This window comes from Nonomuraea rhodomycinica, assembly GCF_013363995.1.
Lineage (GTDB): Bacteria > Actinomycetota > Actinomycetes > Streptosporangiales > Streptosporangiaceae > Nonomuraea > Nonomuraea rhodomycinica.
This window is the reverse complement of record NZ_JABWGO010000001.1, coordinates 222,863-278,309: the sequence shown is the minus strand read 5'-3', so window position 1 is coordinate 278,309 and position 55,447 is coordinate 222,863. Positions and strand designations below refer to the sequence as shown.

Here is a 55,447-nt window from a genome sequence, read left to right as displayed (position 1 = left end):
GATCTACCCGGCCATGCGCGCCGCCCGCCTGTCCCCGACGGTCGCCCTGGCCACCACCTGACGACAGGCCCGCCCTCCTCTGCCCCGCGACGGCTGGTTCCCCCTGCTGAGCGCCGCTCCGGCGGACCTGCCGGGTGGGCTCCCGCTCGGGCCCGGTCGCCTGCGGTCTCCCGTCGTGGCGGCCGGGCCCCGGTCCGCCGGGCGGCCTCCCGCTCCGGCGGGTCCGGCGTCGGCTGTGGCCCGGCCGCACCTCGGGGCGCTGCCCGCGCGGGCGGGCGCCGCCGGGAGGCCCGCGGGGCCCCGGAGACGGCTCTGCGGCGAGGGAGCGCCTAGGGGCGCTTCGCGGGCGGTCTCCCGTCGAGGAAGGCCGCCCGCCGGTGTCGCGTGCCGGTCCAGGCCGGTCAGATGCTGATGCGGCCGGCCCCCGCCCCGCCGGTCACGATGGACTTGACGCTGGAGGCCGCGTCGAGCGGGTAGGAGTACGGGATCCCGGCGACGCTGCCGCCCGCGTCGCCGGTGCCGGAGTTGACGAACTGGTTGTTGCGGGCCACCAGGTTGCCGGCGGGCGAGCTGCCCTCGCCGCGGTGGTAGGGGTCCTTGGTGTTCTCGAAGGAGTTGCCCTCGACGAGCACGCCCGCCTCCTTCGTGGACGCCACGCCGTAGCTGCCGATGCCGGCGTAGTAGTTGTTGTAGACGTGCACGGGGTTGCCGAAGCGCACGCGCGGGTGCCGCTGGTTGGTGCCGTTGAACCAGTTGTGGTGGTACGTCACCCGAAGGTGCCCGCGGTCCTCGGAGCCGTTGTCGTCGCTGTGGCCGAGCAGCATGGTCTTGTCGTGGCTGGAGAACTTGTTCCAGGAGACGGTGACGTAGTCGCTGGCGCGCTTGATGTCCACCGCCCCGTCGTAGCCGTTGCTGAAGGAGTTGTGGTCGATCCACACCCGGGTCGAGTACTGCACGTTGATGCCGTCGTCGTCCCAGTCGCGGAACGAGAGGTTGCGGATGATCACGTTGGAGGCGCTGGCGACGTTGAACCCGCAGCCGGCGATCGTCGCCCCGGAGTTGCCGATGACGGTCTTGTTCGACGTCACCTTGAGCATGCCGGAGCAGGAGATCGTGCCGGAGACCCGGATCACGGCGGCCGAGCCGGACGACAGGGCGGTCTTGAGCGCGGAGGCGGAGTTCACGGTCGTCGGGGACGTGCCGCCGCCGCCGGTGGTGCCGCCGCCCTGGCTGGCCCAGCCGACGGGGGAGGTCTCGGCCGCCGGCGCGGCGGCCGGCGGCTCGTCCGCCCGCTGCACGGCGGAGGCGGGCGCGGCGAGCGCGGTGGCGAGTGCGGTGGCGAGCGCGGTGGCGGCGGCCGCCGCGACGGCCAGGCCGCCGATCAGGGTGCCCGTGGTCGGGGTGCCCGTGGTCAGGCTGCCCGTGGTGCGGCTGCCCGTGGTGGTGCCGGCAGTGCGTCCTCGTGTGCCCATCGCTGTGCTCCTCTGGGATGACCTTCGCGGTCACGGGAAAGCGGTTACCGACACCGTAGGAAAGCGCTTTCCTAGGGTCAAAGGCAGCGATGGGCCGACACCTGTCACGCCGGGCATAGGAGCTGGCCAGGGCGGGTCACGCTGAGCCGGCGGTCGAGAAACTTTCACACGCGCCCTCCTCGGGGGCCCCCGAGGAGCCCTCGCCGGGCCCCTCCAGCTCCGGCGGCAGGGGCCGGGCGTGGACGACGTCCAGCCGGGAGACCGCGCGCGTCAGCGCCACGTACAGCCGGTTGAGCCCCCGCTCCTCCGCCTCGGCGATCGCGGCCGGCTCGGCCAGCACCACGTGGTCGTACTCCAGTCCCTTGACCAGCGTCACCGGCACCACGCTCAGCCGCCCGCCCACGTCGAGGCCCGCGTCCCACAGCGCGGCCTTCAGCCTCTCGGCGTCCGCGTCGGCGGCGATCACGCCGACCGACCCCTCCAGCTCCAGCGCCCCGCGCGCCGCGGCCACCACCCCCTGCTCGACGCCCGGCACCCGGGTGACGCGCAGCAGCCCGTCCGAACGGTACGAGCGGGTCGCCGGCACCCCGGCGTCCAGGGCGGACAGCAGCCGGTTGGCCAGCTCCACCACGGCCGCCGGCACCCGGTAGCCGGTCGTCAGCTCCACCACCCGGGCCTCCGGCCGGCCCAGGGCCGCCATCAGCTCCGGCCACGACCGGGCCGCCCACGGCGTGGTGCCCTGCGCCAGGTCGCCGAGCACGGTGAGGGAGCCGTGCTCGGCCCGCCGCGCCACGGCCCTGCACTGCATGGGCGACAGGTCCTGCGCCTCGTCCACGATGACGTGGCCGTAGCCGCGCGGGCGCTCCAGCATCCCGGCGACCTCGTCGATCAGCACCAGGTCGGCCGCCGACCACTTCACGCTCTTGTACGTGCGCGCGGGCCGCTCCCAGACGACGTCCGCCCACTCGGCGTCGCTCAGCACGCTCTTCCCCCCGGCGGCGGTCCATCGGCCGGACAGCACCTCGTGCACCACCTGCTCGGCCCGTACCGCCGGCCAGATCCCGTCCAGCCACGGCCCGAGGGCGCGGCCGGTGCGGCGCTCCCAGGCGGCGTTCGTGCTGTGGCCGCGCGCCTCGGCCTGGCGCCGCATCAGCGCCACCACCCGGGCCCGCACCCGCTCCCGCCCGATCCCGTACGGCAGGGCGTCGCGCCGCGTGTCGTCCACGATCCGGCGCAGCTCGTCCTCGTCCACCCGCCACCGGTACGACCCCTCGGCCACGGTGACCGGCTCGGCCGGCTTGGCGATCCGCCCGTACAGGGCCCGGCGCAGCACCCCGGCCATCCGGGCGTCGTGCTTGACGGCCGCCGCCCGCTCGCCGTCCTCCGCCCGGACCGGCACCGAGGCGATGAGCCCGTCCAGGGTCGTCTGCTCGACGTCCACCTCGCCGAGCGCGGGCAGGACGGCCGCGATGTAGCCGAGGAAGGCCCGGTTGGGGCCGAGCACGAGGACGCCGCCGCGCTGGAGCCGCTGCCGGTGCGCGTACAGCAGGTACGCCGCCCGGTGCAGGCCCACGGCGGTCTTGCCGGTGCCGGGCGCCCCCTGGACGGCGATCGAGTCGTCCAGGCCGGCGCGGACGAGGTCGTCCTGCTCGGGCTGGATCGTGGCGACGATGTCGCGCATCGGGCCGACGCGGGGCCGCTCGATCTCGGCCGCGAGCAGGCGGCTGCGCCGCTCCTCGCCGCGTCCCAGCCGCTCGTCCTCGTACGACGTCAGCGTGGTGCCCGCCCAGCCGAACCGGCGGCGCACCGCCACGCCCTGGGGGTCGCGCGCGCCCGCCCGGTAGAAGGAGCGGGCCACGGGCGCCCGCCAGTCGATGACGACGGGCGCCCCGCCGTGCTCGCCGGGGATGTGCCGCCGGCCGATGTAGTAGGTGCGCCCCGCGTGCTCGGCGGAGGCGGCGGCGCTCCCGGCGGGGCCGAAGGTGAGGCGGCCGAAGAACGGCGGGCCCTCCGGCTCCTCGCTCAACTCCTTGGCCAGGCTCTTGAGGTGGCGGCCGAGGCGTTCGGCGCTGTAGCGGTCGCCGGCGACGGTCTCGCCGACGATCACGTTGTGGCGCGCGGCGTCGAGCATGCGGTTCAGCCCGGCGCGGCACCGCTCGACGTGACGCAGCTCCTCGGTCAGGCCGCCCAGCTCCTGTCCGTCCATGAACATCCCTCCCGCAAAGCATTAACTCGGTTAAGACTTTAACCAGGTTAACACTTTCTTGCTAGAGTGGACGCATGACAGGACTCAGGCAGCAGCACCGGCAGCGGATCCACGAGGCGATCTCCGAGGCGGCCATCTCGCTCTTCATGGAGCGGGGCTTCGACGAGGTGCCGGTCGCCGAGGTGGCGGCCGCGGCGCGGGTCTCCAAGCCCACGCTGTTCAAGTACTTCCCGACCAAGGAGGACCTCGTCCTGCATCGCATCGCCGACCACCAGGGCGAGGCCGCCCGCGTGGTGCGCGAGCGGGCGCCGGGCGAGAGCCCGCTCGGGGCGCTCCGCCGCCACTTCCTGGAGGGCCTGGCCCGCCACGAGCCGACGACCGGGCTGAACGACCATCCGCAGGTGGTGGCGTACTACCGGCTCGTCTTCTCCACGCCCGGGCTGGCGGCGCGGGTGTTCCAGTACATGGCCGCGGACGAGGCCGCGCTGGCCGACGCGCTCGCCGAGACCACCGACCGGCTGACGGCCGAGCTGCTGGCCGGGCAGGTGCTCTCCGCGCAGCGCGTGCTCGCCCGCCGCTCCTGGGCGGCGCTGGTCGCCGGACGTCCCCTCGAGGAGGTCGAACGGGAGGCGGTGAGCGCGGCCGAGCACGCCTTCGCGCTACTCGGCGCCTGACCGCCCCAGGAGGGTCTCGTGCAGGCGCAGCCAGCTCAGGCGGTCGGCGGGGCCGCGTTCGAACACGACCGTCGAGCGCCGGCCCCGGCCCTGCTGCCACTCCTCGTACGCGGCCACCACCAGGGACCCGGCGGCGGCGACCACGGTGACGTGGCGGATCTCGATCCGGGCTCCCGGCACGCGCCCGTGCGCCGCCTCCACCTCGGCCAGGACCTCGGCCCGCGACAGCAGCCGCCCGTCCGGGGCCACGAGGGCGAAACCGGGGGCGTGGGCGCCGGCGAACTCCCCGAACGCCTCACGCGGCGCCGTCCCCGCCAGCCAGCGCCCGATGACCTCGTGATGCCGCACCACCTCGGCCCGCACCAGCCCCTCCAGCGCCGTGCCCGCCCGCGCCGTCTCGACCAGGGCCGCGTCCGCCCGCGCCGTCTCGACCAGGGCCGCCTCCGCCTGTGCCGTCTCGACCAGGGCCGCCTCCGCCTGTGCCGTCTCGGCCAGGGCCGCGTTCCCCTGCGTCGTCACGGCCCGCGCCGCGGCCGGGGCGTCGATGCCGTCCGTGCCGTGCCGCGTCATCGGGCGGCCCACGGCTGGGCGGCGAGCCACTCTCGCGGCGACGTCACCCGGATCGCGCCGCCCGCCCCCTCGGCGTACAGATCGCGGCCGTGCGCGGCGATCCAGCGGTAGGTGTCCGCGACCCCGGCCGCGGCCCCCGCCCCCAGCGCCGCCGCCAGCCCCGCCTCGAACGCCGCCACGTCCAGCTCCTCGTACCGCGCCCCGAGGGCGGCGGCCAGCTCCACCCCCGTGACCGGCGGTCCCCCGAGCGCGACCGTGGTCCCGACGCGGTCCTCGCCCAGCAGGGCGGCCGATGTGGCGGCGGCCAGGTCGGCGTGGCCCAGCCAGGACACCGGCACGTCACCCGGCAGCGGATGACGCAGCACGCCCGCCTCCAGCACCCCCGGCGCCGCCAGGTTCTCCAGGTACAGCGGCGGGCTGAGCGCCACCGACGGCACCCCGGACGCCAGCGCCGCCGCGGCCGCCGCCCTGCGCGTGTCGAACGCCGCCACTCCCGTGTCCCGCCCGGGCAGCCGGTTGCCGGTGTTGAGCACCAGCCGCCGCACCTGCGCCCCCGACGCCGCGTCCAGAATGTTGCGGACGTACGACTCGACCAGCTCCGCCTCGAACACCAGCGGCAACGTCACCGACACGTGCGTCACCCCGGCGAACGCCGCCGCGACCCGCGCCGCGTCGCCCAGGTCGGCCGCGAACGGCTCCACCCCCTCCGGCGCCGAGCCCGTGCGCGACAGCCCGCGCACCGCGTACCCCTCGGCGGCCAGGCGCCGCGCCACGGCGCCGCCCTGCGCGCCCCCCGCTCCGATGACCAGAATCCTCATGCCGCCCAGCCTCCACCCACGCCGCCGGTACGATCCATAAAGGCGAATCCCGTGGAGGTTAAGGATCGTCCGTGGACGGTGATCTGCTGAGCGAGCTGCTCGCGCCGCTGCGGCTGCGCGGCGTCTTCCACAGCCGCTGGTCGGCGCGGGCCCCGTGGGGCGTGGCGGGGGAGCGGGAGAGCTGCGCCCTCGTCCACTACGTGCAGGCGGGCGCGTGCACGGTCGAGCTGCCGGGCCACGAGCCGGTGCGGCTGCGGACCGGTGACCTGGCGGTGTTCCCGCACGGCAGCGCCCACCGGCTCGCCGACACGCCCGGCCGGGCCACCGTGCCGCTGGAGAGCGTGCTGCCCGCGCGCCGGCCCGGCGCGACCCGTACGGTGCGGATCGACGGGCCGGGCGTCGAGACCGTCATGTTGTGCGGCGGCCTGCACTACGACGCCGCGGCCGCCTCCCCGCTGTACCGCGCGCTGCCGGCCGTGCTCGTGCTCGACCGGGCGACGCTGGCCGGGCAGCCGCTGCTCGGCGGCACCCTCGACGGCCTCGCGGGGGAGTGGGACCAGGACGAGCCGGGGCAGGCCCTGGTGGCGCTGCGCGCGTTCGAGCTGGTCTTCGTGCTGGCGCTGCGGGCCGCGCTCGGCGACGGCGGGACGTCCGCCGGGCGGCCCGTGCTGCGGGCGCTGCGGCACCCGGCCGTCGGGGCGGCGCTGCTGGCCGTGCAGACCAGGTTCGGCGAGCCGTGGACGGTCGAGACGCTGGCCGCCGAGGCGGGCATGTCGCGCTCGGCGTTCGCCGCCACGTTCCGGCGGCTGGTGGGTGAGGCGCCGATGCGGCACCTCACGGCGCGCCGGATGCAGGAGGCGGCGCGGCTGCTGGAGGAGACCGCGCTGCCGCACGACGCCATCGCGCGGCGCGTCGGCTACGGATCGGTGGTGGGCTTCCACCTGGCGTTCCGGCAGTGGTACGGCACCACGCCCGGCGGCCACCGCCGCCGCGCCCCCGAGCCCGGGCGGCCCGCCGCCGCTCACCCATGGTGAGGAAGAGCGTGGGGGTGCCCTTCCCGTCGTCCTCGCCGACGTTCGCGACGACCGTGCAGCCGGTCCGGTCGCCGAATAGGCGTCGCCGTAGTCCTGGGACCGGTCGGCCCACTGGAGGCGCCCTCAGGACAGCGGGCGCGGGGCCGGCAGGCGGAGGCGGTCGACGGCCTCGCGGCGGGTGCGCTCCGGGCGGCGGTCGTAGCGGGCCGTCGTGGCCGGCGACGAGTGCCCCACGAGCGCCTGCGCCGTCGCGAGGTCCACGCCCGCGTCCAGCAGCTCGCCGATGAACGTGCGCCGGAAGTCGTGCGCCGTGCGCCGCGACGCCCCCGCCTGGCCGAAGCGCCGGGTCAGGATGTCGGCGATGCCCTGGCCGGTCAGCCCCGCCGGCCGGCCGTCGCGCGTGCGGACGCGGCCCGCCTTGCTGATCGGGCTGAACAGCGCCCCCGGCGCGCCGCCGCGCAGCGCGAGCCACCGCTCCACCAGGCCGATGGCGTCGGCCGTCAGGTACACCAGGCGCTCCTTGTCGCGCTTGCCGCGCACCCGCAGCGAACGGCCGCCCGGGTCGTAGTCGGCCAGCGTGAGCCCGCCGATCTCGGCGCGCCGGCAGCCCGTCGAGTACAGCACCGCGATGAGCGCCGCGTCGCGCACCCCGGCGGGCGAGTCGTCGCAGGCGGCCAGGGCCGCGCCCACCACCTCCGGCGGCACGTGGTGGCCGGTGGGCAGGCGGCTCTGGCGCACCGGGGCGAGGTCGGAGGCGCGGGCGTAGTCCTCCGCGCTGGTCCGGCCGAGCCGCCACGCCTCCTTCAGCACCCGGCGCAGGGCGACCAGGTGCTTGTTGACGTACGCCGCCGACCAGCCCTGGTCGGTCAGCATCGTACGGATGCGGACCGTGTGCTCGTAGCGCAGCAGGTGCCACGGCTGGCCCGCGCCCGTCGCGCTCTCGTCGCCGGTGAGCAGCCGGGCGAGCCGGTCGAGGCAGCCGCGCATGGAGCGGCGGGACTCGGGGCTGGTGAGCGAGTCGAGGTAGACGTGGTACGGGTCAAGGGCCGGCTCGACGGGCGGCGGCGGCGCCCCGAGATCGGGCAGGGCGGGCAGGCTCACGCGGCCGATCTTAGCGTCAGGCCGCGAGCCCCCGCCGTGGGCGGCGCCACCACCGGCGGAGCGCCCGCCGTCGCCGGGGTCAGCCTCCGTTGGTGAGGCGCTCGGCCTGGTCGAGCCCCACCTGGGTGGCCCGCCGCAGGTAGTCGGCGATGAGCTCCAGCTCGTCGTCCGTGTAGGAGCGCAGCACCTCCCCGTACGCCGTGCCCGGCGTGTCCCACGCCTGCCCGATCCGCTCGCTCACGCCCGGCGCCAGCGACACCAGCGACCGCCTGCGGTCCTCCGGGTCGGCCTCGCGCACCGCCAGCCCCGCCTTCTCCAGCCGGTCCACCAGGCGGGAGGCCGAGCCGGGCGTCAGGCCGGTGAGCCGCGCGATGTGGCCGGTGCTGACCGGCCCGTGCTCCAGGTTCAGCAGCGCCACGCACTGCAGGTCGGTGGGGTGGAGCCCGAGCCGGTCGGCCATGGCCTGGTTGAACAGCACGTACGCGGCGTAGTGCCGCTGGCTCTCCGCGATGATCCGCTCCAGCAGCGCGTGCCGATTTGACATGACCACTCCCACCCCAAATCATGTGTGTCACGCAATATATGCGTCACGAACCAATCTACAGAAGGAACCATGACCATTCTCGTCACCGGCGCGCGCGGCGCCGTCGCCCGCCACCTCACCACCCTGCTGCGCGAGCGCGGCGCCGAGGTCCGGGAGGCCTCCGCCGCCCCCGCCCCCGGCCTGCCGGACCGCCTCGTGTGCGACCTGAACGACCCCGCCACGTTCGCGCCCGCGCTCAAGGGCGTCACCTCGGTCTTCCTGTACGCCAACGCCGCCCACGCCGACGCCTTCGCCCGGGAGGCCGCCGCGGCCGGGGTCGAGCACATCGTGCTGCTGTCCTCGGCCTCCGTGCTCCACCCCGACGCCGCCGGCAACCCCCTGGCCGCCTCGCACCTGAACGCCGAGCGGGCCTTGTGCGCCGGCCCGGTCCGGACCACGCTGCTGCGGCCCGGCTCGTTCTCCTCCAACGCGCTCGGCTGGTCCTGGGCGATCAAGGCCGGCGAGCCGGTCGCCCTGCCGTACCCCGACGCGCACAACGACCCCATCCACGCCGCCGACGTCGCCGCCGCGGCCCTCGCCGTGCTCACCTCGGCGGGAGAGCACGGCGAGGCCCACACGCTGACCGGACCCCGGTCGGTCACCTTCGCCGAGCAGCTCGACGTCCTGGCCGGCGTCATCGGGCGGCCCATCGCGATCCGGAGGGTCAGCCCCGAGCAGTGGAAGGAGGACATGTCCGCGTACATGAACGCCGGCTTCGCCGACGCCCTGCTCGACTACTGGCGCTCCACCGTCGGCAACCCGGTCGAGATCACCGACACGGTCGAGCGGCTGACCGGCCGGCCCGGCCGCGACTTCGAGACCTGGGCCCGCGAGCACGCCGCCGACTTCGCCCCCGCCGGCTGACGCCGCCCGTCGTACGGGCGTCAGCCGGCGCGCAGGCCGGCGACCCCCTCCAGGAGGCGGTCCACGTCCGAGCGGTCGTTGTAGTGGACCAGCCCCGCCCGCACCGCGCTCCCCGCGTCCCGGATGCCGAGCGCGCCCGTCAGCTCCCAGGCGTAGTTGTGGCCGTTCCACACGTTCACCCCGCGCCCGGCCAGGTGCTCGGCCACCTGGCGCGGCGTCCGGCCGGCCACCGTGAAGTACGCCGTCGCCGTCCGCCGGGCCGCCTTGCCGTACAGGGTGACGTGCGGCATCGCCTCCAGCCCGGCCAGCAGCGTCCCGAACAGCTCCAGCTCGTACGCCTCCGCGGCGCCCATCGAGGCGAGCAGCCGTTCGCGGCGCGAGCCCGTGCCCGGCACCATCGCGGCCAGATGGTCGACGGCGGCCGTCACCCCCGCCAGGTCGGCGAAGGCCGCGGTGCCCCGTTCGAACCGCTCCGGCACCGTGTCCGGCGACGAGGCGAGCTTGTCCGGGCGCAGCCGTTCCAGCAGCGCCGGGTCGGCCACCACCGCGCCGACGTGCGGGCCGGACCACTTGTAGGCGCTGGTCGCGTAGAAGTCGGCGCCCAGCGCCCGCATGTCGGCGGGGCCGTGGGCGGTGGCGTGCACCCCGTCCACGTACGTCAGCGCCCCCGCCGCGTGGGCCACCTCGCAGATCGCCGCCACGTCCGGGCGCGTGCCCAGCACGTTGCTCGCCGCGGTCACCGCCACGAGCCGCGTGCGCTCGCCGACGAGCTCCCGGTACTGCTCCACCGGCAGCTCGCCGGTCGCCGGGTCCACCTCCGCCCAGCGGACCGTCGCGCCGGTCCGCGTCCACGGGCGGACGTTGGCGTCGTGGTCGAGCCGCGAGAGCACCACCTCGTCGCGCGGCCCCCAGTCCTTGGCGAGGGTCATGGCGATCCGGTACGTCAGGGTCGTCATGTTGGGGCCGAGGATGACCCCCTCGGGCCGGCCCCCGACCAGGTCGGCCACGGCGGCCCGGCACCCGTCCACGATGGCCTCGGACCGGTGACTGGCGGGGAAGGCGCCGCCGACGTTGCCGATGCCGGAGCGGTAGGCGTCCGCGATCGCGTCGATGACGGCCCGCGGGACCTGGGTGCCGGCCGCGCCGTCGAGGTAGGCGTGGCCGTCGGACAGGGCGGGGTAGGAGGCACGGACCTTTTCGTGCGGAAAGCGCATGGAAAGGTGATGCTCGTCCATGTCAGTCCTCAATCGTCCGCTGATGTGGCGGATGTGGGTCGAGTGCGAAGCGCGTCCACGGGGGAAGGTATGCAGGAGGACGGCCACCCGCCGCACCAGGGGCCGCTCGGCCCCGCGGCGGCCCGCGCACCGGGCACGGTTGGGTAGCGTGGACGGTGGTGACCTGCCTGTAGCGAGGAGTTGTCGTGTCCCAAGCAGCAGCAGAGGTTCTCGAACTGGACGACGGAGCCGCCGACTCTCCAGCGGTCGGCGCCGACTCCGTCAAGACGTATCTGTCGGCGATCGGGCGCGTGCCGCTGCTGTCCGCCGAGCAGGAGATCGACCTGGCCAAGCGCATCGAGGCCGGCCTGTTCGCCCGCGAGCGCCTCGACACCGAGCGCGACCTGCCCGCCGACCTCCGCGCCGACCTCGAACTGATAGCCGCCGACGGCGCCCGCGCCAAGCAGCGCATGCTGGAGGCCAACCTGCGGCTCGTGGTCTCCATCGCCAAGCGCTACACCGGGCGCGGCATGCTCTTCCTCGACCTCATCCAGGAGGGCAACCTCGGGCTCATCCGGACGATCGAGAAGTTCGACTACCGGCTGGGCTTCAAGTTCTCCACCTACGCCACCTGGTGGATCAAGCAGGCCATCACCCGGGCCATGGCCGACCAGGCCCGCACGATCCGCATCCCGGTCCACATGGTCGAACTGATCAACAAGGTGGCCCGGGCGCAGCGCCGCCTCCAGACCGACCTGGGCCGCGAGCCCACGCCCGAGGAGATCGCCGCCGAGGCCGACCTGCCCGCCGAGCGGGTGACCGAGGTCCAGGCGTACGGACGCGAGCCGATCTCCCTGCACACGCCGCTCGGCGAGGCGGGGGAGAGCGAGTTCGGCGACCTCATCGAGGACACCGAGGCGGTCTCGCCCGCCGACGCCGTGTCGTTCACGCTGCTGCAGCAGCAGCTTCGCGACCTGCTCGACGAGCTGAGCGAGCGTGAGGCGGGCGTGATCTCGATGCGGTACGGACTGGTCGACGGCAAGCCGATGACGCTGGACGAGATCGGCCGCGTCTACGGCGTCACCCGCGAGCGGATCCGCCAGATCGAGGCCAAGACGATGTCGAAGCTCCGCCACCCGTCGCGGGCCCGGGCCCTGCGCGACTACCTCACCTGACCCGCCACGGGCAGGCCGGGCGCCGTCACCGATCGAGGAGATCCGACGGCGCCCGTTCCGTGCCCCGGGTCCGGCGTATCGCGGAAGGGATCCTTCCGCATTCCTCCCTACGGTGGTCGCAACCACTGAGGAGGACGTCGTGATCGAACTTTCCTGGCGTGAGGTCAGCGCGCGCAGGCTGGAGCGGCAGGGCCTGGCCACGCCGCTGAAGGCGGGCGGCCCCGCCGCGACGGTGGGAGCCATGTGCGGGGCGCACGCCCAGGTCATGTCGGCCGCCGAGCTGTCGGTGGCGCTGCGGCTGGACGGCGCGACCCGCTCGACGGTCCGCGAGGCGCTGTGGGGGACGCGCGAACTGGTCAAGACCCACGGCCCGCGCGGCACCGTCCACCTGCTCCCGGCCGCGGACCTGCCGATGTGGGTCAGCGCCCTGTCGGAGCTCCCCCTGGCGGGGCCGTCGTTCCCCGAGCACGTGCGGATGACCGGCGAGCAGACCCAGGCGGTGATCCAGGCCGTCGCCATCGCCGTGCGGGGCCGCGAGCTGACCGTCGACGAGCTGGGCGAGGCCGTGGTGGCCGCCACGGGGCCGTGGGCGGGCGACCTGGTGATGCCCGCGTTCCAGACCATGTGGCCGCGCTGGCGGCAGGCGATGGCGGTGGCCGCCCACCGGGGCGCGTTCGTGTACGGCCCGGCCCGCGGGCGCAAGGTCACCTACACCGCCCCGCCCCCGGGGACCCTGCCCGGCCCGGCGGGGGGAGCGGGCGAACTGCTCAGGCGGTACCTGCTCGCCTACGGTCCCGCGACGCCCCAGGAGTTCGCGCAGTGGCTGGGGGCGCCGGCGGCGTGGGCGGCCCGGCTGTTCGCCTCCGCGGACCTGGAGGAGGTGCGCTTCGCGGGGCGTCCGGCCTGGGTCGTGGCGGGTGACACGGAGACGCCCGGCGAGCCGCCCCGGGGTGTGCGGCTCCTGCCGTACTTCGACGCCTACCTGGTGGCCGGTCGGCCGCGCGAGCTGCTGTACCCGGGTGCGGCGGCCGGACGGGCGCTGAACGGGGGACAGGCGGGCAACCACGCCGTGCTGCTGGTGGACGGCGAGGTGGCCGGGGTGTGGCACCAGCGGCGCTCCGGTCGCCGCGTGCACGTCACGGTCGAGCCGTTGCGCCCGCTCACGGCGGCCCGGTCGCGCGAGCTGGACGACCAGGTCGCGCGCGTCGGCGAGATCCTGGAGGGCCGCCCGGAGCTGACCGTCGGCCCCGTCACCACCGGCCCCCACGCCTGACGGGCCGCCCACCCCGGCCCCCACGCCTTGCGGGCCGCCCACCCCGGCCCCCACGCCTTGCGGGCCGCCCACCCCGGCCCCCACGCCTTGCGGGCCGCCCACCCCGGCCCCAGCCCCTGACGGGCCGCAGACCCCGGCCCGGGCGCCTACCCTCCGGTCAGCCAGGCGTCCACTCCGGCCCTCAGCCGCGCCTTGACCTCCTCGGGCGCGAACGACGCCTCGACCGAGGCCCGGGCGAGGCCGGCCAGCTCCTCGTCCCCGAACCCGAACACCTCCCGCAGCCGTCCGTACTCCTCCGCCAACGCCGTCTCCCCGTCGGTGTTGACCGTGACGGCCAGCCCCGCCGCGCGCAGGCGCGGCAGCGGGTGCTCGGACAGCGACGGCACCAGCCCGAGCAGCACGTTGGACGTCGGGCAGACCTCCAGCGGCACCCGCCGCTCCCGCAGCTCGGCCACCAGCTTTTCGTCCTCCAGGACGCGGATCCCGTGGCCGATCCGCTCGGCGTGCCCCAGCGTCAGCGCCTCCCGGACGCTGTCCGGGCCCGCCGTCTCGCCCGCGTGGTGGACCAGCCGCAGCCCGGCGTCCCTGGCCTCGTCCAGCACCTCCGCGAACGGCGCGAGCGGGTGGCTCTCGTCGCCCGCCAGCCCGACCGCGACCACCCCGTCGTGGCGGCGCGCCAGCTCCACGGTCCGCCGCAGCCGCTCCACGGATCGCCGCCGCGAGTGGTCCAGGATCACCCGGCACTCGATCCCGTACCGCGCCGAACCTTCGGCGAGCCCGTCGAGCACGGCCTCCAGCGGCATCTCCGGCGCCCCGACCCGCTCACCGTGGGCGGCGGCCGTGAACGTCACCTCCGCGTAGCGCGTGCCCTGCGCCGCCTCGTCCGCGCAGAACTCCAGCGCCACCCGCCGGAAGTGCGCGGCCGTGACCAGCCGTTCCCGTACCCGTGCCCGATGGTCGGCGAACTCGCCGAAGCTCCGGAACGGCCCCTCCGGCTCGGGCGGGCCGCCCAGCTCCCGCACGGTCGAGGGCCGTACGGTGCTCTCCAGGTGGACGTGCAGGTGCGCCTTGGGCAGCCGGGCGACGTCGCGCGGCCCGGGCGGGAGGTCGGAGGGCTGGGCAGGACCGGTCTCGTGCTCACTCACGTGCGTGAACTATACGAAAGGCCCACATGCCAGGCACGGCCGGGCGGGACTGTGCGTGGGCGGCGCGACGTGAGCACCGGGAACCGCGGACGTCTATCGCGGCGCCGGACCCAGGAAGAGCCCCCCGTTGACCTCGAGGACCTGGCCGGTCGTCCAGCGGGCGTCGTCCGAGGCGAAGAACGCCACGGCGTCCCCGACGTCGGCGGGCTGTCCGTGGCGGCCGAGCGCGATCATGCCGGCGACCTGTTCGGCGGCCTCGGTGTCGCGCAGCCACGCGTTCATGTCGGTCTCGGTGATCCCCGGCGACACCGTGTTGACCGTGATGCCTCGCGCCCCGAGGGTCTGGGCGAGCGACCGGCCGAGCACGTTGAGCGCCCCCTTGGTCATCGCGTACACCACCTCGGGGGTGGCGAACCACGTGACACCTGAGGAGACGTTGACGATCCGGCCACCGTCCCGCATCAGCGGCAGCGCACGCTGGATGACGAAGAACGGCGCCCGCACATTGATCGCGAAGGTCCGGTCGAAGGCGTCGGGGGTGGCCTTGTCGATGGTGGCGCCGTAGTCGATGATCGCGGCGTTGTTCACGAGGATGTCCAGCGGCCGCCCGTCCAGCCCTTCCTCCAGGCCGGCGAACAGCGCCTCCACGTCGCCGTCCACGCCGAACTCGGCGCGCACCGCGAACGCCCGCCCGCCGGCCCGCCGGATCGCCGCCACGGTCTCGTTCGCCGCGCCTTCACCGGTGCCGTAGTGGACCGCCACCTCGGCGCCGTCGGCCGCCAGCCGCAGCGCGATCGACTTTCCGATGCCTCGGGAAGCCCCCGTCACCAGAGCCGTCCTGCCCGTCAGATCGCTCACGTCGTTGCCCCTTCGAAGGTACGCGGCACGGTCCTCGGCTCCGCATCCTCCGGGGGCGCGACGCGGCTGTCCAATAGCCGCCGTCATAACCGACGGCTATCGCCGGATCCTTCGTCGTGCCTGGAGCGGAGGGGGGCGGGGTTCGCGGGCGGAGCCCCCGGCCGCTTGGATGGGGGCAGGCACGCGCCGGGCAGGAGGAGTTCCGTGAAGTACATGCTGCTGATCTACAGCAACCCCGCGTCGCGGGAGGCGGTCGCCGGCAGCGTCGACGAGGTGATGGCCGAGGTCGACGCGCTGATGAAGGAGCTGGGCGAGAGCGGCGAGCTGGCCGGCGGGCAGGCTCTGGCCGGACCGGAGACCTCGCGGACGGTTCGCGTGCGCGACGGCGTCCCGGCCGTCACCGACGGGCCGTTCATCGAGGCCAAGGAGTACCTGGCGGGTTACCTGATCGTCGAGTGCGACGACGTCGAGCGGGCCACGGAGATCGCCGCCCGCTGGCCGGACGCGCGGCTCTGCGCGATGGAGGTGCGGCCGATCATCGACGAGGTCCCCGAGTGAGCGCGGCCGGCCCGTTGCGCCCGTCCGAACCGCCGCGGCCGCCCGGGCTCGCCGCCGAGCCCGGGGACGGCGTCGAGGAGCTGCTGCGGGAGCTGGCGCCGCAGGTGCTCGGCATCCTCGTCCGCCGGTACGGGCAGTTCGACACGTGCGAGGACGCCGTCCAGGAGGCGCTGCTCGACGCGGCCGTGCAGTGGCCCGCGCAGGGCGTGCCCGGCAGCCCGCGGGCCTGGCTCGTCACCGTGGCCGCGCGCCGCCTGACCGACCACGTGCGCAGCGAGCACGCCCGGCGGCGCCGCGAGGAGACGGTCGCCGCCCGCGCCCCGGCCGACGAGGCCGTCGTGCCCGCGCCCGGCGAGGAACGCCCGGGCGACGAGGACGACACGCTGACCCTGCTGTTCCTGTGCTGCCACCCGTCGCTGTCACGGGCCTCCCAGCTCGCCCTCACGCTGCGGGCCGTGGGCGGTCTGACGACGGCGCAGATCGCCGCCGCGTTCCTGGTGCCCGAGGCGACGATGGCGCAGCGCATCAGCCGCGCCAAGCAGCGGGTGAAGGCAGCCGGAGTGCCGTTCCGGCTGCCGCCCGAGCCCGAGCGCGCCGAGCGGCTCCGCGTCGTCCTGCACGTCCTCTACCTGATCTTCAACGAGGGCTACACCGCCACCAGCGGCCCCGACCTGCACCGGCCCGGCCTGACCCGCGAGGCCGTACGGCTGACCCGGGCGCTGCTGCGGCTGCTGCCCGGCGACGGCGAGGTGATGGGCCTGCTGGCCCTCATGCTGCTCACCGAGGCCCGCCGCCCGGCCCGCACCGCTCCCGGCGGCAGGCTCGTCCCGCTGGCCGAGCAGGACCGGTCGCTGTGGGACCGCGCGGCCGTCGAGGAGGGCTCCGCGCTGGTCACCGCGGCGCTGTCCACCTCCGCCGTCGGGCCGTACCAGCTCCAGGCGGCGATCGCGGCCGTGCACGACGAGGCGCCGCGCGCCGAGGACACCGACTGGCGGCAGATCCTCGCCCTGTACGGCGTGCTGCTCGGCCTGGAGGACAACCCGGTCGTCCGGCTCAACCACGCCGTGGCCGTGGCCATGGTGCGCGGGCCCGAGGCGGGGCTCGCCCTGCTGGACGAGCTCGCGGCCGACGAGCGGATGGCCGGGCACCACCGGCTGTCCGCGGTGCGCGGCCACCTCCTGGAGGAGGCCGGGGACGAGGCCGGCGCCGTCGCCGCCTACCGCGCGGCCGCCGCGCGCACCGCCAGCCGGCCGGAACGCCGCTACCTGGAGGAACGGGCCTCCCGCCTTGACAAGTAATTTTTTCGGTGGGATGGTGCGGACATGCGAGATGTGGCGGTGATCGAAGACCCCGCGGCGGCCGAGGCCTCCCTCGACCCCATGCGCTCCAGGCTGCTGGCCGAGCTCGTGGAGCCCGGCTCGGCCACCACGCTGGCGGCCCGGGTGGGCCTGGCCAGGCAGAAGGTCAACTACCATCTGCGGACGCTGGAGAAGCACGGGCTGGTCGAGCTCGTCGAGGAGCGGAAGAAGGGCAACGTCACCGAGCGGGTGATGCGGGCCACGGCGGCCTCGTTCGTCATCTCGCCCGTGGCGCTGGCCGCCGTGCAGCCCGACCCCGCCAGGTCGCCCGACCGGCTGTCGGCGGGCTGGCTGCTCGCGGTGGCCGCCCGGCTGGTCCGCGACCTCGGGGAGCTGGTCACCGGCGCGGTCCAGGCCCGCAAGCGGGTGGCGACGTTCGGCATGGACGGCGAGGTGCGCTTCGCCTCCGCGGCCGACCGGGCGGCCTTCGCCGAGGAGCTGACGTCGTTCGTGACGGGCCTGGTCGGCAGGTACCACGACGAGAGCGCCGAGGGCGGGCGCGAGCACCGGATCGTCGTCGCCGTCCACCCGTCCGTCAAGCCGTCCAGGGCGCAGGCGTCCGAGGGGGAGAACTGACATGGGTCACCGCTTCGAGCTGCCCCAGGAGGCCACGGTCGGCGTCACACCGGAGGAGGTGTGGGAGGCCATCGCCACCGGCCCCGGCGTCGACTCGTGGTTCATGGGCCGTACCGAGGTGACGGAGAAGGCGGTGCGCACCGACTTCGGCGGGTTGCTGCCCGAATCCGCCGTCACGGTGTCCGACCCGCCGCACCGCTTCGCGCACGCCGGCGCGGCGGGCGAGGACGGGCGGTTCGTCGCCTACGAGTTCCTCATCGAGGGGCGTGACCGGGGCAGCACGGTCGTGCGCATGGTCACGAGCGGCTTCCTGCCCGGCGACGACTGGGAGAACGAGTACGAGGCCATGCGGAGCGGCCTGGCGATGTTCTTCGCCACGCTGGTCGAGTACCTCGGCCACTTCCGCGGCCGGCCCGCCACGCCCGTGACCGCGTTCGGGCCGCCCGTCCGCCACTGGCCGGACGCCTGGCGCGCCGTGTACGCCGAGCTGGGCCTGCCGGCGTCCGGTGACTCCGGTGACGTGGTGGGGCGGCGCGTGGCGTTCCGGCCGGACGGGCTGCCGCCCGTCGAGGGCGTCGTCTACTTCGCCAACGCCCAGACTCTCGGCGTCCGCGCCTCCGGCGCGCTGTACCGCTTCATCCAGGGGTTGCCCGGCGTCATGGTGCTCTCCCACGTCCTGTTCACCGGCGGCGACACCGCCGCGCAGGAGGCGGGCTGGCAGGCGTGGCTCGGCCGGGTCCTCGCGGACTGACCACGCGCCACCACCCGCCGGCCACGCGCGGGGCCATGGGCGGCGGGCCCGCGCGCGTGGCCCCGCGTCCGCTGCGCCCGCCCGGTCAGGGGCGGCGGGCCCGTACGCCGAGGATCACCGGCGTGGGCCCGTCGCCCTCGGCGAACGCCTCCAGCGCCAGCCCCGCCTCCAGGAACGCGCCCAGCAGCTCCGCCAGCGGCCAGTGACTCGCGCCCACCTTGTCGCGGATGCCCTGGTCCGTCCACGACTTCTTGGTCCAGTGGCCGTCGAGGTAGCCGGGCCTGACCACGACCGCCTCCGGATCGGCGCGGTCGGCGAACCCGCCGCAGAAGCACGGATGCACCCCGACGTGCACCAGCGCCCCGCCCGGTCGCAGCACCCTGGCCGCCTCCCGCAGCACGGCCGGGTAGGCCGGCATGTCGGTGTGGACCATCAGCGCCGCGACCGCCGGCAGCGACCCGTCGCGGAACGGCAAGCGCGCCGCGTCGCCCCGCACCACCGGCAGGCGTGGCCGGGCGTGGCGCAGCATCCCGGCCGACAGGTCGACGCCGACCGGAGTCCAGCCCAGGTCGCGGAGGGCGGCGGCGTGCACGCCGGTGCCGCACCCGATCTCCAGGCACATGCCCTCGCCGCGGCCGAGCAGGCCGGCCAGCACCCGGCGCTGCCCCAGGGGGTCGTCCGCGTTCCGGGGCAGGAACTCGGTCTCGTACCAGTCGGCGATCTCGTCATAGGCGGCCCTCATGCCTCCATTGAGCACGCGGTCCGCGCCCCGGCCAACGGGTTCCGCCCAGGGCTGATCGCCGCGTCAGGGCGTGAAGCCCGCGATGGCGGACTTGATCGCGTCGCGCATCGTCCCGCTGCCCGTGTGGCCGGAGTCGTCCACCACGACGAGCCGCGCGTCCGGCCACGCCTGGACGAGCTCCCAGGCGTTCTCCAGCGGCGCCCCCAGGTCGAACCGGCCGTGGACGATCACGCCCGGGATGCCGGCCAGCCGGTGGGCGTCGCGCAGCAGGGCGCCCTCCTCCAGCCACGCGCCGTTGGAGAAGTAGTGCGAGCAGATCCGGACGAAGGCCACCTGGGCCTCGGAGGGACGGTCGCTGTAGGCGTTGCGCTTGCCGTTCGGCTCCAGGGAGATGACCGCGTCCTCCCAGGCCAGCCAGTCCTGGGCGGCCTTGGCGCGCACCTTCGGGTCGGGGTCGCTCACGAGCCGGTGGTAGGCGGCCAGCAGGTCCGGCAGGTCGCCGTCGCGCTGGTCCTCCGGCACGCCCGCGCGGAAGCGCTGCCACTCCTCGGGGAAGAACCGGCCCACGCCCCGGTACAGCCAGTCGATCTCGTACCTGCGGGTCATGGTCGCGGCGACCATGACGATCTCCGAGACCCGCTCGGGGTGCGCCTCGGCGTAGGCGAGCATGAGCGTGGCCCCCCATGAGCCGCCGTAGAGCAGCCAGCGATCGACGCCCAGGTGCTCGCGCAGCCGCTCCATGTCGGCCACGAGGTGCCGGGTGGTGTTGGTGCTCAGGTCGGCCGCCGGGTCGGACGCGTGGGGCAGGCTGCGACCGCAGTTGCGCTGGTCGAACAGGATGGTCCGGTAGCGCTCCGGGTCGAACGTGCGGCGCGCGTTGGTGGAGCAGCCCGACCCAGGGCCGCCGTGGACGACGAGCGCCGGCTTGCCCGCGGGGTTGCCGCAGACCTCCCAGTAGACGAGGTGGCCGTCGCCGGTGTCGAGGTGGCCGTGGTCGTACGGCTCGATCGGTGGAAGCATCCGACCAAGATACAACAGCGCTGTCACATTTTGCGGGTCAGGCGGCGTCCCGTCGCGGGCCGTCGAGGACGTGCTCGGCCAGTTCGCGCGCGCACGCCGCGGGGTCCGTGCCGGGCCGGGTGGCTCCCGCCGCCAGGGCGCCGTCCACGAGCAGGAGGAGCTGGGTGGCGGCGTGCCCCGGCCGCGGGTGGCCGAGCCGGCGCAGCTCGTCCTCGAGGAGCCGGTGGACCCGCTCGCGGTACTCCCGGGTCACGGCGTGCCCGGGATGACCCGGGTCGGCCAGGGCGAGGTCGGCGGCGAGGTAGCGGCAGCCGCGGAAGTCCGGCGCGTCGATGGCCTCGGCGAGCCCGTCGAAGACGGCCAGCAGCCGGGCGCGCGGGTCGTCGCCGGCGTCCCGCATGGTCCGCCGGTACCACTCCTCGTCCTCGGCGGTGGTGAGCCGCAGGACCTCCACGATCAGCCCGTCCTTGCCGCCGAAGTGCTCGTACAGCGAGCGCCGGGCCACGTTGGCGCTCTTCAGCAGCGCGTCGACGCCCACGCCCACGCCCTGGGCGTAGGTCAGCCGGCGGGCGGCGTCCAGCAGGCGTTCGCGGGGTCCCGGCGCGGTGCGTGTGGTCATGGCGTCAGCTTGCCACCGGTTGACGAGTAGATCAACCGTTCTATATGGTCTGAGTAGACCGAACGATCTATCCACCAAGGAGCCGTCATGGCGATCCGCACCACCGCCGAGGTCATCGACCGTTTCAACCACGCCTTCACCGGACGCGACGCCGACGCGCTCACCGACCTGATCGGTGCGGACTGCGTGATGGAGTCGGTCCAGCCGGCGCCTACCGGCGAGCGCGTCGAGGGAGGCGCGGCCTGCCTGGCGTGGTGGCGCGCGCTCGTCGAGGACCGCACGACGCGGTTCGAGCCGCAGGAGGTCATCGTCGCGGGCGAGCGCGCGACGATCCGCTGGCGCTACTACTTCGCCGACGGCCCGGCCGGCTGGGTCGAGGGCGTGAACCTCATGCGCGTCCGCGACGGCCTCATCGTCGAGGCCCTCGGCTACAGCAAGACCGCGGGCGAGGTCCCGCTGGCCGCCGAATCGGGCCTCGACGACTGAGCCGGGCTGTCAGTTCACGCGGGTGACCCGGCCCAGGGCCGGGGCCGCCAGCGGGCTCCTGGCCCGGATGTAGGACTCGAAGGCCTCGATGTCGCGGACCTTCTCCACCCGGTCGGTGCCCTCGGTCAGCACGGAGAATCCGTCGCCGCCGGTCGCGATGAAGGAGTTGGCGGTCAGGCGGTAGCGTCCGGCCGGATCGACGACGGTCCCGTTCAGCTTGATCGTGGCCGGGTCGATCTTGTCGCAGGCGGGCTTGGCGTTGTCGTAGGTGTAGGTGAGCCCTTCGGAGACGCCGAGCACGCGGGCGGTGCTCTGACCGCACCACTGCTGCTCCAGCAGCCGCTCCAACTGGGCGCCGGTGAGCGTCATGGTGACGAGCATGTTGGAGAAGGGCTGCACGCGCAGCGCCTTGCCGTGCGTCACCAGGTTCGACATCTCGTTGCCGGTGGGGTTGACGATCAGGTCGCCGCCGATGCCGCCGCCGTAGGGCGGCTGGATCGCGATCTGGGCGCCGCCGTTGTCGGGGGCGGAGGTCGCGAAGAGCCGGGCGTCGGCCAGGGCGTGGCCGACGGTGGACTCACCGGCGGCGTTGCGCTGGGCGGTGAGGTCGCGGCTGAGCAGGCCGACGGGCCGGTCCAGCAGCTTCTGCCCCTGCGCGTCCGTCCTGGCGCGCAGGGCCTCGATCCGGGGGTCCGGCTTGATGTCGTGGGTGACCGTGATGTTCTCGGCCTTGGCGGAGGTCGGGTTGCCGGTCGCCCGGTCGACCGTGAGCACGATCCTGGTGAGCTCGCGCGTGTGGGCCGAGGTCTGCGTGACCGGGATGCCGTTGATCAGGCAGTTGTACGGGTTGTGGGTGTGCCCGGAGATCACGGCGTCGACCTCGGGGTCGAACCTCTGCACGATGTCCTTGATCGGCCCGGCCAGGTTGTTGCACTGGTTGGGCAGGCCGCCGCCGGTCTGCCCGCCGCCCTGGTGGATGAGGACCACGATGGTCCGCACGCCCTTGGCCTTGAGCTCGGCCGCGTAGGTGTTGACCGCCTCGGCCTCGTCGCGGCCCTCCAGCGGCGCGGTGGGGCCGGGGGCCTCCTTGAGCGCGTTCTTGTAGTCGACGCCGATGATGCCGACCTTGACGCCCTTGACCTCCTTGACGATGTAGGGCGTCAGCGCGGGCTTGCCGGTGGTGGTGTCGACGATGTTGGCGCCCAGGTAGGGGAAGTTGGCCCCCTTGAAGTTCGGGATCGCGCAGCCGTCGATGGGGTGGCAGCCGCCCTTCTCCATCCTGCGGAACTCGGCCAGGCCCTCGTCGAACTCGTGGTTGCCGACGCTGGAGGCGTCCAGGCGCATCAGGTTCAGCGCCTGGATGCCCGGCTCGTCGTGCAGGGCCGTGGCGTTCATGGTGCTGGAGGAGATGTTGTCGCCGGCCGACAGCCGCAGCGTGCCGTCGGGGTTGTCGCGCTGCAGCCGGTCCATGTGGGCCGACAGGTACGCGGCGCCGCCCGCCGGGACCGGGCCGTTCGGGGTCGTGGCGAAGCTGGTCGGGAAGCCGGAGTGGAAGTCGTTGAAGGCCAGTAACTGGATGTCCACCGCGTCGGCGCGGGCGGGCAGCAGGCTGGTGCTGCCGAGCACCAGCGCCATGAGGAGGTTGCGCATGGCGTCGAAAGTGACATAGTCCCAGCGAGTCCCGCAAGGGGGAAAATTTCTAACATCCCATGTCGAATGTGAACTATTGACATACCCTCCGGAAAGCGGGAGGGTTCCTCCCATGTCACCGATCCTGGCCAGAATCCGGGGGGTCGAGCCCACCCTCACCGCGGCCCACCGGCGCATCGCCGAGACGATCCTCGCGGAGCCCGCCGTCGTGGCCGCCTCGACCATCGGTGAGCTGGCGGAGCGGTGCGGGACCTCGCTCACCACCATCACGCGCTTCTGCCGCGAGCTGGGCCTGGCCGGATACCCCGAGCTCAGGCTGGCGCTGGCGGCCGAGCTCGGGCGCAACGACGCCGCCCCCCGAGAACAGGACCTGATCGCCTTCTCGCCGGACGACCCCGCGAGCCTGGTGCTGCGCAGCCTGCTGGCCAGCGACCTGCGCGCCATGGAGGAGACGGCGGCCCAGCTCGACCTCAAGGCGGTGGACCGGGCCGTCTCCGCCCTGGTCCGCGCCAGGTTCATCGACTTCTACGCGGTCGCCGGCAGCGCGGGCGTGGCCATGGACCTGCACCTGCGCCTGCACGCCGTCGGCCGGCCGTGCGCGCTGTGGACCGACGTGCACAACGCCGTCTCCAGCGCCAACGCGCGCGACGACCAGGACGTGGCGGTCGGCATCTCCCACTCGGGCACCACGGCCGAGGTCGTCGAGCCGCTGACCATCGCCAGGGAACGCGGCGCCACCACGATCGCCGTCACCAACTTCCCCCGCAGCCCGCTGGCCGAGGCCGCCGACATCGTCCTCACCACCGCCGCGCAGGACACCCCCTTCCGCGCGGGCGGGGTGGCCGCCCGCCACACCCAGATGCTCGTCCTGGACTGCCTCTACATCGGGGTCGTCCAGCGCACCCACGAGACCAGCAACCAGCTCCTGACGGCCGCCACCGACGCGGTCGCCAAGCACCGCCTGCCCCCACGCTAGGAGCCCCCATGCGCCTTGCCGCCGCCGCTGTCGCCTTGGCGATGGCGGTCACCGCCTGTGCCCCTTCGACCACCACCCGTGCCGACCAGGGCAAGATCACCCTCTCGGTCTGGGGATGGGGTCCCGAGGCCAACTACGACAAGATGTTCGCCGAGTACGAGAAGGCCAACCCCGGCGTCGACGTCGACGCCCGCTCCTTCACCACCGCCACCGAGTACGACACGATCCTGTCCACCGGCCTGGCCGGCGACAACGGCCCCGACCTGGCGTGGCTGCGCGCCGGCGCCAACCTGCAGCCGCTCGTCGAGGCCGGCCGGCTGCTGCCGCTCGACACCAAGGACGTGCCCGGCCTGGCCGGCTACGACGAGAAGGTCCTGCGCTACGCCAAGGGCGACAAGGACGGCAAGGTGTACGGCGTGCCGTTCGCCGTGCAGACCCTGCAGGTGATCTACAACAAGAAGATCTTCGCGGACAACGGCATCACCCCGCCCAAGACCTACGACGAGATGATCGCCTCCGCCGGGAAGCTCAAGGCCAAGGGGGTCATCCCGTTCGCCTTCGGCGGCAAGGACGACTGGATGCTGCCGATCGTGGCGAGCATCTTCGGCACCGCCCACTGGGGCGGCGACGAGTTCATCGCCGCCGTCAAGGCCAAGCAGAAGAAGTTCACCGACCCGCGCTTCGTCGAGGGCATCGACCAGCTCAACAAGCTCAAGCCGTACTTCCCCGAGAACGCCGCCGGCGTCTCCTACACCGACGCGCAGATCCTGTTCTCCTCCGGCAAGGCGGCCATGTTCCCCGGCGGCCTGTGGGAGCTGAACTTCTTCACCGAGAACGCCAAGGACGTCGAGCTGGGCGTCTTCACGCCGCCCGTGCCCGAGGGCCAGGGCCTCATGCCCGGCTTCACCGACGGCTCGTACGGCGTCAACGTCAAGACCAAGCACAAGGCCGAGGCGCTGAAGTTCGCCGCCTGGCTGGCCTCCAAGGACTACGGCCAGCTCTACACCGACACCCTGCGCATCTTCTCCGCCGTGCCCGGCGTCACGCCCAAGGACCCGCTCCTCGGCGAGGTGGCCACCACCTTCGACCAGCACGGCGCGACCTACTTCATGAACGAGTTCGCCTACGGCAACCCCTCGTCGGCCGCCGTTTTCTCCAAGGCGCTGCAGGAGATGCTGCTCGGCCGCATCACCGCGAAGCAGGCGGCCGAACAGCTCGACAAGAGCGTGTCCACATGGCTCTAGGCGCGCGGCGGGGACAGGGAGGGAACGGCTCGTCGTACCTGTTCCTGATCCCCGCCCTCCTCCTCTACTCCGCCTTCGTCGTCTACCCGCTGTTCACCGGCCTGACCTACAGCTTCTTCTCCTGGAAGGGCACGCTGCGCGACAGCTTCGCCGGGCTGGACAACTACGCCGGCCTGCTGTCGGGCGCCTTCCTCGACCAGCTGCTGCCCGCGCTGGGGCACAACGCGCTGCTGTTCGCGGGCACCATGCTGGTGCAGAACACGCTCGGCCTGGCCTTCGCGCTCGCCCTGTCGCGCGTACGGCGCGGCAAGCGGGCGCTGCAGACCATGTTCGCCCTGCCGTACCTGGTCAACCCGCTGGTCATCGGCTACCTGTGGACCCTGCTGCTCAGCCCCGCCTTCGGCCCGGTCAACGCGCTGCTCAAGCCGCTCGGCCTGGCGATGCCGTGGCTCGGCGACCCGGACACCGCGCTGCCGACCGTCATCGTCATCACCACCTGGCAGTGGGTGGGCTTCCCGATGCTGCTGTTCAGCGCCGCGCTCGGCGGCATCCCCCAGGAGTACGCCGAGGCCGCCAGGACCGACGGCGCCGGCTCCTGGCAGGTGCTCTGGCGCATCACGCTGCCGCTGCTCAAGCCCGCCATGGCCACTGTCACGATCCTCAGCTTCATCGGCAGCATGGGCACCTTCGCCCTGGTCTACGCGCTCGGCGGCTCCAACGGCGCCCCGGCGGGCGCCACCGACGTGCTGGGCCTGCTGTTCTACCGCACGGCCTTCGCCTCCGGCGACGTCAACGCGCTCGGCACCTCCTCGGCGCTGGCGGTCTTCATGTTCACCTTCATCTTCGGCTCGACGCTGCTGCTGGAGCGGGTCCTGAGGAGGAAGACGTGAGGGCGTCGATCGTCAAGGTCCTGCTGTGGGGCTACGCCGCCTTCTCGATGACGCCGCTGCTCGTCATGCTGCTCAGCTCGTTCCGGCCCACCAGCGAGATCTTCGACCGGCCGATCGGCCCGCCCAGTGGGCTCGGCAACTACGTCAAGGCGTGGACGGAGGCGTCCTTCTCCACTTACGTCGTCAACTCGGCGCTCGTCGTGGTCGGCGCCGTGCTGCTGGGCGCCGTGGTCTCGCTGCTGGCCGCCTACCCCCTCGGGCGCAGGGAGTTCCGGGGGCGCGGCATGTTCGCCGCCTACTTCGTCTCCGGCATGACGCTGCCCGCCCACCTGGGCGTGCTGCCGCTGTTCTACCTGCTGGAGGGCATGGGGCTGGTGGACTCGCTGACCGGGCTGGTGCTGGTCTACGCGGCCGGGTCGGTCCCGTTCAACGTCTTCGTCCTGACCGCCTTCTTCCGCCAGCTCCCGCACGAGCTCGACGAGGCCGCCGCCCTGGACGGCGCCGGGCCGTTCGCGACCTTCTGGCACGTGATGCTGCCCCTGGTGCGGCCCGCGCTGGCGACCGTGGTGGTGTTCCAGTTCGTGCCGATCTGGAATGACTTCTTCTACCCCCTGGTCCTGATGCGGGACGAGACCAAGCTGACCCTGCCGGTCGGCCTCACCCACTTCTTCGGCCAGTTCCAGAACGACTGGGGCACGCTCTTCGCCGGTCTGGTGATGACGACGATCCCCCTGGTCGTGCTCTTCGTCCTGGCCACGCGCCAGATCGTCGCCGGGCTGACCGCCGGCATGAACCGTTGATGGGGGAACAATTCATGGATCTTGTGATGGCCTTCGCCGACGAGGCGCGCTCCCGCCTGGACCGGCTGATGACCGGCCAGCTGCCCGCCATCAGGCAGGCGGGGGTGCTGATCGCCGACAGCGTGCGCGCCGGGGGCGTCGTCCACGCCTACGGGACCGGGCACTCCGAGGCGGTGGCGCTGGAGGTGGCGGGCCGGGCCGGCGGCCTGATCCCGACCAACCGGCTCACCCTGCGCGACCCGGTGGTGCTGGGCTCGGCCGACCCCGCCGGGTTCGACCCGCTGGCCGAGCGCGACCCGCGCACCGCGCACGAGGTGCTGGCCCTGCACACGATCGAGAAGTCCGACGCCTTCGTCATCGCCTCCAACTCGGGCGGCAACGGCTCCACCGTGGAGATGGCCCGGCTGGTCAAGGAGCGCGGCCTGCCGCTGATCGCGATCACCTCCCTGGAGCACTCCGGCGCCATCACCTCGCGCCATCCGTCGGGGGAGCGGCTGTTCGAGCTGGCGGACATCGTCATCGACAACCTCGCCCCGTACGGCGACGCCGTCCTGACCACCGAGCACGGCGCCGTCTGCGGCATCTCCTCGATCACCTCGGCGCTGGCCGTGCAGCTCATGGTCGCCGAGGCGATCGGCCTGCTGCTGGCCGATGGAACGGTCCCTCCCGTCTACCTGTCGGCCAACATCCCCGGCTCCGACGAGCGCAACGACGCCCTCGTGGCCCGCTACGCCGGGCGGATCAGGACCGGCGCGCTGTGACCCTGACGATCGCCGCCTTCTGGCCGCCGCCGCCCCACGAGACGACGGCCGCCCGCTACCGGGAGATCGCCGACGCCGGCATCGACCTGGTCATCACCGGCAACTACCTCAACGACCGGGTCATCCTGCGGCACGCGCTGGCCTGCGCCGAGGAGGCGGGGCTCGGCGTGCTCGTCGCCTCGGACCCGCGCGTGGACGTCGTCATGCGCGAGCTGGACGTGGACCCCGCGCCGCTGATCGGCCGGGTCGTGGAGGACTACCGCCCGTTCCGCTCCTTCCGCGGCCTCAGCCTCATGGACGAGCCGCACGCCGGGCAGTTCCCGAGGGTGGCGGCCGGGGTCGCCGCCGTGCGCGCGGCCGGCGCCCTCGCCTACGCCAACCTCTTCCCCAGCCACGCCACGGACGGCCCCTACGACGCCTACGTCGGGGAGTTCACCCGGCTCGTCCGTCCCGACGTGCTGTCCTTCGACCGCTACCCGTTCCTCGCCGACGGCTTCGACGAGGGCTACCTCGCCGACCTGGCGACGGTGCGCGAGCACGCCCGCCGGGCCGGCCTGCCCGCCTGGATGTACGTGCAGACGCTCGCCTACGACGGGCACCGCGAGCCGACGGCCGCCGAGCTGGCCTGGCAGGTCAACACCGCCCTGGCCTACGGCTACACCGGCATCCAGTACTTCACCTACTGGACGCCCGACCCCGCCCGCGGCGAGGGCTTCCGGTCCGCGCTCATCGACGGGGCCGGCGTGCCGACCGAGCGCTACGGCATGGTGCGCGACCTCAACACCCGCTGGCTGCGCCCGGTCGCGGCCGAGCTGTCCGGCTGGACGTCGGTCGAGCGGACCGGCGACGTCCTGGTGGGCCGTTACGGCGAGCGCCGGCTGTTCGTCTGCAACGCCCGCCACGACGAGCCGGCCGAGGTCACGCTCGACGGGATCGGCGCCGCCTTCGACCCGGCGACGGGCGCCTACGAGCCCTGCGGCACGACCTTCACGCTCGCGCCCGGCGCGGCGCGGCTCGTCCGGTGACCCTCTTCGCCGGCGTGGACGCCGGCGGCACCACCACCCGGGCCGCCGTCCACGCGGCGGACGGGACCAGGCTCGGGTACGGCACCGCGGGCCCGGGCAACCCGGCCGCGCACGGCGCCGCTGCGGCCCGGGCGGCCATCGAGCAGGCCCTGCGCCGGGCGCTCGACGGCCTGGACCCGGCGCTGGTGGCCGCCTCGGTGGCGGGGGTGGCGGGCGCGGACGACGGCTTCGCGGAGGTGCTGCGGCGCGTGTGGGCCTCGTGCGGCGTCGCCGCACCGCCCCGGATGGTGGGTGACGTGGACGTCGCCTACGCGGCCGGCACCGCGGAGCCCTCCGGGACGCTGCTGCTCGCCGGGACCGGGGCGGCGGCCGCCCGCTTCTCCGGCCGCGCCGTCACCGCCGTGGCCGACGGACTCGGCTGGCTGCTCGGCGACGAGGGCGGCGGGTTCTGGATCGGCCGGGCCGGGGTGCGCGCCGCGGTCCACGAGCTGGACCGCGGCCGGTCGTCCGGGCCGCTGGTGGAGCTGGTCTGCGCGCACTTCGGCGTGACCTCCGGCGCCGACGCGACCAGCGGGGTGACGGGGGAGGCGCGGCGGCGCGCCGACCGCGTCGTGCGGCTGGCGCAGGCCGACCGGACGCTGGTGGCCGCCGCGTCGCCGCTCGTGGCCGAGGCCGCGGCGGCCGGGGACGCCCGCGCGGCGCGGATCGTCGGCGAGGCAGCCCGGCGGCTGGCGGCGACGGCGGGCCGGGTGCTCGGCCCGGGACCGGTCGTGCTGGCGGGCGGCGTGCTGGCCGCCGACGGCCCGGTGCGGACGGCGGTCACGGCGCTGCTGGCCGGGCACGAGGTGCTCACCGCGCGGGACGGCGCGGGCGGGGCGAGCTGGCTGGCCGCCCTGGACCGGCTGGGCGACGCCGGCGCGCACGCGCGCTTCACGGCGGGAAGCCGGGCCGCCTCGGCGGGCTGATCGCCTGGTCAAGCGACCTCGGTGGGCAGCGGGGAATCCTCGTGCGACCGCTGCGACCGCTGCGACCGCTGCGACGCAGGCGACGGGGGCGACGGGGGCGATGCCGGCGAAGCTGCCGATGCCGGCGATGCGGCGACGTCCGCGCGCGGCTTGGCCAGCGCGACGGCGATGGCCACCGCCCCGGCCGCGCACACGGCGGCCGTCCCGTACAGCGCGACGTGCAGGGCGTGGGTGAACCCGGCGGCCAGCGCGGCGGGGTCGCCGCCGGACAGGTCCCCCGCGCCCACCTGGGCGGCCAGGGCGGGCGAGCCGACGCGGGCGCCGATCAGGCTGACCAGGACCGCGCCGAACACGGCGATGACGATGGCCTCGCTCCCGATGCGCATCGTGTTGAGGAACCCGGTGGCCATGCCGGCGCGCTCGGGCCCGACCAGGCTCATGGCCGCCCCGTCGCCGACGCCGAACGACACCCCGGCGCCCAGGCCGATCAGCAGCAGCGGCCCGGCGATGACGGCGACGGGGGTGGACGGGCCGATCACGGTGAGCCACGCGTTGCCGGCGGCGAACATCGCCAGCGACGCCGTGATGAGCACGCGGGCCGACACGCCTCGGTTGACCAGGCCCCCGGCCAGCGGCGGGGCCAGCAGTACCGGTCCGGTCATCAGCAGCAGCACCGTCCCGGCGCGCTGGGCGGACATGCCGCCCGCGCCCACCAGATAGGTGGGCAGGTAGGTCAGCAGCGTCACGAAGCCGAAGGTGGTCACCACCGGCACCATGCACAGCGCCAGGAACCGGCGGTTCCTCATCAGCGACAGGTCCAGCAGCGGGTCGGCCGAGCGCGCCTGCAGGGCGACGAACGCCACGAGCAGCCCCGCCCCGGCGGTCAGCAGCGCAAGCACGGCCGGGCTCGACCACCCCCAGTCGGGGCCCTGCACCGCGCCCAGGACCAGGGCGCCCAGCCCGGCGACGAACACCACCGCACCCGTCGTGTCCAGCCGGGGACGGCGCGGGGCCCGGGACTCGGCGACGGCTGCGACCCCGGCCAGCGCCACCATCACCAAGGCCGCATGCAGGCCGAAGGTGGAGCGCCAGCCCAGCGCGCTGACCAGCCAGCCCGCCAGCGTCGGCCCGGCCGCCAGACCGAGCCCGGCGGCGCTGCCCAGCGCCGCGAAGGCGCGCGTCCGAGCGGCTCCGTCGAAGGTGGTGGCCAGGATCGCGCCGCCGCTGGCGAACACCCCGGCCGAGCCGATGCCGGACACGGCGCGGGCGACGTCCAGCAGGGCGATGCCGGGAGCGGCCGCCGCCGCCAGCGAGCCGACGGCGAACGTCCCCGCGCCGACCGCGAAGGTCCGGCGGCGGCCCACCAGGTCCGCCGTGGACCCGGCGACCAGCATGAACGAGGCGAACGTCAGGTTGTAGGCGTTCATGACCCATTGCAGCGGGGCGCCGGCGGCGTGCAGGTCGGTGCCGATGCCGGGCAACGCGACGGCCGCTCCGGAGATGGACATCGGCACGGTGACGAAGGCCAGCAGCACCACTGCGAGGGTGATCGCCGGACGGGAACGTCCGGAAGGGGCGGTTGTCACGGGTTCGGGCTCCTTCAAGATCGCTTGACGGCCATAATCCGCCATCAAGGCGACAGTGCCACTCGGTGGCATAAGTTGTCAAAGAGCAAGAGCCTTCGAGTGGTAGCCTCGGGACGTGAGTGATGACCTGCGCGACCTGCCGCTACGCGAACGCAAGAAGCTGCGCACGCGCCGGGCCCTGGCCGAGACCGCTCTCCGCCTGTTCACCGAAGACGGCTACGACGCCACCACGCTCGACGATCTGTGCGACGCCGTGGAGGTGTCCAAACGCACGTTCTTCCGCAACTACCGCTCCAAGGAGGACGTCGCGCTCGCCGCCGACAGCGAGCTGTGGTCCGCCTATCTGGACCGCGTGGCCGCCCAGGAGCTGACCGGCCCGCTGATCGAGGCCCTGCGCACCACGCTGGTCACCACCCTGGGGGACATGGACCTCGACTGGGATCGCCGCTTCCTGGCCGCCCGCGAACTGTCGGAAGCCGTTCCCGCCCTGCAGGCGCACAGCCTCGGGTACTGCCAGGACACCACCCGGGCCCTGGTCGCGGCGGTGAGCGACCGTTCCGGAGGTGACGTCGCCGAGGTGCGCGCCCGGCTCACCGTGGAGATCTTCGTGGCCGCCTGGCGGACGGCTTCCCTGCGCTGGACGGCTCGTCGCGGCAGCGGCGGGCGCGACGCCTTGGTGGCGCTGGTTCAGGAGACGTTCGCCGAGATCCCCGCCGCGCTGGCCTCCTGCGCCTGACAACGCGTGGGACGCGTCCGGCGTCACTCCGCGTCGGGCGTCACTCCGCGTCGGGCGTCACTCCGCGTCGGGCGTCACTCCGCGTCCGGGGGACGGCCCGCGCCGGTGACGCTCTCGCGCTCGGCCGCGTCCAGGACAAGGCGGGCGGTGGTGGCGAGCGTGCCGGGGTCGGCGGGGCGGCCCAGGACGAGCGCCTGGTGGAAGAGCGGCCCGAGGGCGGCGTCGAGCAGGCGGCCGGTGAGCCGCTCGTCCACCGGCCGGCCCGTGTGCCGGGCGAGCAGCGCGCCCAGCCCCGCCAGGTCGCGTTCGCGCTGCTCGCGCAGGAACCCGTCGCGCAGCTTGGCGGCGGTCTCCGGGTCGAGCTGGGCGTGCCCGACGAGCGCCAGCAGCACCCGGCCGGCCGGCTCCTGGAGGAACGCCGCCACCCGGCCGAGCTGGTCCGTCAGCTCCTCCTCCGGCGAGGCCGGCGACGAGCCGGGACGCCAGGCGAGCGGCCGCTCGGCGTCGTCGGCGAGCGTGTCGAGCAGGATGTCCACCTTGGACTTCCACCAGCGGTAGATCGTCTGCTTGGCCACCCCGGCGCGGGCGGCGATGCCCTCCATCGTCACGCCGGAGAATCCGCGCTCGACCAGCAGGTCGTCGGCCGCGTCGAGCACGGCCCGCCGGATGCTCTCGCTGCGTTTCGGCCCGGTGCGGCTGACGACGGCCTCCCGGCGCGGGACGGCCCCGCCGTCCCGGCCGGCGCCGACGGTCGCTCGTCCTTCCGTGCTGATGGCCGCTCCTCCTTCCGCGCGGGCGCGTCCTGCGTGTACCCGTGGTCCTGCCTGTACCCGTGGTCCTGCGTGTACGCGTGGGTCCTGCGTGCACGCGTGGGTCACCGATTGTGGCACGCCGCCCGGGTCAGGCGCGCCGGGCCGCCCCTCGGCTCCCGAGCAGGCTCAGCAGGACGACGAGCGCCAGCACGGCGACCACGGCACTGAAGATCTCCCCGGCCGGGCGCAGGCCCGTCAGCCGGATCATCACCCCCACCCCGACGGCGGGCACGGCCAGCATCGCGTACAGGATCACGAAGAACGTCGACACCGACGCGCCCCGGTGGTCCGGCGCGGCGCGCGTGGTGAGGACGGTGATGCCGTACCCCAGGGCCATGCCGGTGGCCAGCCCGTTCACGGCCGCCCCGGCCAGCAACGCCGGCAGGGACGTGGCCGCCATGGCCAGCGCGATCAGCCCCGCGCCGGCGACCAGGCCCCCGCAGGCGAGCGGGAGCGCCCGGTCCGGCCGGACGACCCGGTTGAGGAGCTGTCCGGCGGCGGTGCACAGGAACGCGGTGCACACCACCGCCCCCGTCAGCGTGTGGCTCGGCAGCCGCAGCACCCCCGACAGGAACACGCCGGTCACGGCGGTGAGCACCCCCAGCACCGCGAACCCCGCCCCGGTGGCCATCGCCGAGCGCAGGAAGTCGCCGCGGATCTCGGCCGGCACGTGCGGGCGCTGCAGGCGCAGGGACGGGCGCGAGCGGTGCGGGGCGGTCTCCGGCACCGACGCGACGCCGGCCAGCGCGAGCAGCGCCAGCGCGCCGATGACCGCCCACGCTGTGCGCAGCGGCGCCGGCGCCAGGTCGGCCAGGATCCCGGCCAGCAGCGTGCCGCCGGCCAGGCCGCCCATGTTGGCGAACAGCACGACCGTGGCCGGGCGGACCCGGCCGTCCGGCGGCATGGCCTCGGCCAGCGCGACCGTGGCGGCGCCCGTCACGAGGGCCGCCGACAGTCCCGAGACGACCCGGGCGCCGAGCATGACCGTGAGGTCGCCGGCCAGCAGGAAGGCCACGGCCGCGACGATCGCCAGCAGAGTGGCGACCATGAGCACCGGCCGCCGGCCGATCTCGTCGGACAGCCGCCCGAACAGCAGCAGCCCGGCGACGACGCCGAAGGCGTAGACCGCGAAGACGACGGTCACGGTGAACGGCCCGAAGCCGAAGGCGTGCTCGTACAGGGGATAGAGCGGTGTGGGCGCGGTCGTGCCGGCCATGGTGGCCCAGAACGTGAACGCCAGGATCGCGGGCGCGAGGACCCGGGCCCGCCGGGACGGCGGGGTCACCTGGCGGGCCTCCAGGCCCTGGCGCGGGGGATGGCGCATGGATGTTCCTTCCGAGAGGTTCGGGACGACGCGCCAAAGACTAGACGCAACGTCGCGTCTAATCAATCAGGGGTCCAGCCGGTACAGGCGGAAGAAGTCGTTGTCCACCGGCAGCACCGAGCAGCGGGCGAACCCGGCCTCCTCCGCGTACCTGCGGACCGTGCCGGCGCGCATGACGGTGCCCGTGGCGGCGGAGGGGAACTCGACGAGCTGCGCGGGCAGGCAGTGCGTGACGCTCCAGCCGTACATCATCCGCTCGACCTTGTCGCCCGGCGCCGTGAACCGGTCGGACACCCGCTCGTCCACCACCAGCACGGCCCCGCCGGGCGCGAGCGCGGCGCGGGCCGAGCGCAGCGCCTCCACCGGCCGCGACAGGTCGTGCAGCACCTCCAGGATCATCACCAGGTCGTACGGGCCCGCCGCGACGATCCGGCACGCGTCCGCCTGCTCCATCCGCACCCGGTCACCCAGCCCGGCCCGCTCGGCCGCGGCGCGCGCGTCGGCGACGGAGGAGGCGTCGGCGTCGAGCCCGTCCACGCAGACGTTCGGGAACGCGCGGGCGATCGCCAGCGCGGCCCAGCCCTGGCCGCACCCGACGTCGGCCACGCGCGACCGGGGGGCCTCGCGCAGGCGGGCGGCGATGTCCGGCATGGCGGCCAGCCAGGCGTCCGGCAGCTCATGGGTGAAGGCCGGCCGGTTGATGTGGCCCTGCCCGTGGCGGAACGCGCGCCCGTACGACTCGTAGGGCACCCCCGCCCCCGTGCGGTACGCCTCGGCCACCTCGGCGATCACACCCCCGATCCCGGCCAGCATGTGCGCGAACGGCGCCACGTGCGCGGGGTCGTCGGCGTCCACGAGCACGCGGGCGTGCGCGGCCGGCAGCCGGTAGCGCCGCTCACCGGCCGGCTCGCCGGGGTCGGTCTCCACGAGAGCGGCGACGGCCTGCTGCTCCAGCCACTCGGACACGTAGCGGGGCGCGGTCCCGGTGCGCTGGGCCAGCTCAGCCGCGGTCAGCGGGCCCTGCTCGTGCAGGACGCGGTAGAAGCCCAGCTCGGCGCCCAGGTAGACGGAGAACAGCTCCAGGGCGCCGAGCGTGTCGTCGAACAGCCGCTCGGTCAGCAGCTCCGCGAGCTGCGCGTCCTCGGGCACGTGGATGTTGGAGGTGTCCATGGTGTCCCCCCGGCACGACACGGAACGGCGCCGTCCCATGACGCCGCGAGCCCCCTCCACCCACGCTAGACGGCGCCCCCGGCCCCACCCGCGTCCCCTCCCCGCTTATGCGCGGCGTCATGGGCGCGCATCCGTTGGGGCAAGTCCTGTCGGCGGGCCCGCGCCCCGAACCCCGCGGGGGCTAGGAAAGGCCCATGGATGTACGGGCGTGGGTGCGGGCCGACCCCTGGCGGGCGCTGCTGTTGCTGGTGGCCGCCGGATACGGGATCGCCCAGCTGGTCGCGGTGGGCCCAGGCATGGGGCTGGGGTGGGACGAGGTGGTGTACGTCAGCCAGGTGGACCCCCGCGTGAGCGCGACGGAGTTCATCGCGCCCCGCGCCCGCGGGATCACCCTGCTCGTGGCCCCGGTGGTGCTGGTGACCTCCTCCACGGAGGCGCTGCGCGTCTGCCTGAGCGTGCTGTCGGCGCTGGCGCTGTACGCGTCGTTCGCCACCTGGCTGCGGCTGCGCCCGGGCGCCGTGGCGCCGCTGGCGGCGTCGGTCTTCGCGTCGCTGTGGCTGGCGCTGTTCTACGGCGGCGCGGCCATGCCGAACCTGTGGGTGGCGCTGGGAGCGGTGGCCGCCACCGGCCACTTCCTGCGCCACGTGCGAGGCGACGCGGGGCGCGGCCGCCTGGTGGGTCTGGCGCTGTGCGTCGCGGGGACCGCCCTGATGCGGCCGCCCGACAGCCTCTGGCTCGTCCTTCCGCTCGGCCTGGCCCTGGTCCGGCGGGGGTGGCCGTGGCGCGGAGCCGCCGTCGCGCTCGTCGCCGGGTGCGCCGCCGGATGGGCGGAGTGGGTCGCCGAGGCGTACTGGCGGTTCGGCGGCCTGGCCGCGCGCTGGGCGGCCGCCGGGGCGGCGAACGAGACCGGGCCGCACTTCTCGCTGGCCGACCACGCGCGGGCGCTGGACGGCCCGCTGCTCTGCCGGCCGCCCGCCCACTGCGGTCCGGCCGTGACGCCCTGGGTGCTGTGGTGGAGCGCCGTCCCGCTGCTCGTCCTGCTCGGCCTGTACGCGGCCCGGCGTCAGGGCCGCCTGCCGGAGGCCCTGGTGCCGGCCCTGGCTGGGGTGTCGGCGGCGGTGCCGTACATCTTCCTCGTCGGATACGCGGCCCCGCGCTTCCTGCTGCCCGCGTACGCGCTGCTGGCCTTCCCCGTCGCGCACGGCGCCGTCGCGCTGCTGGAGGGAGCCCGGCGCGCCCCGGCGCGCCGGGCCGGCGCCTGCCTGGTCGCCGCGGGTTTCCTCGCGCACCTGACCCTGCAGGGGGCCACGCTGGACAAGGTGGTCGCACCTCGGCTGGCCCGCAGGGAGGCCGACGTGCGGGCCGCCCGGGCGCTGGAGGCGCTGGGCGTGCGCGGGCCGTGTCTGGTGTACGGCCAGAACGCGGTGACGATCGCGTACCGCATGGGCTGCACGGGGCACACGGTCCTGAGCTGGCAGCGGGAGAACGGGTTCCCCGCGGCGGTGCGCGATGCCGAGGCCCGGGGCGAGCGGGTGGCCGCCGTGGCCCGGGGCCGGGGGGCGCCGTTCCTGCTGGCCTGGGAACGGCGGCCGCTGGAGGGCGTCCGGCCCGGACGGTGGTACGCGTACCTCCCGCGCGCGACACCGCAGGCGGCGCCTGGGAGGTGAGGGCGCCCGGGCGGCGCCGAGCCCGTCGGCGGCCTCAGGCGGGGTCGGGGGCGGTGTCGAGCCCGCCGGCTGTGGCAGGCGGGTTCAGGACGGAGTCGAGCCCGGCGAGGATGAGGCCGAGGCCCGCCTCGAACATCCTGCGCGCTTCCTGCTCCATGTACGGCTCGCCCGGCGCCGGCCCCTCCACCGGCCCTTCCACCGGCCTCTCCATGGGCCTCTCCACCGGGCCCTCCACCGGAGACTCCGGCGGCGTGCTCTCCAGCCAGGCCACCGCGGGGAACCGCGCCGCGAAGTCCGGCGCCACCTCGGCCAGCAGGCCCGCCCGGTCACGCCACCACCGCTCGTCCGTCACCCCGGTCGCGGCCTCGGCCTGCCGCGCCTCGGCGATCGTGCCCGCCGCCCCCCGTACGAACGCGAACAGGGTGCCCACCACGTGCCGCACCGGGCCCGGCCCGAGGTCGGCGCCGCGCAGCAGACCGAGCAGCGTCTCGAGCATCGCGTACTCGTTCGGGCCGAGCACCGGCCGCGCCTGCGACACCTGGAGCATCCACGGATGCCGCAGGTACAGCGCCCACAGGTCCCGGGCCCACGCCGTCACGGCCGCCCGCCGCCCCGCCGCGAGGTCGTAACCGTCCGGCAGCTCGGCCAGCGCCTGGTCGTACATGAGGTCGAGCAACTCGCCCTTGCTCGGCACGTACGTGTACAGGGCCATGGCGGTGCGCCCCAGCCGCTCGCCCACGGCCCGCATGGACAGCGCCGCCATGCCCTCGGCGTCGGCGACCTCGATCGCCGCGGCCACGATCGCGTCCACGCTCAGGCCCGGCTTAGGGCCCGGCCGACCGCGCGTCTCGCCGCGCGTCTCGCCGCGCGTCTCGGGCGTGTCCCGGCGCGCGTGCCCCGGCTCGGCCGCGCCGCGCCAGAGCAACGCCATGGACCGCCGCGCGTCGCCCTGCCCGGCGAACACCACCACGCCGCCCACCTCACCTATCGCCGTCCCGCAGATCTCCGTACGGCATAAGGATATGAGGATCGAGCCGACCGGACGGCCCCGCGACGGGCGCCCCCGCGACCGGCTGCCCGCGATCGGCGGCCCCGCGATGGCGGTCATGCAGGCGGCGGGTCACGCGGGTATCGGGTCACGCGGGCACGCGCCGCTTCACCACGCGCCTTCCTCGACCACGCCCCGCCGGCCACACGCGGGCAACCCCACGTCGCCCCGCGCGGGCAACGCCACGTCAAGCCGTGCGGGGGCCACACCGCGTCGATCCGTGCAGGCCACGCCACGTCAAGCCGCGTGCGTAACACCGCGTCAACCAGCGCCGCGCCCAACCTCCGCCGTGGGGCCGTCACCCCGCGTCGGCCGCCCGAGCCACGTGCGGCCGAGGCCCTTCAGCGAGCGGTGGCCGTCTTCCGGGCCGAGCCCGCTTCCGGGCCCCGCCCTCCTGCGGCCGAGGCCCGGAGGAGGGCGAGAGCGGCCTCCCGGACCTGCCGGCCGGTGCCGTCCACACCGTGCAGGTCGGCCACCACGGCGGCGCCCTCCATGAGCACCAGGATCTGCCGCGCCAGCACGCCCGGCTCGGCGGCTCCCGCGCGGGCGGCGATGCCGGAGAGCAACTCCAGATGGCGGTCCATGTGGCGCGCCGCCACCTCCCGGGCGGCGCCCTCGTGGTGCTGCACGGCGGCGTTCACGATCGCGCAACCGCGGAACCCCGGCTCGGCGTACCACCCGGCGAGCGCGTCGAACACGGCGCCCAGCTGGTCGGCGGGCTCCGGACCCGCCGCCGCGGCGGCCTCGCGCAGCCAGCGCGTCACCCGGTCGCTGCGGGCCTCCAGCGTGGCCCGCACCAGCCCCTCCTTGGAGCCGAAGTGGCGGTACAGCGTCTCCTTCGACACACCGGCACGGGCGCAGAGCCCGGCCACGCCGACCCCGTCGAGTCCCTGCTCGTACAGCACCTCGGTCGCCACCTGCAGGATCTGCTCGCGGGTGCGCGCCGGGTCCAGTGTGACGCCTTTGTCGACTGGCATGAGTCCGATGGTACCGATCGGTTCGATGTCCTGCTACCGTGCATCTTCGTACCGATCGGTTCGATCTCTTGGAGGCGTACGCGCATGACGCCGGACCCCCTCGTCACCGACCCCGCCGCCGACCTGCGGCCCCTCGCCACGACCCCGGCCATCACCTTCACCAGCGGCGGCGAGACGCTCCTCGGCGTGCTGCACGTGCCCGCCGGGCCGGGACCGCACCCGGTCGTGCTGCTGCTGCACGGGTTCCCCGGCATGGAGCGCAACTTCGACGTGGCACAGGCGCTGCGCCGCGCCGGGTACGCGACGCTCGTGTTCCACTACCGCGGCTCGTGGGGGATGGGCGGGTCGTGGTCGTGGCGGCACGTGCTGGAGGACAGCGCCGCCGCCGTCGCCGCCCTGCGCGAGCCCGGCCTCGCCGCGGCCCACCGGTTGGACCCGTCGCGGCTGGTGATCGCCGGGCACAGTCTGGGCGGGTTCGCGGCGCTGATGACGGCCGCGGCCGACCCGTCGGTCGCCGCCGCCGCCTCGTGGGCGGGGTTCGACTTCGGCGCGGTCGCCGCCGCCGTCCGCGAGGACCCGGGAAAGCGGGTCACGTACGTGGAGGCGTTCGGCGAGGACCTGCTCCCGCTGTGCGGTACCGGCGGCGAGGCGCTGACCGCCGAGATGGAGGAGGCGGGGGAGCAGTGGCGGCTGGCCCGGCTGGCACCGCGGTTCGAGGGGCGGCCGGTGCTGCTGATCGGCACCAGCCGCGACGTGGTCACCCCGCACACACTCCACCACGAGCCGCTCGCCGCCGCCTTCCGCGCCCGGCCGTCCGGTGCGCTGGAGGAGGACGTCTTCGCGACCGACCACGCCCTGTCGGACCACCGGGTGGCGCTCACCCGCACCCTGCTGTCCTTCCTGGACCGGCACGTGGGGACGGCCGGCTGAGGCGGCGCCCATCGGCGGGAACGGGGCTCCGGCGCGGCGGGCTGAGGCGCGCCTCGGGGGATCCTTGGGGGAAGGCATCACCCGAACGGCGCACCCGCCAGGCTCGGGAAGCTGACCCCCCGAGACCATGAGCCTGTGCCCCGGCGGCGCGCTTCTGAGAGGTTGGGGGGCGGAGCGCCACGTGGCGGCGCGCACTCCGGAACGTGCCCAGGCCCCGTGCGTCATGCACGCCGCTCCTCCCCGCACGAACCCAGGCTCAGTCTCCGGCGAGTCCGCCCGTCGCGAGCATGGAGCGCAGGATCCGGCCGAGCGTCTCGGTGTCTCCGGGGCCGACGCCGGAGGCCGGCCGGGCCAGCTTGGCGGCGTGGTCGGCGAGCGCGGCGTCGATCACCCGCCGTCCCTCGGGGGTCAGAGTGACGCGGAAGCTGCTCCGGCCGGCCGGGTCGAGGCTCCGCTCGACCAGTTCGGCCGCCTCCAGGCGGTCCAGCCGGTTGGTCATGCCGGCCCGCGACATCATCAGCACCGCCGGCAGTTCCGACGGAATCCCCGTGTACGGCGGCCCGGACCGGCGCAGCGCCGCCAGCACGTCGAACTCGCCGGGACACAGCCCGTGGCGGGTGAACACCTCGTCCACGGACGCCTCGACCACCCGCGCCGCCTCGGCGAGCCGCCCGAAGACGCCCATGGGGGACAGGTCGAGATCGGGCCGCTCCCGCCGCCACTGCTCCAGGATCACGTCGATCGCGTCCCGCACACCGTCCTGGTCACTCATGGTGCCCGATCCTGAGACGTACCGGAGCACCCCGAACGATCTTGACGTGAGCGCCCTGACGGCGCGGTCCCGGCGCTCCGCACCACCCGGCTGAGCCTGCGCCGTCCAGCAGAGACGCGACGCCGAGGCGATCCTGACGATCACGGCGATCCGCTCCCATCCCGCGACACACGCCCACACCAGCAGCAGACGCACTCGCGGACCGCGCTGCGGCGAGTGCCCCTAAAGCTGGTCCTGACCCGAGTCGAACGCCTCGACTGCTGCCCAGGCCACCACGGGTTCGCCTCGCTCCACGTGGCCATGCGATCCGCCCTGATGCCGCGCGCCCAGGAGCCGCCCGCCAGGAGCTGACGGCCGTTGTCCGACACCGGCCAACGGCCCCTCGGCGTATTGCCGTCCAGTCGTACGAGTGAAAGCGTCGGCGCATCGACGGAGAGTGCCTAGGAGATCACCATGAGCGAGAACCCCTCCCACTCCGCCAACCCGCGCATGGAGCGGATGATCCGCGTCCAGGCGGCGATCGAGAAGACCCGGATGGCCACGGCCAAGCTCTGGAACCCCTGGGAGACCGTCGTGGAGAAAGGCGTCGAGATCAACAAGATCAAAGCGGCGGCCGGTGGCGGCCAGGTGCCCGAGACGATCCCGCCGAGCCGGAGCTTCACCGACTACGGCGCGCTCAAGCTGAGACTGCTCGCCAAGTCGGTCGACATCGAGACGCCCACCGCGCAGAACTTCGCGAACATAGCCCTGAAGCTCAAGGACAAGTACATAGAGGTAGGACGCACCAACTACCGCACGCTGGACAGCGCGAACTGCACGCTGTTCGCCTGCTGCGTGTTGGGCATGCTGGCCGACGACCCCCATCTGCTCGGACGTGGTGTGAAGGTCGAGCTCTTCAACCTGGTCGAGTCCACCGGAGCGAGCGGCCACGCCTACGTCGTGGTCGGCCGCGCCGACTGCGATCCGCAGGACGTCGACAGCTACGGCCCCGACTGCTTCTTCATCGACGTCTGGTACGCCCGGCAGCGCCGCACCGAACCGGGCACCCGGTCGGTGAAGGCGGCCACCCCGGACGGCGCCGCGGGGTTCTGGGACGAGCCGTTCATCAACGACCTCATCAAGAGCGAGGGCTTACGGAAGAAGGGCGTCACGGTGAGCCTCGTCCCCAAACTGCTGTTCACCAGCGACGACCTCCCCACCTTCGGCCTCAGCAAGTACTGACGCTCCGAGATGGCGGGCGAGGGGCCAAGAGCTCCCAGCCGCTCACCTCGCAGCCGGGGTGGCGTTGTGACCTCGAGATGACGGGTGGCCGGGATGACTGCGACCCCAGGAGAGGACGGCGGGCCGGACAGCGAGGCATCGGAATGAGAAGGGGACGGCCCGGATGGTGGGACCTGCGAACGGGACCGCGGCTCGAATGGACCGGGCTGTGACCTCAGGACGTGAGGGCAGCCCGGATCGCGGGATCGTCCGTCGCGTGGCCGGGCCCGTCCGAGCGGATCAGCACATCCACCGGAATGCCGCTGTTCTCAACGCAATGACCCGTCCTGTCGTACGTCAGCGCCGTGCTGACCGTCAGCACCCAGTCCGGGAGCAGGCGTAGGGAGCGGGCACGCCCGCTGCCGCCCCCGCTGGGCCGCCCGATCACGGTGACATGCTCCAGGCCCTGGAGGCCGAGCAGGAAGTCCTCGCTGGAGGAGTAGGTCAAGGGATCGGTGAGGACGACGAGCCGGCCAGGCCAGCGGCGCTCCGAGGACGGCTCGCCGTGAAGGGCGACCCGGGGCCCGAGCCCTCCCCTTCCATCGGTGTACTGGATCCAACCGAGATGGGTGGCCTTGCGCAGGAATCTGTCTCTGGCGCCGGTGGCGAGCATGAGGTTGCCGCCGACGTTGCCGCGCAGGTCCAGGACCAGGCGATCGCAGCCATCCAGCTCGGCCAGTGCGGCGTCGAAGCCCTCAGCCACCTGACCCTGCCAGATCTTGAGCCGTACGTAGCCGGTGTCCGAGGTGAGCCGCCGCCACTCGATCAACTCAACCGGGTCGCATCGACCGTCCTCCGTCCACTCCGCCCCGGCGACCTTCACACTGGTCGCCTCGTGCACCGACAGGAGGCGGCGTCCCGCGACCAGCTCGAGCATGTGGCGCGGGGCCGCGGTGCGTGACCGGCAGTCCTCGATCAGCCGGACCAGCTCGGGTCCGCTCGCCCCGTCGAGGCCGACGATCCGCTGACCAGGGCGTACCCCGGCCTCAAAAGCCGCCGTCCCGGCGGGGACGCGGACGAACCAGGCGGCCCCCTCGCGGACGGACACCACGTAAGGCAGTGGGGTGGGACGTGCGGCCGGCTCGATCTTGGTGTGCGCGTCCTGGAGGCGAGCCATCCAACGCTGTGCGGCCGCGAGCGGATCGGACGCCTCCACGACACCGTTCGCGTGCTCCTCGCAGATCTCCGGCCAGTCGAGTCCGCGCAGCTCAAGCCCAGGGAAGGCGGAGCCCACCTCGGCGATCGTCCTGTCGACCGCGTCCCGCACGTCGCGGCACGTCTCGTCCACCTCGCGAGCCGAGCGGCTGCGGGCCATCGTGTGAACCAGCTGGAAGGTGCGCATCAGCCCGCCCGCGTCCGCCGCTCGTGACGTCAGCACCCTTTCCTGCGGGCTCCAGTCCAGTACGGCGGGGCCGTCGTGGGCCGGGTCGATGACGAGCTCCCAACGGGCGCCCTCGACGGGTCCAGGTCCGCGAATGTCGAGGGAGGCGCCGAAGACGGCTTCGAACTCCGCGATCGACGCCCGGAACAACATGGAGTCACCACCCAGGCTCGGATCGGAGGCAGGAAGGACCACAGGAATGCACTCGCTGCCGAAGTCCGGGAAAGTCACGACCGCAATCTAGGGCAGCCGAGAAACGACGATCCCCTGGAAACGAACGAACTTGCTCCTCCGCTCCCCGAGGGAGTCACTTCTCGTCCCCGGCCGCAGGAGTCACTCGAGGAAGCCGGACAAGGCCACGACCAAGCCCTGCCCCGCCCCTCCGAGATCCGCGGGAGAGGGGAAGGGCGGGAGAGCAGGAGGGCAGGAGGGCAGGAGAGCGCAAAGCCGCGAGGCCGAATAGGGACGGCGGGAGAGTTGAAGGTCGGAGGTGAGGGGGACGGCGGAAGCCTGGGAGAGGGAGAAGCCGGGAGGCCGAATAGGAGGGCGGGGAGAGCCGAAGGTCGAAGGCGAGGGGGATGGCGGAAGGTTGGGAGAGGGAGAAGCCGGAGCTCGAAAGGGGACGGCGAGGGAGCGGGTGCTCCGTTCGCGCACGCACGCGGGGCTGGCACGCATCGTCATCGCCCACACGCGGGCCGGCCTCACATGGGCTGGTCGGAGGGCCCGCCGCCAGCCGCCAGCGGGTCAGGGGCAGCGGGGTGTCACGTGGGCGGGTCAGCCGGTCGAGGGGTCAGCGGGAGCGCGGGGTCACCAGACCTGTCTCGTACGCGAGTACGACCAGTTGGGCGCGGTCGCGGGCGTGGAGCTTCGTCATGGCGCGGCTGACGTGGGTCTTGGCGGTGGTCGGGCTGATCACCATGTGGGCCGCGATCTCGTCGTTGGACATGCCACGGGCCACCAGGGCCGTCACCTCCCGCTCCCGGTTCGTCAGCACCTCCAGGCCCACCGGCGACGGCTCAGGGCGGTGGGACACGTACTCCGAGATCAGGCGTCTGGTGATCGAGGGCGACAGGAGGGCGTCTCCGCGTGCGGCGATCCGCACGCCCTGGAGCAGGTCGGCGGGCTCGGTGTCCTTCACCAGGAAACCGCCGGCCCCGGCGCGCAGGGCGTCGAACACGTACTGGTCCAGGCCGTAGTTGGTCAGGATCACCACGTGCACGCCGCTCAGCCGATCGTCGGCGGCGATGCGCCGGGTCGCCTCGATGCCGTCCATCACGGGCATCTGCACGTCGACGAGCGCCACATCGGGAAGGTGTTCCAGCGCCAGGGCCACCGCCTGTTCGCCGTTCGCCGCCTCGGCCACCACCTCGATGTCGTCCTCGGCGTTGAGGAGGGCGCTGAAGCCGGCCCGGATCAGTGCCTGGTCGTCAGCGAGCAGTACGCGGATCATGACGCGTCTCCCAAGGAGACGGTCGGCTGCGGCTCCTCGCCGGAAGGCGGCATCGCTGAGGTCTTGTCCGAAGGGCTGTCCGAGGTCGGCCCCGAGTCCCACCCCGAGGCCGGCCCCGGGGTGGGACTCGGGGTAGTGTCCGCGGTCTTGTCAGCAGGCAGGTCGGAGGGCTTGCCGGAGCTCTTGGTTGTGGTCACTGCAGCGGCTTTGGTCTTGGTCTTGGTCGGTGGCTTGTCTGTGGAGCTGGTGGACGTCTTGCCTGAGGGTCTGGTCGAGGCACTGGTCGACGTCTTGCTTGAGGTTCTCGCGGACGTCCTGGCTGGGCTTTTCCTCGAGGACCTGGCTGGGGTTGCGTCCGAGGTCGTCTCTGGGGATGTGGCTGGGGACGTGTCCGATGTCGTCTCCGGGGACGTGGCTGGGGTTGTGTCCGGCGTCGTCTCTGGGGACGTGGTCGAGGGTTCGTACGAGGTGCTGCCTGAGGTGGGGGCCGGTGGTTGCTCTGAGGTCAGGGCCTCTGGCTTCGTGGGCTTGGGGTGGGCAGTGGGGGAGGGGGAGCCCGTCAGAGGAAGCTCGGCCTGGACGGTGAAGCCGCCGCCCTGGCGGGGCTCCGCTCGGAGGTGGCCCCCGAGGCCCGTGACGCGTTCGCGCATGCCGCGCAGGCCGACGCCCGGCACCGGAGGGGTCGCCAGGGAGCCCCGGCCGTCGTCGTCCACCTGCACGAGCAGCGTCTCGTCGGAGTACCGGAGGCGGACCGAGGCCGTCGCTGGGCCCGCGTGGCGGGCGACGTTGGTGAGCGCCTCCTGGACGATGCGGTACGCCGCCCGGTCGGCCTCGGCCGGCAGTGGACGCCGGTCGCCCTCGATCGTCACGCTCGTGGGCAGACCGGCCGCCCGGGCGCGGCCCACCAGGTCGTCGAGCCGGTCCAGGCCCGTGGCCGGAGGGTCGTCGGCCGAGTCGCGCAGCACCTCCAGCGTCGCGCGCAGCTCCCGCATCGCCTCGCGGCTGGCCTCCTGGATCGCCAGCAAGGCCGCCGGAACCTCCTCGCCGCGCTTGCGTGCCAGATGGACGGCCACCCCGGCCTGCACCTTGATGATGGAGATGCTGTGGGTGAGCGAGTCGTGCAGCTCCCTGGCGATGCGCAGGCGCTCCTCGCCGGCCCGCCGCAGCGCCGCCTCCTCGCGGGTGCGCTCGGCCTCGGCGGCCCGGTGCTCGGCCTCGTCGAGATAGGCGCGCCAGCCCCGGCTCGCGCTGCCCGCCACCGCCGCCGCCAGGAACCAGCCGACCATGAGGACCGTGCGCTCAGCCAGCGGCTGGAGCGGCTGCCCCGCCGCCTCGGCGATGCCGACCGCGAAACTGCCGCCCAGGAACGCGACCGCGCCCAACGCCGCGGTCAGCCGGTGGCCGCTCCTGACCGTCTCGAACATCGCCACCAGCACCGGGAACGCCGCCGCCGGGCCCGGGTTGGAGGTGACGACGAAGACCAGCATGAACACCGTGGCCACCGCCAGCGCGACCTGCGGCGCGGTCCGCCAGACGACCAGCCCGAGCGAGCCTGCCAGGACGGCGAGGTGGGCGAGAAGACCCGTGCCGGGGGTCACCAGGGCGCCGGCCTCCAGCAGGACGGCGACCACGAGGGCGAGCGCCAGGTCGGGCGTGCGGACGAGCTTCATGGATGAACAGTAGAGGGTGGGGGTGGGGGGTCTCGTCGGCTCCAGGTCTGATCTGGGATGTACTCCCAGGGTTGTAGGGGGCGGGTGGCGTACGTCGGGCCTGGTAGGCGGAGGTGTCTTCGCCCGCAGGACGACTGGGGAGGGGGCGGGGGCTGAGGATCGGCGGCATGATCTCCGCGTTTGATGACGAAACGTTCGAGCCGCCGTCGCCGTCGCCGTCGCCGTCCCGAGAAAACGGGATCGGCGTGGCCTCGTCCGGCCCTGCCTCGTCCCGCCCTGCCCCGCGCCGCATTGCCGCGCCTGATCCTGCCTCACCTGATGCTGCCTCACCTGATGCTGCCTCGCCCGATGCGCCCTCGCCCGGTGCGCCTTCGCTCGATGCGGCCTCGTCTGGCGCGGTCATCCTCGAGGATGCTGCTTCCCTCGGCGCGGTCTCCGCCGGCCTGGGCCACGCTGCCGCCCGGGGTGACGTCTCCTCTGATCTGGGCCATAACGCCGTGACCGGGGGCGAGGTCCGTACGGCTCCTGGCCATGCTGCCGCCCGGGGTGAGGTCTCTTCCGATCTGGGCCATAACGCCGCGGCCGAGGGCGAGGTCCGTACGGCCCCTGGCCACGCTGCTGCCCGGGGTGAGGTCTCTTCCGACCTGGGCCGTAACGCCGCGGCCGAGGGCGAGGTCCGTACGGCTCATGCCGCCGCCCGTGGTGGGAGCGTCGCCACCCCCGGCGTGACCGCCGCTTCCTTGGGCGAGGCGGCGGATCGGCTGCAGGGGGCGTTCGGGGAGCGGTTGCATCTGCCGGGCGAGGCCGGGTACGACGTCCACCGGCCCGCGTGGAACCTCGCCATCGACCCGCGGCCCGCCGTCGTCGCCGAGGCGGCGAGCGCCGGGGACGTGCGGGCCGCCGTCGTCGTGGCGCGTGAGCACGGGCTGCCCCTGACCGTCCAGTCCACCGGGCACGGCACCCACGTGCCGGCCGACGGCGGGTTGCTGCTCAAGACCGGACGACTGGGCGGCGTGCGGGTCGACCCCGAGCGCCGCACGGCCCGCGCCGGGGCGGGCGCGCGCTGGTCCGACGTGATCGCCGCCGCGGCGCCGCACGGTCTCGCGCCGCTGTCCGGCACGCCCGCCATCGGCGTGGCCGGCTACACGCTCGGCGGTGGCGCGGGCTGGCTGTCCCGCCTGTACGGCTACGCGGCCGACTCCCTGACCAGGGCCGAACTCGTCACCGCCGCCGGAGAGCCGGTCACGGCGAGCAGGAGCGAGAACCCCGACCTGTTCTGGGCGTTGCGCGGCGGCGGCGGCAACTTCGGCGTCGTGACCGCGCTGGAGTTCCGTCTGTACCCGGTCCGGGAGGTGTACGCCGGGATGACGTTCCACTCCGTCGAACGGGCGGCCGCGACGCTGGCCCGCTACCGCGAGTGGGCCCCGGCCGCCCCCGACGAGCTGAACACCTCGGTCATCCTCATGCGCAGACCCGGCGACACCGGCGGATGGGGGCTCGCCGTCCGCGGCTTCTACGCCGGCGACGCGGAACGGGGACGGAAGCTGCTGGCTCCGCTGCTGGAGGCGGCTGGGCCGGTCCTGGCGGGCGGGTTCGAGGCCATGACGTTCGGTGAGGCGGCCACGGTGTTCGGCGGCCCCGAACCGGCGCCCATGGCGCTCGGGCAGCACCTCGAACTGCTGCCCGAGCTCTCCGACGGCGCCGTGGAAGCGGTGACGGGCACCGTCGCCACCACGCTCACTGCCGTGGAGGTACGCCACTGGGGCGGCGCCATGGCCCGGCCGGAGCCGGACGCGGGGCCGGTGGGGCACCGCGACGTGCCGTACTCCGTGATCGCGACCGTGGTCCCACCGGCGCCCGCGACCCGACCGGACGGCGGTTCGACACCGCCGGGCGCCGCCTCTTCCGGGACGGGTGCCGACGCGCTCCACGACCTGGCCGGCGTCCTCCGTCCGCACGCCACCGGAGGGTCGTTCCTCAACTTCCTCACCGACCCCGCCAGGACCCGCGACGCCTACACCGCGGCCGACCACGCCCGCCTGAGCCAGGTGAAGAAGGTCTGGGACCCCGGCAACCTGCTCGGCCACGTCCACAACATCCCACCGGCCTGAGACGAATCCCAGGCTGAGACGAATCCCCGGCCGAGACGAATCCCCGGCCTCCCGCCGGACCTTCGCCCTGCGACAGACCCCGGCCCGGGACAGCGCGACCCCACGATCGGAGCACACAGATGCCCACACACTTCCGCTACGTCAGCCCCACCCCTGTCGAACACGCCACCGGACGCACCGCCCGTGTCTACGAGCAGATCGCGGCCGGTTTCGGGATGCGCCGCATGCCGGTCTTCATGACCCTGTCGCCGGCCCCCGACGTGCTGGCCGCCACCTGGGCGACCATGCGTGAGTCGCTGCTGGCCGGCGACGTCTCCCGCACAGGCAGGGAGGTCGTCGCGCTCGGCGTGTCCGTGGCCAACCGGTGTCCGTTCTGCGTCGGCGCGCACACCACCCTCCTGCACGCCACCGGAGAGCACCGGCTGGCCGAGACCATCGCCGCCGGCGGCACACCCGACGATCCGGGACACGCGGCCCTCCTGGCCTGGGCCACCGCCACCCGCACGCCCGGGGCGCCCGAGCTGTCCGCGCCCCCGTACCCGCGCGGGCACGCACCCCAGTACATCGGCACGGCGCTGACCTTTCACTTCATCAACCGCATCGCCTCGGCCCTGATCACCGAGGACCTGCTCCCCGGCGGCCTGCAGAGGTCCCGCCTCGTGCGCAGCGCGGGGGGACGGGCCATGGCCCGCACCGTGCGCAGGCGGCTGGCGCCGGGGGAGGGTCTCGCGACGCTGGAAGGGCTGCCGGCCGGACGGGAACCCGGCTGGGCCGCGGGGACGCCGGTCGGCCGCGCGTACGCGACGCTCACCGCGGTCGCGGCGGAGGGGGAGACGCTGCTGTCGCAACGGGCCCGCGCGTTCGTCCGCGAGGCGGTGGTGGCGTCGGACGGGTCGCATCCGCCGCTGGGCGGCTGGCCCGACCTGGGGTCGTTGCCGGCCGGGGACCGCCCGGGCGCCAGGCTCGCGCTGCTCGCCGCGCTGGCGCCGTACCGGGTGACGGACGCCGACGTGTCCGCCTGGCGGGAGAGCAGGACCGTGCCTGCGAGCCCGGGGAGCACGGAGCCAACGGGGAGGACGGGGGCGAGGACCGGGGAGGCGGGAGCGGCGGCGAGTGATGAGGAGCTGGTGCGGCTGGTCGCGTTCGGGGCGATGACCGCGACGGCTCACGCGGAGGCCGCCATCACCGCCGCGACGATCCAGGCGGTCCTCGACTGATCATTAACCCAGGCGGCCCTCGACTGATCATCCACCTCACGGGGCTCGCGTCGCGAGCACGCCTGGTCCCGGCCGACGAGTACGAGAACGCGCCGGCCGACGAGAAGGCCGGGGCCGCCGGTCACATTCGGCGGCCCCGGCCGGGGCTCGTGAGGCGCGCCGCCCGCTCGGGGCGCGCGCCTCAGTCTCTCGCACGGCTGCTCAGCGTCTTGCGCCAGTGGAGTCCGCCCGGCAGGTTCACCGACAGGGTCTTGCGGCCGTCAGCGGTCTTGGTCACCCGGAACAGCCGGTTGCCCCAGCTGTGCCCGACGCCGCGCCGGGACAGGTTCAGCCGCAGCGGCCCCACGTTGATCGACTTCCGGTAGCTCCAGCCCATCGCCGTCCTCCCTGGACTTCCCTTGACTTCAGAGACTTCGGAACGACGACCAGCTACCCGGGAAAAGCGAGATATATCGGGTTTAGTAATGTCCGCGGTAGTGCCGCCCGCCGAACGTCTTGCCGAGGTGGAAGCCGCCGGGCAGCCGCACCGACACGTGCCGGCGGCCGTCGGGGGTGGTCGTGACGTGGAACCGGCGCCCGCCGAAGCTGTGGCTCACGCCGTGCCGTGACAGGTTGACCCGGAACGGCCCGACCTTGATCGACTTGCTGTAGTGCCAGCCCATGTTCCTCCTCCGGCGTAGGCGTCGGCCGGAAGCCGTGTGCGCCGGCCCGACGAGCGGTACCGGGACAACGAGCCGCGGCACCGCCGCGGTTCCCGGCAAACGGGCAAAACGGCAAACCGGCAAAACGGACAGTGGCACATTCTCAGCAGATCTTCATGAAGCGGCGAGAAAGCTTTGAGACAAGCCGGAGAACGTGGGAGTCGACGCAAGAACCCCGTACCGGATGGGCTCACATGACACCCATGAAGATCAAGCTCGTGGCGGCGGCCCTGGTCGCCGGCCTCGCGACGGCGGCCTGCTCCGCGGCCGGGACGGCGAGCGAGCCGGCGCCCGCCGCCACCGCCTCGACAGGCGCCACGGCCGCCACGACGGGCGCCACGGCCGGCAAGGTCTCGGCGAACACGGCCGACGAGTCACAGATCGCCGCCGCGCTCAAGGCCGCCGGCGTGGACAACCCCGAGCGGTGGGCCGAGGAGGTCGTCGAGTACCGCCCGTACGCGGCCGACGACGCCGACCTCACCTCGTTGCGGCAGAACCTCGCCAAGTACAACCCGGGCGAGGACACCGTCAACAAGATCGTATCGGCGCTGACGCCATGACCCTGACCCTGCGCCATGGCCTGCTCGCGGTCGCCGCGATCAGCGTCGGCGGCGCCGCCGCGGAGCTGGCGGCGGAGCGCCACTGGCAGTCGTTGGAGCAGCTCGTCCCGTGGGCCACGCTCGGGGTGCTCGTGCTCGCCCTCGCGGTGTGCGCGTTCGGCCGCTCGCCGCGCGGGGCCGCCGTCGTCCGGACGCTGGCCGTGGTCGTCCTGCTGGCCGCGCTGTTCGGCGTGTACGAGCACGTGTCGGTCAACCTCGCCTCGGGCCCGCTCGACCAGCGGTACGCGGACACGTGGGACACGCTCGGCCCGCTCACCCAGTGGTGGTACGCCCTGTCGAAGACCGTCGGGCCGACGCCGCCCCTCGCGCCCGGCATGCTCGCCCAGAGCGCGCTCCTGCTCGTGCTGGCCACGTTCGCCTCCCCGCAGCGGCCGGGCGTGCCGGAGAGGAGCAGGACGCGGGCGTCCGCGTGAGGTGAGCCCGGCCGTACCGGAGGAGAGCGGCGGGACGCGCGCGCCCGCCTGCCGTGATCCGCGGCGGGTCCGTGGCAGTCTGCCTCTTGGCGGCAACGCGGCGAACGCGGCCGCCCCGAGAGGAGCACGCCATGACCATCGCCGTCGAGCCCGTGACGGGCCCCGTCGCCGAGCACGCCGAAGGACCCGTGTGGTGCGCCCGCTGGGGCGGACTGCGCTGGGTCGACATGCTGGCCGGCGACGTGCTGCACCTGGACGCGGACGGCACCGTGCGCCGCCGCCACGTCGGGACGGTGGCGGCGGCCGTCCGCCCCCGCAGGGCCGGCGGCTACGTGGTGGCGGCCGAACGCGAGCTGCTGCTCGCCGACGCCGACGACCCGGACGCGCCGCTGCGCTCGCTGGGGGAGCAGTGGAGCGACCCGGGGATCCGGATGAACGACGGCGGCTGCGACCCCGAGGGGCGCTTCTACATCGGCACCATGGCCTACGACGAGACGCCCGGCGCCGGCGACCTCTACCTGGCCGAGCCGGACGGGTCGCTGCGCGTGGTGGTGCCCGGGGTGACGATCTCCAACGGGTTCGACTTCAGCCCGGACGGGACGCTGGCCTACTACGCCGACACGGCGACGGGACGGGTGGATGTGTTCGACTACGAACCGGGACGCGGGCTGTGGGAGCGGCGGCCGTTCGTGTCCGTCGACCCGGAGCACGGCGCTCCCGACGGGCTGACCGTGGACGCCGAGGGCGGGGTGTGGGTGGCGCTGTGGGGCGGCGGCGCGGTCCACCGCTACGGCCCGGACGGGACGCTGGAGGCGGTCGTGGAGCTGCCGGTGGTCAACGTGACGGCGGTGACGTTCGGCGGGGAGGGGCTGGACCGGCTGTTCGTCACCAGCTCGGCCCGCGGCGTGGACCGGACCGAGCAGCCGGCCGCCGGATCGGTCTTCACGGCCGATCCGGGCGTCCCCGGCCGCCCGGTCCTCCAGACGACGCTGTGACGACCCGCTGACGACCCGCTGACGACCCGGTGACGAAACCGTCCAGCGTGACGAAACCACTGCTGTCGTCCATCGTGATCCGCGACGCCGGCCGCAGCCGCCCTCACGAACCGCGGGCGTGCAGGACGTGGTGCCAGGCGGGGCCGACCACGTGGCCGGGGCCGGCGGCGGACGGACGGGCCCGGTAGACGGCCCGGCCGCCGCGCAGGTCGAAGGGGTGCAGGGCGCCCAGCTCGCCGTAGAGATGGGCGCTCCACGCGCTCACCGCGTCCTCGACGGGGACGCCGTCCGCGACGCCGAGGATGAGCAAGAGCAACGGGACGAGTCAGGAGGCGGTGGACGGCAGCGCTTCCGCCAGGAGGCCGGGGCGGGGGGTCAGCAGGCCGGCCCGTGAGCGGACGGCCTCCGTGGCGGCCAGCAGCTCCGCCTCGTCCGCGAGCGTGGTGTTGCCCTCGTACGTCACCCCCGGCGGCGGCGCGTCGGCGCCCATCGGGTCGGCGTCCCACACGTTGCCCCGGTACACCACGTGCTCCAGCGGCGGCGACACGTGCAGGATCGCCGTGGTGTCGGCGCGCGCCACCACGTTGTCCTCGACGGTGACCCACGCCGCGCCGTAGTCGCAGTACAGCCCGAAGTTGTACGGGGTGCGCGTGTCGGTGACGACGTTGCCCCGGATCACCGCGCCGTCCTCGTGCGACTCGCCCTGCGGCCCCGCCAGGTAGACGCCGCCCCCGTCGGCCAGGACGCTCATCGTGCCGGTGGTGAAGTTGCCCACGATGTGTGTGCCCCGGCCGGGCCCGGCGACGATGCCGCAGTGCGGCGTCTCGGCGACGTGGTTGCGGGAGACCGTGCACCTCCTGGTGCCTTGGAGCGCGACGCCGGGGGAGCCGGGGTAGTCGAGCCCGATGTGGTGGATCCAGTTGTCCTCGACCAGCACGTCGCGGGCGCCCCGCGTGACCGTGAGGGCGCCGGCGGACAGCGTGTCGAAGTCGCAGCCGCGCACCGTGACCTCCGCCCCGCCGTCCACGCCGAGACCGGTGGCGCCCAGCCGGGTGAAGCGGCAGCCCTCGACCGTCACCCCGGACACGCCGTCGAGCACCACGCACGCCGGGATCGTGGCGGACTCGGCGGGCACGCTGACCGATCCCACGCCCTCGCCCAGCGACACCGTGAACACCGGGCCGCCCTCGTAGAAGCCGCTCCCGTGGTAGTGGAGGAACCCCTCCGGGCCGCTCGGCCGGGTCCAGGTGGCGTCGGCGAACGTCAGCCCGCGCAACGACACGTCCCGCGCGCCGGTGAGGCGCAGCAGCGTCTCCAGGGCCGGGACCACCACGTCCTCGGGCCGCTCGCCCGGCCGCGGCAGGTAGCGGACGACGTGGGCGCCGGGCGCCGAGCGGTCCACCACGAACGTGCCGGGTCTGGTGAGGAACGCCGCGTCGTTCTCGATCCGGGTGGGCAGGCCGAGGCCGCGCGTGGTCAGGCCCTGCCAGGTGGAGTTGTACAGGTCGAGCGCCCGGCCGAACGCGGGCTGCGCCATGGTGATGACCGTCGTGCCGTCCTCGGCGGCGACGGCGGCCACGCCGCAGCGGGCCTCGGTCCACGGGTAGACGCCCCGGTGGACGAACTCCACGTCGCCCGGGCTGCGCCAGCCGAGCGGGGCGGCGCTGTCGGTGGTGTAGCCGGTCCCGGTCATGGCCGCCGCGCCGGGCAGGGCGTCGATCGAGGCGCGTTCGGCCCTGCGTCCCGCCACGTGGAGCTGGCGCGGCTCGAGGCCGCCGACGACGGCCGCCCACACGCCGCCGCTCTCCTGTCGTACGGTCACCCGGCGCCCTCCGCTCAGGACCACCTCCTCCTGGTCCGGGGTTCCGTAGCCGCAGGCCTGGTAGACGACCCGGTGGCCGTCGCGGCCGGAGTCGGCCGCGGTCAGCTCCAGGGGCTCCTCCAGCGGGTACGTGCCGCCGCGGAACTGGACCAGCACGTCGCCCGCCACGGCGCGGGCCGCCTCGCGGGCGCGGCCGGGTGTGGCGAACGGCCGTTCGCGGGTGCCGGGTCCGGAGTCGTCCCCGCCGGGGGCCACGAAGATCTCGATCACGGACAGGTCCTCCACAGTCTTGGGTGTTTATGGCGTACACAGGGTGTATACCATAAACGTGATGGCGAGAAGTGAGGCGGAGGATCCGCGGCGCGGCATGGACCTGCTGTGGCGCGACGCCGACGCCGACCCCGGGGGCGGGACGCGGCGCGGCGCGCGGCAGGGCCTCGACCTGGACCGGATCGTGCGCGCGGCCGTCGAGCTGGCCGACGCCGAAGGGCTGGCCGGGCTGTCCATGCGCAAGGTGGCCGACCGGCTGGGGTTCACCACCATGTCCCTCTACCGGCACGTGCCCGGCCGCGACCAGCTCGTCGACCTCATGCGCGACGCCGTCCTGGCCGAGCTCGCCGAGCCGCCCGGGACGCATGACGAGGGACGTGGTGAGGAGCGTGGCGAGGAGCACCGCGAGGGCCACGGCGAGGGGCGCGGCGAGGGGCGCGGTGAGGGGCGCGGCCGGGGCTGGAGGGAGCGGCTGGAGGCGTCCGCGCGACAGGGCTGGGAGATCCGGAGGCGTCACCCGTGGCTCGCCGAGGCGCGCGGCGTCCGCCACCTGCCCGGTCCGAACGCCGTCGCCCACTACGAACGCATGCTGGCCGCCGTCGCCGGCACCGGCCTGTCCCCCTCGGAGGTGCTCGCCGTGGTGAACCTCGTCGGGCGGTTCGTCGACGCCGAGGCGCTGCAGCTCGTGGAGGCCGCCGAGGCCGAGCGCCGCAGCGGCGTGAGCGACGAGGAGTGGTGGGGCGCCCGGCAAGCGCTGTTCGAGCGGTTCGAGCGCTATCCGACGATCACGCGGCTGTGGGAGGAGGGCGGCTACGACCACCCCGAGGACTCCTTCGCCTTCGGCCTGGCCCGGCTGCTCGACGGGATCGAGCTCCTCGTCCGGCGGCGCTCCGGCGCCGAGGTCAGTGACGAAACGCGTGATGAAACATCGGGGTGCCGGGTGTGCGGCACGCCGGTCGAGCGGCCGGCGTCCGGGCGTCCCCGCGCGTACTGCTCACCGGCCTGCCGCCAGCGCGCCTACCGCGAACGCCGCGCCGCCGGCGCTCCCCGAACCCGCGAAGCCCCCTGAAGACCGCAAAGCCCCCTGAACACCGGCGAAGCCCCCTG

At 74.1% G+C, this 55,447-nt stretch carries 54 protein-coding genes and 1 pseudogene (1 of these 55 only partly in view); 28 read left to right on the top strand and 27 right to left on the bottom strand.

The window, feature by feature from the left end:
• Positions 1-61, top strand: the end of a protein-coding gene (locus tag HT134_RS01395; protein WP_175598418.1) for an ABC transporter permease. 1,145 nt of this gene lie to the left of the window's left edge; the window shows 61 of its 1,206 coding nt (coding positions 1,146-1,206); the start codon falls outside the window, past its left edge; its stop codon occupies positions 59-61.
• Between the two features lie 340 nt (positions 62-401).
• Here HT134_RS01395 and HT134_RS01390 read toward each other — a convergent pair whose 3' ends face one another.
• Both HT134_RS01390 and HT134_RS01385 read right to left on the bottom strand, forming a co-directional pair.
• On the bottom strand, positions 402-1,472 hold the full coding sequence (locus HT134_RS01390; RefSeq protein WP_246363506.1) for a pectate lyase family protein: 1,071 nt from the start codon (positions 1,470-1,472) through the stop codon (positions 402-404).
• A gap of 136 nt (positions 1,473-1,608) precedes the next feature.
• Complete coding sequence (locus HT134_RS01385; protein ID WP_175598417.1) at positions 1,609-3,678, bottom strand: HelD family protein; 2,070 nt, start codon at positions 3,676-3,678, stop codon at positions 1,609-1,611.
• A 74-nt stretch (positions 3,679-3,752) separates the two neighbouring features.
• On the opposite strand from HT134_RS01385, the gene HT134_RS46680 reads away from it, so the two are divergent.
• Positions 3,753-4,352, top strand: a complete 600-nt coding sequence (locus HT134_RS46680) for a TetR/AcrR family transcriptional regulator (protein WP_175598416.1) — start codon at positions 3,753-3,755, stop codon at positions 4,350-4,352.
• On the opposite strand, the gene HT134_RS01375 is transcribed toward HT134_RS46680, so the two are convergent.
• Both HT134_RS01375 and HT134_RS01370 read right to left on the bottom strand, forming a co-directional pair.
• Positions 4,338-4,922, bottom strand: coding sequence for a hypothetical protein (locus HT134_RS01375; protein ID WP_175598415.1), 585 nt, complete (start codon positions 4,920-4,922; stop codon positions 4,338-4,340). The two genes, HT134_RS46680 and HT134_RS01375, sit on opposite strands and share 15 nt — an antisense overlap.
• Positions 4,919-5,740 carry an NmrA family NAD(P)-binding protein gene (locus HT134_RS01370; protein WP_175598414.1) on the bottom strand — a complete coding sequence of 274 codons (822 nt, stop codon included), beginning with the start codon at positions 5,738-5,740 and terminating at the stop codon, positions 4,919-4,921. Before HT134_RS01370 ends, HT134_RS01375 begins: the two co-directional genes overlap by 4 nt.
• Positions 5,741-5,811: 71 nt before the next feature.
• Here HT134_RS01370 and HT134_RS01365 point away from each other — a divergent pair, with 71 nt between their 5' ends.
• Complete coding sequence (locus tag HT134_RS01365) at positions 5,812-6,774, top strand: AraC family transcriptional regulator (RefSeq protein ID WP_175598413.1); 963 nt, start codon at positions 5,812-5,814, stop codon at positions 6,772-6,774.
• Between the two features lie 123 nt (positions 6,775-6,897).
• Here the strand turns inward: HT134_RS01365 and HT134_RS01360 are convergent, their stop codons facing one another.
• Both HT134_RS01360 and HT134_RS01355 read right to left on the bottom strand, forming a co-directional pair.
• Positions 6,898-7,875: a tyrosine-type recombinase/integrase gene (locus HT134_RS01360; RefSeq protein WP_175598412.1), complete on the bottom strand. Its 978-nt coding sequence runs from the start codon at positions 7,873-7,875 to the stop codon at positions 6,898-6,900.
• Between the two features lie 79 nt (positions 7,876-7,954).
• Positions 7,955-8,419, bottom strand: a complete 465-nt coding sequence (locus HT134_RS01355) for a MarR family winged helix-turn-helix transcriptional regulator (RefSeq protein ID WP_175598411.1) — start codon at positions 8,417-8,419, stop codon at positions 7,955-7,957.
• A 69-nt stretch (positions 8,420-8,488) separates the two neighbouring features.
• On the opposite strand from HT134_RS01355, the gene HT134_RS01350 reads away from it, so the two are divergent.
• Entirely contained in the window at positions 8,489-9,322 is an 834-nt protein-coding gene (locus HT134_RS01350; RefSeq protein WP_175598410.1) for an NAD(P)H-binding protein, read from the top strand.
• Between the two features lie 20 nt (positions 9,323-9,342).
• On the opposite strand, the gene HT134_RS01345 is transcribed toward HT134_RS01350, so the two are convergent.
• The gene (locus HT134_RS01345; protein ID WP_175598409.1) at positions 9,343-10,536 is read right to left on the bottom strand and encodes a cysteine desulfurase-like protein; all 1,194 of its coding nucleotides are present in this window, start codon (positions 10,534-10,536) and stop codon (positions 9,343-9,345) included.
• Between the two features lie 239 nt (positions 10,537-10,775).
• Between HT134_RS01345 and HT134_RS01340 the strand changes: the two are divergent.
• Positions 10,776-11,711: pseudogene (locus HT134_RS01340) on the top strand (RNA polymerase sigma factor); the annotation flags it as partial.
• 139 nt (positions 11,712-11,850) lie between these two features.
• Positions 11,851-12,984: a winged helix DNA-binding domain-containing protein gene (locus tag HT134_RS01335; RefSeq protein ID WP_175598407.1), complete on the top strand. Its 1,134-nt coding sequence runs from the start codon at positions 11,851-11,853 to the stop codon at positions 12,982-12,984.
• Positions 12,985-13,130: 146 nt separating this feature from the next.
• Here the strand turns inward: HT134_RS01335 and add are convergent, their stop codons facing one another.
• Both add and HT134_RS01325 read right to left on the bottom strand, forming a co-directional pair.
• Positions 13,131-14,129: an adenosine deaminase gene (gene add, locus HT134_RS01330; protein WP_312887913.1), complete on the bottom strand. Its 999-nt coding sequence runs from the start codon at positions 14,127-14,129 to the stop codon at positions 13,131-13,133.
• Positions 14,130-14,222: 93 nt separating this feature from the next.
• Positions 14,223-14,987: an SDR family NAD(P)-dependent oxidoreductase gene (locus HT134_RS01325; RefSeq protein WP_312887912.1), complete on the bottom strand. Its 765-nt coding sequence runs from the start codon at positions 14,985-14,987 to the stop codon at positions 14,223-14,225.
• A 213-nt stretch (positions 14,988-15,200) separates the two neighbouring features.
• Here HT134_RS01325 and HT134_RS01320 point away from each other — a divergent pair, with 213 nt between their 5' ends.
• The 4 genes from HT134_RS01320 to HT134_RS01305 are packed head-to-tail and all read left to right on the top strand — an operon-like array spanning position 15,201 to position 18,230.
• Entirely contained in the window at positions 15,201-15,545 is a 345-nt protein-coding gene (locus HT134_RS01320; protein WP_217707329.1) for a YciI family protein, read from the top strand.
• Between the two features lie 14 nt (positions 15,546-15,559).
• A complete protein-coding gene (locus tag HT134_RS01315; protein WP_175600039.1) occupies positions 15,560-16,843 on the top strand; it encodes an RNA polymerase sigma factor in 1,284 nt (427 codons plus the stop codon).
• A gap of 24 nt (positions 16,844-16,867) precedes the next feature.
• Positions 16,868-17,479, top strand: a complete 612-nt coding sequence (locus HT134_RS01310; RefSeq protein ID WP_175598404.1) for an ArsR/SmtB family transcription factor — start codon at positions 16,868-16,870, stop codon at positions 17,477-17,479.
• A gap of 1 nt (position 17,480) precedes the next feature.
• Positions 17,481-18,230: an SRPBCC family protein gene (locus tag HT134_RS01305; RefSeq protein ID WP_175598403.1), complete on the top strand. Its 750-nt coding sequence runs from the start codon at positions 17,481-17,483 to the stop codon at positions 18,228-18,230.
• Between the two features lie 85 nt (positions 18,231-18,315).
• On the opposite strand, the gene HT134_RS01300 is transcribed toward HT134_RS01305, so the two are convergent.
• The 3 genes from HT134_RS01300 to HT134_RS01290 form a co-directional block, all read right to left on the bottom strand.
• Positions 18,316-18,972, bottom strand: a complete 657-nt coding sequence (locus HT134_RS01300; protein WP_175598402.1) for a class I SAM-dependent methyltransferase — start codon at positions 18,970-18,972, stop codon at positions 18,316-18,318.
• Between the two features lie 63 nt (positions 18,973-19,035).
• Positions 19,036-19,992 carry a prolyl aminopeptidase gene (pip, locus tag HT134_RS01295; RefSeq protein ID WP_175598401.1) on the bottom strand — a complete coding sequence of 319 codons (957 nt, stop codon included), beginning with the start codon at positions 19,990-19,992 and terminating at the stop codon, positions 19,036-19,038.
• Positions 19,993-20,029: 37 nt separating this feature from the next.
• Entirely contained in the window at positions 20,030-20,611 is a 582-nt protein-coding gene (locus HT134_RS01290) for a TetR/AcrR family transcriptional regulator (RefSeq protein WP_175598400.1), read from the bottom strand.
• Between the two features lie 87 nt (positions 20,612-20,698).
• Here HT134_RS01290 and HT134_RS01285 point away from each other — a divergent pair, with 87 nt between their 5' ends.
• Entirely contained in the window at positions 20,699-21,097 is a 399-nt protein-coding gene (locus tag HT134_RS01285; protein WP_175598399.1) for a nuclear transport factor 2 family protein, read from the top strand.
• A 9-nt stretch (positions 21,098-21,106) separates the two neighbouring features.
• Here HT134_RS01285 and HT134_RS01280 read toward each other — a convergent pair whose 3' ends face one another.
• Positions 21,107-22,747, bottom strand: a complete 1,641-nt coding sequence (locus HT134_RS01280) for a bifunctional metallophosphatase/5'-nucleotidase (protein WP_175598398.1) — start codon at positions 22,745-22,747, stop codon at positions 21,107-21,109.
• Between the two features lie 112 nt (positions 22,748-22,859).
• On the opposite strand from HT134_RS01280, the gene HT134_RS01275 reads away from it, so the two are divergent.
• Genes HT134_RS01275 through HT134_RS01245 form a run of 7 tightly spaced genes read left to right on the top strand, consistent with a single transcriptional unit; the run spans position 22,860 to position 29,408 of the window.
• Positions 22,860-23,723 carry a MurR/RpiR family transcriptional regulator gene (locus HT134_RS01275; RefSeq protein ID WP_175598397.1) on the top strand — a complete coding sequence of 288 codons (864 nt, stop codon included), beginning with the start codon at positions 22,860-22,862 and terminating at the stop codon, positions 23,721-23,723.
• Positions 23,724-23,731: 8 nt separating this feature from the next.
• Entirely contained in the window at positions 23,732-24,967 is a 1,236-nt protein-coding gene (locus HT134_RS01270; RefSeq protein ID WP_175598396.1) for an extracellular solute-binding protein, read from the top strand.
• Positions 24,958-25,857 carry a carbohydrate ABC transporter permease gene (locus HT134_RS01265; RefSeq protein ID WP_175598395.1) on the top strand — a complete coding sequence of 300 codons (900 nt, stop codon included), beginning with the start codon at positions 24,958-24,960 and terminating at the stop codon, positions 25,855-25,857. The genes HT134_RS01270 and HT134_RS01265 overlap by 10 nt, the downstream gene beginning before the upstream one ends.
• Positions 25,854-26,657 (top strand): carbohydrate ABC transporter permease, encoded by an 804-nt coding sequence (locus HT134_RS47485; RefSeq protein WP_217707132.1) that lies wholly within the window; start codon positions 25,854-25,856, stop codon positions 26,655-26,657. Before HT134_RS01265 ends, HT134_RS47485 begins: the two co-directional genes overlap by 4 nt.
• A 14-nt stretch (positions 26,658-26,671) precedes the next feature.
• Complete coding sequence (locus tag HT134_RS01255) at positions 26,672-27,418, top strand: sugar isomerase domain-containing protein (protein ID WP_175598394.1); 747 nt, start codon at positions 26,672-26,674, stop codon at positions 27,416-27,418.
• The gene (locus HT134_RS01250) at positions 27,415-28,443 is read left to right on the top strand and encodes a hypothetical protein (protein WP_175598393.1); all 1,029 of its coding nucleotides are present in this window, start codon (positions 27,415-27,417) and stop codon (positions 28,441-28,443) included. Before HT134_RS01255 ends, HT134_RS01250 begins: the two co-directional genes overlap by 4 nt.
• Positions 28,440-29,408 carry a BadF/BadG/BcrA/BcrD ATPase family protein gene (locus HT134_RS01245; RefSeq protein ID WP_175598392.1) on the top strand — a complete coding sequence of 323 codons (969 nt, stop codon included), beginning with the start codon at positions 28,440-28,442 and terminating at the stop codon, positions 29,406-29,408. Before HT134_RS01250 ends, HT134_RS01245 begins: the two co-directional genes overlap by 4 nt.
• Before the next feature lie 8 nt (positions 29,409-29,416).
• Here HT134_RS01245 and HT134_RS01240 read toward each other — a convergent pair whose 3' ends face one another.
• On the bottom strand, positions 29,417-30,994 hold the full coding sequence (locus HT134_RS01240) for an MFS transporter (protein WP_217707131.1): 1,578 nt from the start codon (positions 30,992-30,994) through the stop codon (positions 29,417-29,419).
• Between the two features lie 115 nt (positions 30,995-31,109).
• Between HT134_RS01240 and HT134_RS01235 the strand changes: the two genes are divergently transcribed.
• Positions 31,110-31,730, top strand: a complete 621-nt coding sequence (locus HT134_RS01235) for a TetR/AcrR family transcriptional regulator (RefSeq protein WP_175598390.1) — start codon at positions 31,110-31,112, stop codon at positions 31,728-31,730.
• A gap of 74 nt (positions 31,731-31,804) precedes the next feature.
• Here HT134_RS01235 and HT134_RS47480 read toward each other — a convergent pair whose 3' ends face one another.
• The 3 genes from HT134_RS47480 to HT134_RS01220 all read right to left on the bottom strand — a co-directional run bounded on the left by HT134_RS47480 (position 31,805) and on the right by HT134_RS01220 (position 35,036).
• On the bottom strand, positions 31,805-32,386 hold the full coding sequence (locus tag HT134_RS47480; protein ID WP_175598389.1) for a TetR/AcrR family transcriptional regulator: 582 nt from the start codon (positions 32,384-32,386) through the stop codon (positions 31,805-31,807).
• 244 nt (positions 32,387-32,630) lie between these two features.
• Positions 32,631-33,866 carry an MFS transporter gene (locus HT134_RS01225; RefSeq protein WP_175598388.1) on the bottom strand — a complete coding sequence of 412 codons (1,236 nt, stop codon included), beginning with the start codon at positions 33,864-33,866 and terminating at the stop codon, positions 32,631-32,633.
• 66 nt (positions 33,867-33,932) lie between these two features.
• Complete coding sequence (locus HT134_RS01220; protein WP_175598387.1) at positions 33,933-35,036, bottom strand: SAM-dependent methyltransferase; 1,104 nt, start codon at positions 35,034-35,036, stop codon at positions 33,933-33,935.
• 194 nt (positions 35,037-35,230) lie between these two features.
• On the opposite strand from HT134_RS01220, the gene HT134_RS01215 reads away from it, so the two are divergent.
• Entirely contained in the window at positions 35,231-36,703 is a 1,473-nt protein-coding gene (locus HT134_RS01215) for a hypothetical protein (protein WP_175598386.1), read from the top strand.
• Positions 36,704-36,737: 34 nt separating this feature from the next.
• Here the strand turns inward: HT134_RS01215 and HT134_RS01210 are convergent, their stop codons facing one another.
• The gene (locus HT134_RS01210; protein ID WP_175598385.1) at positions 36,738-37,673 is read right to left on the bottom strand and encodes a TetR/AcrR family transcriptional regulator C-terminal domain-containing protein; all 936 of its coding nucleotides are present in this window, start codon (positions 37,671-37,673) and stop codon (positions 36,738-36,740) included.
• Between the two features lie 419 nt (positions 37,674-38,092).
• Positions 38,093-38,728: a TetR/AcrR family transcriptional regulator gene (locus HT134_RS01205; RefSeq protein WP_175598384.1), complete on the bottom strand. Its 636-nt coding sequence runs from the start codon at positions 38,726-38,728 to the stop codon at positions 38,093-38,095.
• An 84-nt stretch (positions 38,729-38,812) separates the two neighbouring features.
• On the opposite strand from HT134_RS01205, the gene HT134_RS01200 reads away from it, so the two are divergent.
• On the top strand, positions 38,813-39,658 hold the full coding sequence (locus tag HT134_RS01200) for an alpha/beta hydrolase family protein (protein WP_175598383.1): 846 nt from the start codon (positions 38,813-38,815) through the stop codon (positions 39,656-39,658).
• A 256-nt stretch (positions 39,659-39,914) separates the two neighbouring features.
• On the opposite strand, the gene HT134_RS01195 is transcribed toward HT134_RS01200, so the two are convergent.
• The gene (locus tag HT134_RS01195; protein WP_175598382.1) at positions 39,915-40,430 is read right to left on the bottom strand and encodes a MarR family winged helix-turn-helix transcriptional regulator; all 516 of its coding nucleotides are present in this window, start codon (positions 40,428-40,430) and stop codon (positions 39,915-39,917) included.
• A gap of 453 nt (positions 40,431-40,883) precedes the next feature.
• Here HT134_RS01195 and HT134_RS01190 point away from each other — a divergent pair, with 453 nt between their 5' ends.
• Positions 40,884-41,651 carry a hypothetical protein gene (locus HT134_RS01190; protein WP_175598381.1) on the top strand — a complete coding sequence of 256 codons (768 nt, stop codon included), beginning with the start codon at positions 40,884-40,886 and terminating at the stop codon, positions 41,649-41,651.
• 214 nt (positions 41,652-41,865) lie between these two features.
• Here HT134_RS01190 and HT134_RS01185 read toward each other — a convergent pair whose 3' ends face one another.
• From HT134_RS01185 to HT134_RS01175, 3 genes are all read right to left on the bottom strand, one after another.
• Positions 41,866-43,224, bottom strand: a complete 1,359-nt coding sequence (locus HT134_RS01185) for a S41 family peptidase (protein WP_175598380.1) — start codon at positions 43,222-43,224, stop codon at positions 41,866-41,868.
• Positions 43,225-43,861: 637 nt separating this feature from the next.
• Positions 43,862-44,521 carry a response regulator gene (locus HT134_RS01180; protein WP_175598379.1) on the bottom strand — a complete coding sequence of 220 codons (660 nt, stop codon included), beginning with the start codon at positions 44,519-44,521 and terminating at the stop codon, positions 43,862-43,864.
• The gene (locus tag HT134_RS01175; RefSeq protein ID WP_217707130.1) at positions 44,518-46,191 is read right to left on the bottom strand and encodes a sensor histidine kinase; all 1,674 of its coding nucleotides are present in this window, start codon (positions 46,189-46,191) and stop codon (positions 44,518-44,520) included. The genes HT134_RS01180 and HT134_RS01175 overlap by 4 nt, the downstream gene beginning before the upstream one ends.
• Positions 46,192-46,916: 725 nt before the next feature.
• Between HT134_RS01175 and HT134_RS01170 the strand changes: the two genes are divergently transcribed.
• Together HT134_RS01170 and HT134_RS01165 are read left to right on the top strand one after the other, a co-directional pair.
• Entirely contained in the window at positions 46,917-48,302 is a 1,386-nt protein-coding gene (locus tag HT134_RS01170) for an FAD-binding oxidoreductase (RefSeq protein ID WP_312887910.1), read from the top strand.
• A gap of 119 nt (positions 48,303-48,421) precedes the next feature.
• The gene (locus HT134_RS01165; protein ID WP_175598378.1) at positions 48,422-49,519 is read left to right on the top strand and encodes a carboxymuconolactone decarboxylase family protein; all 1,098 of its coding nucleotides are present in this window, start codon (positions 48,422-48,424) and stop codon (positions 49,517-49,519) included.
• Between the two features lie 181 nt (positions 49,520-49,700).
• Here the strand turns inward: HT134_RS01165 and HT134_RS01160 are convergent, their stop codons facing one another.
• Both HT134_RS01160 and HT134_RS01155 read right to left on the bottom strand, forming a co-directional pair.
• A complete protein-coding gene (locus HT134_RS01160) occupies positions 49,701-49,895 on the bottom strand; it encodes a DUF4236 domain-containing protein (RefSeq protein ID WP_175598377.1) in 195 nt (64 codons plus the stop codon).
• 82 nt (positions 49,896-49,977) lie between these two features.
• Complete coding sequence (locus HT134_RS01155) at positions 49,978-50,181, bottom strand: DUF4236 domain-containing protein (RefSeq protein ID WP_175598376.1); 204 nt, start codon at positions 50,179-50,181, stop codon at positions 49,978-49,980.
• Between the two features lie 242 nt (positions 50,182-50,423).
• Between HT134_RS01155 and HT134_RS01150 the strand changes: the two genes are divergently transcribed.
• The 3 genes from HT134_RS01150 (at position 50,424) to HT134_RS01140 (ending at position 52,248) form a co-directional block, all read left to right on the top strand.
• Positions 50,424-50,780, top strand: a complete 357-nt coding sequence (locus HT134_RS01150; RefSeq protein ID WP_175598375.1) for a hypothetical protein — start codon at positions 50,424-50,426, stop codon at positions 50,778-50,780.
• On the top strand, positions 50,777-51,253 hold the full coding sequence (locus tag HT134_RS01145) for a hypothetical protein (RefSeq protein WP_175598374.1): 477 nt from the start codon (positions 50,777-50,779) through the stop codon (positions 51,251-51,253). Before HT134_RS01150 ends, HT134_RS01145 begins: the two co-directional genes overlap by 4 nt.
• A 131-nt stretch (positions 51,254-51,384) precedes the next feature.
• Positions 51,385-52,248 (top strand): SMP-30/gluconolactonase/LRE family protein, encoded by an 864-nt coding sequence (locus tag HT134_RS01140; RefSeq protein ID WP_175598373.1) that lies wholly within the window; start codon positions 51,385-51,387, stop codon positions 52,246-52,248.
• Between the two features lie 103 nt (positions 52,249-52,351).
• Here the strand turns inward: HT134_RS01140 and HT134_RS01135 are convergent, their stop codons facing one another.
• The gene (locus tag HT134_RS01135; RefSeq protein ID WP_175598372.1) at positions 52,352-52,564 is read right to left on the bottom strand and encodes a hypothetical protein; all 213 of its coding nucleotides are present in this window, start codon (positions 52,562-52,564) and stop codon (positions 52,352-52,354) included.
• Positions 52,565-52,573: 9 nt separating this feature from the next.
• A complete protein-coding gene (locus HT134_RS01130; RefSeq protein ID WP_175598371.1) occupies positions 52,574-54,340 on the bottom strand; it encodes a right-handed parallel beta-helix repeat-containing protein in 1,767 nt (588 codons plus the stop codon).
• Positions 54,341-54,401: 61 nt separating this feature from the next.
• On the opposite strand from HT134_RS01130, the gene HT134_RS01125 reads away from it, so the two are divergent.
• Complete coding sequence (locus HT134_RS01125) at positions 54,402-55,409, top strand: TetR/AcrR family transcriptional regulator (RefSeq protein WP_175598370.1); 1,008 nt, start codon at positions 54,402-54,404, stop codon at positions 55,407-55,409.
• Positions 55,410-55,447: the final 38 nt, after the last annotated feature.

Coding starts and splice junctions, on each gene's coding strand:
- HT134_RS01200 (WP_175598383.1), top strand. CDS start 38,813: ATGACGCCGGACCCCCTCGTCACCGACCCCGCCGCCGACCTGCGGCCC.
- HT134_RS01355 (WP_175598411.1), bottom strand. CDS start 8,419: ATGTCAAATCGGCACGCGCTGCTGGAGCGGATCATCGCGGAGAGCCAG.
- HT134_RS01150 (WP_175598375.1), top strand. CDS start 50,424: ATGAAGATCAAGCTCGTGGCGGCGGCCCTGGTCGCCGGCCTCGCGACG.
- HT134_RS01215 (WP_175598386.1), top strand. CDS start 35,231: ATGGATGTACGGGCGTGGGTGCGGGCCGACCCCTGGCGGGCGCTGCTG.
- pip (WP_175598401.1), bottom strand. CDS start 19,992: ATGCTTCCACCGATCGAGCCGTACGACCACGGCCACCTCGACACCGGC.
- HT134_RS01205 (WP_175598384.1), bottom strand. CDS start 38,728: ATGCCAGTCGACAAAGGCGTCACACTGGACCCGGCGCGCACCCGCGAG.
- HT134_RS01385 (WP_175598417.1), bottom strand. CDS start 3,678: ATGGACGGACAGGAGCTGGGCGGCCTGACCGAGGAGCTGCGTCACGTC.
- HT134_RS01175 (WP_217707130.1), bottom strand. CDS start 46,191: ATGAAGCTCGTCCGCACGCCCGACCTGGCGCTCGCCCTCGTGGTCGCC.
- HT134_RS01145 (WP_175598374.1), top strand. CDS start 50,777: ATGACCCTGACCCTGCGCCATGGCCTGCTCGCGGTCGCCGCGATCAGC.
- HT134_RS01375 (WP_175598415.1), bottom strand. CDS start 4,922: ATGACGCGGCACGGCACGGACGGCATCGACGCCCCGGCCGCGGCGCGG.
- HT134_RS01300 (WP_175598402.1), bottom strand. CDS start 18,972: ATGAGGGCCGCCTATGACGAGATCGCCGACTGGTACGAGACCGAGTTC.
- HT134_RS01160 (WP_175598377.1), bottom strand. CDS start 49,895: ATGGGCTGGAGCTACCGGAAGTCGATCAACGTGGGGCCGCTGCGGCTG.
- HT134_RS01280 (WP_175598398.1), bottom strand. CDS start 22,747: ATGCGCAACCTCCTCATGGCGCTGGTGCTCGGCAGCACCAGCCTGCTG.
- HT134_RS01270 (WP_175598396.1), top strand. CDS start 23,732: ATGCGCCTTGCCGCCGCCGCTGTCGCCTTGGCGATGGCGGTCACCGCC.
- HT134_RS01320 (WP_217707329.1), top strand. CDS start 15,201: ATGCTGCTGATCTACAGCAACCCCGCGTCGCGGGAGGCGGTCGCCGGC.
- HT134_RS01290 (WP_175598400.1), bottom strand. CDS start 20,611: ATGACCACACGCACCGCGCCGGGACCCCGCGAACGCCTGCTGGACGCC.
- HT134_RS01125 (WP_175598370.1), top strand. CDS start 54,402: ATGGCGAGAAGTGAGGCGGAGGATCCGCGGCGCGGCATGGACCTGCTG.
- HT134_RS01345 (WP_175598409.1), bottom strand. CDS start 10,536: ATGCGCTTTCCGCACGAAAAGGTCCGTGCCTCCTACCCCGCCCTGTCC.
- HT134_RS01285 (WP_175598399.1), top strand. CDS start 20,699: ATGGCGATCCGCACCACCGCCGAGGTCATCGACCGTTTCAACCACGCC.
- HT134_RS01220 (WP_175598387.1), bottom strand. CDS start 35,036: ATGGACACCTCCAACATCCACGTGCCCGAGGACGCGCAGCTCGCGGAG.
- HT134_RS01190 (WP_175598381.1), top strand. CDS start 40,884: ATGAGCGAGAACCCCTCCCACTCCGCCAACCCGCGCATGGAGCGGATG.
- HT134_RS01275 (WP_175598397.1), top strand. CDS start 22,860: ATGTCACCGATCCTGGCCAGAATCCGGGGGGTCGAGCCCACCCTCACC.
- HT134_RS01255 (WP_175598394.1), top strand. CDS start 26,672: ATGGATCTTGTGATGGCCTTCGCCGACGAGGCGCGCTCCCGCCTGGAC.
- HT134_RS01195 (WP_175598382.1), bottom strand. CDS start 40,430: ATGAGTGACCAGGACGGTGTGCGGGACGCGATCGACGTGATCCTGGAG.
- HT134_RS01165 (WP_175598378.1), top strand. CDS start 48,422: ATGCCCACACACTTCCGCTACGTCAGCCCCACCCCTGTCGAACACGCC.
- HT134_RS01180 (WP_175598379.1), bottom strand. CDS start 44,521: ATGATCCGCGTACTGCTCGCTGACGACCAGGCACTGATCCGGGCCGGC.
- HT134_RS01310 (WP_175598404.1), top strand. CDS start 16,868: ATGCGAGATGTGGCGGTGATCGAAGACCCCGCGGCGGCCGAGGCCTCC.
- HT134_RS01140 (WP_175598373.1), top strand. CDS start 51,385: ATGACCATCGCCGTCGAGCCCGTGACGGGCCCCGTCGCCGAGCACGCC.
- HT134_RS01390 (WP_246363506.1), bottom strand. CDS start 1,472: ATGGGCACACGAGGACGCACTGCCGGCACCACCACGGGCAGCCGCACC.
- HT134_RS01265 (WP_175598395.1), top strand. CDS start 24,958: ATGGCTCTAGGCGCGCGGCGGGGACAGGGAGGGAACGGCTCGTCGTAC.
- HT134_RS01305 (WP_175598403.1), top strand. CDS start 17,481: ATGGGTCACCGCTTCGAGCTGCCCCAGGAGGCCACGGTCGGCGTCACA.
- HT134_RS01185 (WP_175598380.1), bottom strand. CDS start 43,224: ATGTTGTTCCGGGCGTCGATCGCGGAGTTCGAAGCCGTCTTCGGCGCC.
- HT134_RS46680 (WP_175598416.1), top strand. CDS start 3,753: ATGACAGGACTCAGGCAGCAGCACCGGCAGCGGATCCACGAGGCGATC.
- HT134_RS01350 (WP_175598410.1), top strand. CDS start 8,489: ATGACCATTCTCGTCACCGGCGCGCGCGGCGCCGTCGCCCGCCACCTC.
- HT134_RS01370 (WP_175598414.1), bottom strand. CDS start 5,740: ATGAGGATTCTGGTCATCGGAGCGGGGGGCGCGCAGGGCGGCGCCGTG.
- HT134_RS01155 (WP_175598376.1), bottom strand. CDS start 50,181: ATGGGCTGGCACTACAGCAAGTCGATCAAGGTCGGGCCGTTCCGGGTC.
- HT134_RS01225 (WP_175598388.1), bottom strand. CDS start 33,866: ATGCGCCATCCCCCGCGCCAGGGCCTGGAGGCCCGCCAGGTGACCCCG.